The organism is Nitrospirota bacterium, from assembly GCA_004296885.1.
Lineage (GTDB): Bacteria > Nitrospirota > Nitrospiria > Nitrospirales > Nitrospiraceae > SYGV01.
In genome coordinates this window covers 112,726-170,022 of the sequence record SCVN01000008.1, presented here as the reverse complement: position 1 = coordinate 170,022, position 57,297 = coordinate 112,726, and the positions used below count along the sequence as shown (strand labels likewise).

Here is a 57,297-nt window from a genome sequence, read left to right as displayed (position 1 = left end):
TGCGGCCTGTGGCGGTGGCCGGTCACAGTCTCGGCGAATATTCGGCGCTGGTGGCGGCGGGTGGCGTGAGTTTTGCCGCCGCCGTGGGGCTGGTGCAGAAGCGGGGCCGTTACATGGCCGAAGCGGTTCCACCGGGCAGCGGGTTGGTGGCGGCCATTCTGGGATTGGACGGCGAGGCGGTGAAGGCCGCCTGCCGGGAAGCCGGAGCCGTCGGCGTGGTCGCCGCCGCGAATTTCAATAGTCCCGGCCAGGTGGTCATCGCCGGAGAGAAGGCGGCCGTCGAACGGGCGATTGAACTGGCCAAGGCCAAGGGATGCCGGAAGGCAATTCCCCTGCCGGTCAGCGTGCCGGTGCATACGCCGCTCATGCAATCGGCGGCGGATCGCCTGGCGAAGGATGTGGCGGCGACGGCATGGTCGGATCTGACCGTGCCCCTGGTCAATAATGCGGAGGCGCGGGCTTTGCGCACGGCCGCGGAGGTCCAGGCGTCGTTGATCCGGCAGCTGCCCTCGTCGGTTTTATGGGAGGACTCGGTCCGGACGATGCGCGGGATGGGGGTCACGACCTTCATCGAAGTGGGGCCGGGCACGGTGCTGACAGGGCTGATTAAACGGATCCTGCCGGACGCGGTGCTCTTGAACGTACAGGACTCCAAGTCATTCGAAACGACGCTGGAAGGTTTGAAAGTTCAAAAGTCGTAAAGTCTTAGGGCGAAATTCCCAGACTTTTTGACTTTATAGACTTGAGGACGGTGAGAAATCATGTCACTAGAAGGCAAAACAGCCATTGTCACCGGCGCGGCCCAAGGCATCGGTCGGGCCATCGCTGAGATGTTGGCACGGCATGGGGCGGATATCGCCGTCGCGGATCTCGACCCAGGCCGGTCCCAGGACACGGTCACGGCGGTCACTAAATTGGGCCGGCGGGCGCTCAACGTCAAGGTGAACGTGGCCGATTTTGCCGACGTGAAAGCCATGGTCGATCAGGTGATGAAGGATTGGGGGAAGATCGACATCCTGGTGAACAACGCCGGGATCACGCGCGACGGGCTGTTGCTCCGGATGAAGGAAGAGGATTGGAATCTGGTCATGCAGGTGAACCTGAACGGCACCTTTCACTGCACGAAAGCCGTCCTGTCGCCGATGACCAAGCAACGCTACGGCCGGATCGTCAACATCGCGTCGATCGTCGGGGCCATGGGGAATGCCGGCCAGGCCAACTACGCCGCGTCCAAGGCGGCGGTGATCGGCTTTACTAAGACGGTGGCGCGCGAATACGCCAGCCGGCAGGTGACCGTCAACGCGGTCGCGCCGGGGTTCATCGATACGGCCATGACCCAGGGGCTCCCGGCGGATGTGAAGGAGACCTTGCAGAAGCAAATTCCCCTGGGCCGTTTGGGGCAACCGTCGGACGTGGCGGAAGCGGTCAGCTTCCTGGCGTCCGATGCGGCGGGGTATATTACCGGGCACGTGCTGCACGTGAACGGCGGCATGTTGATGGCGTGACGCGAATTCGAGACGCACAGGCGCCAGTCGGAGGGCCGAGGCCCTCTCGCAACGGCGCGTTCCCAGCATAAAGGAGGAAGAGCATGGGCGAGGAGGTAAAAAAACCGATGGCGACCGAGGATCGAATCAAGAAAATCATCGCCGAGCAACTGGGCGTGGAGGAAGACGAAGTGGTGCCGGAGGCTTCGTTTGTGGACGATCTTGGGGCCGATTCCCTCGACACCGTCGAGCTCGTGATGGCGTTCGAGGAAGAATTCGACATTGAGATCCCCGACGAGGATGCCGAGAAGATCCTCACGGTCGGGCGGGCCATGGAGTACATCAAGGAAAAGATGTGACGAGGTTGTCTGCTGAACGATGAGTGAGCGCACGCGCAGACGGGTAGTGGTGACCGGCCTGGGGGTGATTACACCCCTCGGGACCGGCCTTGAGAAGACCTGGCCGGCGATCTGCGCGGGCACCTCCGGCATCCACCGCATCACGCGGTTCGATCCCGCCAACCTGCCGGTGCAGATCGCCGGCGAAGTCCGCGACTTCGACCCCGCCGACTTTATCGAGAAAAAAGAAATCAAAAAGATGGATACGTTCATCCACTATGCCGTCGGCGCAAGCCAGATGGCGGTGGCGGACGCGGGGCTGAAAATCGGCCCCGAGAATGCGGATCGGGTCGGAGTCTATATCGGCGCCGGGATCGGCGGCCTGCCGGGGATCGAGCATTACCACGATGTGCTCAAGGAGAAGGGGCCCGATCGGGTCTCGCCGTTTTTCATCCCGATGGTGATCATTAACTTGGCCTCCGGCCAGGTGGCCATCCGGATCGGTGCGCGCGGGCCCAATTCCTGCGCGGTGACCGCCTGCGCGACCGGCAACCATTGCATCGGCGACGCGTTTCGCCTGATCCAGTGGGGCGAAGCGGATGCGATGGTGGCGGGCGGGACCGAAGCGGCGCTCACGCCGCTGTGCGTCGCCGGCTTTGCGGCGGCCCGCGCCCTGTCGAGACGGAATGATGAACCCGAGCGGGCCAGCCGTCCCTTCGACAAGGATCGGGACGGGTTTGTGCTGGGAGAGGGATCGGGAGTGGTGGTGCTGGAGGAATTGGAATCGGCCAAGCGGCGCGGCGCCAGAATCTACGCCGAGATGGTCGGCTACGCGATGACCGCCGACGCCTACCACATTACGGCGCCCTCGGAAAACGGCGAGGGAGCGGTCCGTTGCATGGACCTGGCGATCAAGGATGCCGGCGTGTCCAAGGACGACGTTGGATACATCAACGCGCACGGCACCTCGACCATGGCCGACGCGATCGAAACCAGAGCCATCAAGCAGGTGTTCGGGGAGCGGGCCTATCGCATTCCCGTGAGTTCGACCAAGTCCATGACCGGCCACTTGCTCGGGGCGGCCGGCGGGATCGAGGCCGTCTTCAGCGTGTTGGCGCTGCATCGCGGCACCCTGCCCCCGACGATCAATCTCGAGCAGCCGGATCCGGAGTGCGACCTCGACTACATTCCCAACAAAGCGCGGGAGGCGAAGGTGCAGGTGGCCCTGTCCAACTCCTTCGGATTCGGCGGCGTCAACGCCTGCGTGCTGTTCAAGCGGTACGACGCCTGACCCCTCGGGTCGGATCGGGGGCCGGCAGGATGGCGCCATCGCTCATCGACGAAGCCCAGCAGGCGGTCGGGTATCGGTTCAGCCGTCCGGCCCTCCTCGACGAAGCGCTCACCCACAAATCGTATGTCAACGAACAGAAGGACAGGGACAGCCAGGACAACGAGCGGCTGGAGTTCCTCGGCGACGCCGTCCTGTCGTTGCTCATCAGCGAGCATGTCGTGGCGGCCTTGCCCGATGCGTCCGAGGGCGAGCTCTCGAAACTGAAAGCCAGGCTCGTCAGCGAAGTGTCCCTGGCCAAGGCGGCACGAAGCCTGGGATTGGGGCCTCTGTTGCGGCTCGGCCGGGGAGAGGAACTCAATCAAGGGCGCGACAAGAATTCGCTGCTGGCCAATGCGTTTGAAGCGGTGCTCGCGGCGATATATCTGGATGGGGGGCTGGCTGCCGCGCGCGCCTTCGCCATCCGCGCCTGTGCGGGCGAATTGGCGCAAGTCGGCAATGCCGCGGAGGCGCAGGGAGACTACAAGACGCAGTTACAGGAATGGTGCCAGAAACGCTATGAGGCCTTGCCCCAGTATGTCACGGTGCGGGAGTCGGGCCCTGACCACCAGAAGCTCTTTGAAGTGCAGGTGACGATCCAGGGCGACATCGCGGGCGCGGGCGCGGGGCGGACGAAAAAAGAAGCGGAGCAAGTGGCCGCCAAGCAGGCGGTGGAACAGATCGCCAAACGAACCTGACCAGTCATCTACGGTAGGAGGGGACCATGTCGTCTAGGAGCGCAAGCAAGCACGGAGCGCGGCCGGCAATCGTGATCGGCCTGTCGGTATTGTTGTACGGGTTGGCGAATGTGATGCCAGGCCCGGCTTGGGCCGCCAGGCAGCAGGCGCCCGCGCCGCCGCCCCCTCAGCCCCAGGCTCCGGCTCCAAAGGTGGAGGTGCCCAAAGGCCCCAGGGCAATCATCAAGACCAAACACGGGGAGATCGAATTCAAGTTCTACCCGGAGCTGGCGCCCAAGCACGTCGAGAATTTCATCAAGCTGGCCAAGGAGGGCTTCTACGACGGCACGATTTTCCACCGCGTGATTCCGAATTTTATGATTCAGGGCGGGGACCCGAACACGAAGGATCACAAGAAGAAGGAACTCTACGGGCAGGGCGGGCCCGGCTACATGATCAAGGCCGAGTTCAGCGACACGCCGCACAAGCGGGGCATCGTGTCCATGGCCCGAGCCGGTGAGCCGGACACGGCCGGCTCCCAGTTCTTTATCGTGGTGGAGGACTCACGGTTCCTGGACCGCAAGTACACGGTGTTCGGGGAAGTCATCCGCGGGATCGGCGTGGCCGATAAGATCGTGAACGAACCCCGCGACGCGCAGGACAACCCGCTGAACCGGATCGAGATGACGGTCAAAATCGTGGAGTAGGCGGTGAGCGGGGCGACCGACGGACGTGCTCCGATTCGTGGATCGGGGCGGGAGCCCCAAGCTGGCATCATAAGGGGGGCGCGTATGATGTGGAAAAGGGTGACGTTAGGCCTGTGTCTGCTGGGCTCCCTGAGCGGGTGCATGCATCAGGAGTCCTATGACAAAATCGTGGCACGCAACGGTCGCCCCACGGAGCTCTCCCAAGACGAGAAAACCGTCACGGCCACCTGGGGGGAAGGGGCGGATAAGAACTGGGTCGTCATCGATAAGCGGACCCAGCGCATCGTTGACAGCAGCGAGAACAGTAAGCCCGCCTGCTGGATTCTCAACCTCTGTCAGTTCTCCAGGTGAGGCTGCCGGCGCTCGGCGTCAGTGTCGGCAGCCGGGGCCGTGGGTATGCTGATGGCCCTGCAGATGCTGCGGCGGTTGCGCGAGCCCTTGTCCGGGGGTGAGCTGGCCGGGGAGCACGATCCGCCCCCCTTCCTGTTGTTTGGCCAGGTGCTCGGCGACTTCCGGATGGTGGGTCTTGATGTATCCGATCAGGCCCATCAGGAACCGCTGGGCCTGCAACCCTCCGCCTGAAAACTCCGTCACGAACTTGATTGCGCGATCCAGCACCTCCGGCGCCGCCTGCTGGTCGATCGCCTGCTGGCCCTGCTGCTTGACGAACGTGTCGTATTCCTTTTTGAGGTGTTCGGCGAAGACGGGAAGCGGCGCGGCCGGGATGTGCAACGGGCTGAGGGTCCGCCGGAGCGCCTGGATGGCGGCGATGACCTCGCCGTCCTGCCCGTCGCGCCGGCTCTGAAAGTAACTGAACGCGACGACTTCGATCAGGTTGAACAGGGCCGCGGCCTTGTCGCCTCCGACCTCGAACAGTTCCCTGTAGAAGTCCCGCCGCGCCACCGCAAACCGATCCCCGATCCGTTTTTGTTGGTACTCGCTGTTGGCGTCCAGGTACGAACAATCGGGCGGACAGGTCACCCGCACGATCCGATGTTCGCCGCAGCACTGGCTGCAGATGGACCCGTCCAACGCGGGGCAGGGACGCTTGCCCTTGCGTTCGTGACAATAAACGCACTTGGTCATTTCGGCGCTTGTCCTTTCTTCGCTTCCGATTCCTGCAGGCTGCTCGACCCGCTGAAGCCATAGTCGGCCAGCGTGCGTTTCTTCTGGTTGGCCTTCACCGGCGCCTCCAGCCCGTTCATCTCCGCGGCGTTGCCATAATGGTAGGGGACGAGGATCAAATGGTTCTCCCGGTCCACGCCGATGTCGCCCGGGGAGGGGAGGTATTCGGCGATCACGTCAAAATGTTGGTCGGGCCTCATGCGCCAGACCTTGCCGGCCGTGAAGTCGGAGACGTAGAGGTTGCCCCAGCTATCGAAGTCCACGCCGTCCAGATTGTGAAAGCGGGCCGTGAAGAAGCCGTTGGACACCAGCTCACTGATTTTCCCGTCCGGCGTGACCTCGAGAATCTTGCCTTTGTCCCAACTGGCCACGATCAGGTGGCCGGTCTTGGGATGGACCGCCAGTCCGCGCGGTCCGGCCAGGGCCTGGTCCCGGGCGAGCACGGAGATCGCGTGCTGCTTGGCCATGTCGATGCGATAGATCGTATTGGCAGCGGTGTCCGAGGCGTACAACAGGCTGTGTCCGTCATACGCCACGTCGGCCAAGGCCGTCGCCTGTCCGTTCTGCCGGTTGGGAAAGGGCAGGGTGAGCAGAGGCCGGCCGGTCACCGTATCGAACGCGCGCAGCGAGTCCAAATCGGCCACGTAGAGGGTTTGTTTGACAATGGCCATACCCTTCGGCGCGTGGAGCACCGTCGTCCCCTCGCCCCCCTTGATGAACTGCAACGTGGCGATAGCCCCTGCCTTGTCCAGCTTGGTGATGAATCCGTTGTTGTCCTTTACATCCGGGTCGCCGTTGGCGTTCGAGATGAAATACCCGTTGCCGGAAGGGTCGGCCAGGAAACTCTCGGGGGTCTGAAGCCCGGTGACCTGCAGGGCATGCGCCGGGAGGGGTGCCAGCGCGAGCGCGGCACTCCATCCGATGATCGCGCCGATGATCGCCCAACCGAATAGCCAGGGCTGTCGGAGTCGGGACCGCAAGGGCGTTGGAGATCGCATGAGGATCGAAGCTTTCTCGTGCGGAGGTACGGGGCCCAATGGGAATGTGCGCAATCAGTCCCTGTCGCGGGGCTATGAGCCGATGGTAAAGGACCGTTTGTCGGCCTGTCAAGGAACGGCGCCCTCGGTCCGGGCCGATTCGGAGCCGGATCGCCGCCGTTGGTCGAGGTGCGAATCGCTTGACGGACGTTCAAAAGCATTGCTATTCTGCGGCGGTTTTGAATGAAGCCATCAGCCGTCAGCAATCAGTTGTTAGCCAGACAATGCGACGCAACGGGCAGGTGCGGATTGGCTTGCATTTTAGCTGAAAGCTGATAGCTGAAGGCTTCTATTACGGAGGAAACCGTGGCGGCACGATTAATCGACGGGAAAGCATTGGCGCAGACCATTCGCGACCGGATCGCGGCAGAGACGAAGGACTTGCAGGCCAAGACCGGCGTTAAGCCGGGATTGGCGACGATTCTTGTCGGTGAGGACCCGGCGTCGGCCCTGTACGTGCGCAGCAAACAGAAGGCCTGCGAAGCCGCGGGGATCTATATCGAGGACTTCAAGCTCCCGGCCACGACCAGCCAGGCCGAGCTGCTGGCCCTGGTCGAGAAGATGAATCACGACCCGAAAATTCACGGCATCCTCGTGCAGCTTCCGCTGCCCAAACACATCGACACCCAGGTGGTGTTGAATGCCGTAACTCCGATGAAGGATGCCGACGGGTTTCATCCCTACAACCTCGGGCGTCTGGTAGAGGGCAGCCCGGTGTTCGAGGCTTGTACGCCGAAGGGCATCATTGCGATGATCGATTCCACGGGGGTGGCGATCGAAGGGAAACGGGCGGTCGTAGTGGGGCGGAGCACGATCGTCGGCAAGCCGGTGGCGTTGATGCTCCTGCACCGGCATGCCACCGTCACGGTCTGTCACAGCAAGACCAGAGATCTTCCCGCCGTCTGTCGCGAGGCCGACATTCTCGTCGTGGCGATCGGCAAGGCCAAATTTGTCACGGCCGACATGATCAAGGAGGGCGCCGTGGTCATCGATGTGGGCACCAACCGGCTGGCGGACGGGAAGTTCGTGGGTGATGTGGATTTCGAACCCGTGAGCCAAAAGGCTGGGTGGATTTCCCCGGTTCCCGGCGGGGTCGGGCCGATGACGATCACGATGCTTCTGGCCAACACGCTGGAGTCAGCCAAACGTACGGCGGGGGCGAAGACGACATGAGCGGACCGCGACGATTAAAAGAGGTATTGGACCGGGGCGAGTTTGCCGTCACCGTCGAGTACAATCCTCCGAAGGGCACCAACATTGCGGCGCTGCTGGCCAACGCCAAGGCGCTGGTGGGGCGCGTGCACGGGGTCAACGTCACGGACAACACGGCGGCGGTCATGCGGGCTAGTTCTCTCTCGATCTGCCGCATGCTCTATGAGATGGGCCACGATCCGGTCATGCAGATGACCTGCCGAGACCGGAACCGCCTGGGTATGCAGTCGGACTTACTGGGTGCGCACATCCTGGGCATCAGGAACATCCTCTGCCTGACCGGCGACTATCCCACGGTCGGCGATCACAAGGACGCCAAGCCGGTCTATGACCTGGACTCGGTCCAGGTCATGCAACTGGTCCAGAAGCTGAACCAGGGGCAGGACCTGGCCGGCAACAAGCTGGACGGGACGACGGACTATATGATCGGCGCTGCCGTCACGCCGGAAATGGACCCCCAGGGTCCGATGCTGGCCAAGTTCGCGGCCAAGGTGAATGCGGGCGCGCAGTTCTTCCAGACCCAGGCGATCTACCATCCGGAGTCGTTCGGCTCCTTCATGGGCGCCGTGCGGAAGTTCAAGGTGAAAGTGCTGGCGGGGATTCTCCTGTTGCGCTCCGCCAAGATGGCCGAATTCATGAACGCCAACATTCCCGGCGTGTCGGTGCCGGAGGACATGATTGCGGAATTGCGGGAAGCCGGAGACAAGAAGGCGCTGGATGTGGGCGTGGAGATCGCGGTGCGCACGATCAAGGCGGTGCGGCCCCATTGCGACGGCGTCCATATCATGGCGATCAAGGCCGTGGATCGGCTGCCGGAAATTCTCACGAAGGCGGGCTTGGGCTAAGGACGGAGCATCGGGTACAATAACGTATAATGACAGTCCCTGAATTCCAGCGCCACAAGCAGGACGGCAAGAAGCTGATCGTCGTCACGGCCTACGACGCTCTGTTCACGAGGATCGTGGAACGGGCGGGGATCGAGGCGATCCTGGTCGGGGATTCGCTCGGCGTGGTGGTGCAGGGGAAGAAGGACACCCTGGCCGTCACGATGGAACAGATGCTCTATCATACGAAGCTGGTGGCCGGGGCCGCGCAGCGGGCGCTCGTGATCGCCGACATGCCGTTTCTCTCCTATCAGGCCGGCATCGAGGAGGCGGTTCGGAATGCGGGCCGATTCCTCAAAGTCGGTGCGGCGGCAGTGAAACTGGAAGGGGGGGCGGCGGTCCTGGACCGGGTGGAGGCCATGACCAAGTTCGGGATTCCGGTGATGGGGCACCTGGGTATGACGCCGCAGTCAGTCCACCGCTACGGCGGGTACAAGGTGCAAGGCAAACAGAAGGACCAGGCGGAGACGCTGATCGAGGATGCGAAAGCCCTGGAAGCGGCCGGCGTCTTCTCCATCGTGCTGGAAGCAATCCCGGCGCAACTGGCCAAGACGGTGACCGAAGCCCTGACCATTCCGACCATCGGCATCGGCGCCGGCCCTCATTGCGACGGCCAGGTGCTGGTCCTCTATGATCTGCTCGGCCTCTTCGACGACTTTACGCCGAAGTTCGTGAAACCCTATGCCCACCTCAAGGCCGACGCCTTACAAGCCCTCCGCCGTTACAAAGAAGAAGTCGAGCAGGGGAAGTTTCCGTCGGATTCGGAAAGTTACCACTGAGTCTCCTCTTCCCGTCTTTCTCCTTTTTACTAAAGGAAAGCGTTGGTGAGGCCGCGGCTGACGAACGGTGGGCATCGTCGGCGTCGGCATCATGCGCTGAGTCCTCACCGTTATTCGTGTCACACTGTTGGCCGGTCGCCTTATCGGATCAGCAGAACGGCGCCCGGCACCCTTTCTCCCACTCGAACCCTCGTTCCCGCTGTGCCTCCGCCTCCCTGCCCATCCGTTCCCGCCACGGCTAAGAAAAAAGAGAGGGTGGCGGGGACAAGTCTTTAAGCGACTTGTCCCCGCTCGGAGCTTTCCGCCCCGCCCCGCGCCTCAACTCGCATCCGTTTCATCAGCAACTATCAAAATGAGGAGGTGGGCTAGGTCGCTTGCCTGTCCCCTTGAATTGCAAAATTAGTTTTAGTGCGATTCGCGACACAGGTCCATCCATTCCGCTGGTAAGCTCAGTTCAGGGCTCATTGTTGTGATGTGCCATATAGGGGTTGCACCCTCGACAGCTCGTAACTAGAATCTCTGGCGAGGAAGCTTTCCAAAGCACCCTTGAGGTCTGAAGCTATGCTTACGCCTTCGAAATCGCTCGTCTGCACAATTTTGATGTCAAATAATGAACCTTGCGGGAGGGAAGTCCATTCGTATGAGAGCAAACTAAATGATCGCCCCGTCTGTATCATGCACTCCAGTGATCCAGAGAAAGATTTCAGCCGATTTCATCAAGAAATTGTCGAGATATTGGCAGGTGAGTCCATACACAGTCGTCGGGCGGAGACATTTGATTTCTCCTGGTTTGTCTTCCTCGATTATCACTTTGGCCGTATGAGCTTTGAGCGCAAGACCATATTTCGCTCAGCACGATTCTTGTGCGGCGCGCACTTTTCTTCTATGTGGTTTGCGCACGGCGCAGATTTCACGGACACCTTGTTTGAAAACTCCGTTGATTTCCAGACGGCAGTATTCGCCGAGGATGTTCGATTTGATAGCGCACAATTTTCAGGGGAAGCGAACTTCAGGCAAGTGGTGTGTAGGGGGGAGGGTTGGTGGCCAGCGGTAAATTTCAAGGGGAATGCAAGTTTTGCTCAATCGAATTTCTCGAAGGAAGCAAATTTCTCCATGGCGACATTTGAGAGTAATGTGGATTTTAGTGGTGCCCGATTTGCCTTCTGCGGCAATTTCAAGGGGGCTACTTTTAGGGAAGGCGCCAATTTCGCTTCAGCTGTTTTTGCGTCAACTGGCGAGCCCGCGGCGGACGGTGCAAACGTTCCACATGTCATTGCTGACTTTTCTGGAGCGAGATATGAAAAGCCATCTCATGTGAGTTTTTATCAGGTTAATAGAGATATCCAGGGAGGGCTTCGGGCACGCTTCGTTAATTGCAACATGGAGGCAGTACGGTTTGTAGATGTTAATTGGCATCGGTGGCATGGGCGAAAAGTGTTGCAAGACGAACTCGATATCGTTTCGCCGCTTAAAAATGAGGAATCAGAGACGGAAAAATTCTTTAAGCAAGCTATGGGTAAACCTCCAACACGATATGAGCTGGTAGCAGTTGGGTATCGGAAGCTCGTTGATAACTTCGAGAAAGTGCGTGAGTATGACTCAGCTGAAGATTTTTCGATCGGCGTCATGGAAATGAAACGGCTCGATCCAGCTCAGCCGATCTTTGTTCGCGTAGCCGTTAACCTCTATCGATGGGCCAGTAATTATGGCAGTAACTATTGGCAAGCCTTGGTAGTATTGGCGCTCATGGTGGTGGTATTCGGACTTCTCTATTCGCTTGTGGGGCTGACACCGAGGCCTAAGCAAACTGTCTTGGAGCCTATTGGCCTCGTTCATGCGGTCGAGGTGGCGACGTTCAAGGGTGAAACCCATGCGATTGCAGGAAATGGGGTTGCGTGGTTTCTTGAAATTCTTGAACGGGTCCTGATTCCCGCTCAAGTGGCGCTGCTTTTGCTGGCACTCCGTCGCCGGTTCAGGCGTTAGTGAATTAGACGATCTTGCGGGAGAGCCGTCTATGAAATATGCATGGATGCTTTTGGTCGTAATCGTGCTCATGACTGCCGGCTGTTACCAGACCATGGAGCAGCGGTGGCAGGCGATTGATGCGCAGATGCAGCAGGAGATCGGTGTCAAGACGAAGGACTATTACTACCGCGAATGGGGACGGTCGGCCAGGCGCGAGGAGCTGGCGAACGGCGGGGAGACCATCATCTGGGAGCAGAAGGCCTACGGCGGCGCGCAGGGTTGGCGAAAAACACTGACGTTTTCCCCGGACGGAGTGCTCCGGGAGTTTTCACGCACCTACTGGCCGAAGGACCGATAGCGCCTCTAATTCTTGACCGTCGAACGAACTCATACACGGTTTGCGAAGGACTGGATTGCGACGTCATTCCCGCAGCTCGACTAGCCCGATCAACCGGATTAGGACCGGCCGTTTGGCTTGGCCGATAAGGGATTGGGCGGTTGCGGTTCGATCACGCCGGCCCCCCGTTGTGGACCTGAAAGACTTGCCGATCCTCGAGCCGGACTGCCGTCAACTGTTGTCCCCAAACGTAGCCGCTGTCCAGCACGAGCAGGTTGTCCTGGATGTGCAGTCCCAGGGCGGCCCAGTGGCCGCAGACGACGGTGGCCTCGGTGCTTTTCCGGTCCGGGACGTGAAACCAGGGGATGAGTCCCGTTGGCGCAGCTTGCGGGGCGCCTTTGTACGAGAGCCCCATGTCTCCTTCCGCGGAACAGACCCGCAGCTTGGTCAAGGCATTGGCGATGACCCCGAGGCGCTCGCGGCCGGCCAGGCTGTCGGTCCAGCGGCGCGGACCGCTGTTCTCCCTGTAGCCCACTTCATACAAGTAACCCAGGAATTCAGGATAGCGAGGCGAACGAAGCACGGCTTCAACCTCCCGTGCGAGCTGCTGGGTTTGGGCGATTGTCCATTGGGGCAAGAGCCCCGCATGCAACAGGATATGGCCGTCGGCGACGTGGACCAGCGGCTGATGACGGAGCCAGATCATCAACTCGTCACGATCCGGCGCCTGCAACACGTCTTGGACCGTGTCTTTGCGACCCAGTTTGGTGATGCCGGCCGCGATGGCCAGCAGGTGCAGATCGTGATTGCCCAGCACTGCGACCGCCGCCGGGCCGAGTCTCTTGATGTAGCGCAGGACCGAGAGCGAATCGGGCCCCCGGTTGACTAAATCGCCGACGAACCAGAGTCGGTCGCGGGCCGGATCGAACCGGATCTGCTCGACGAGACGCTCCAGCGCGGAGAAACAGCCCTGCACGTCTCCGATCGCGTAGATTGCCATGTCGTCATTTTACCGTGGAAGCGGCATAAAGGCGCTGGGCGTTGGGCGAAAACAAGGGGGTGGAATCAGGGATACTTTGCTTCGATCCGGCTGTGGAGCCCGCCGCGGGCGGTGAACTCGCCGGTGACGACGGCCCAGACCGGCCGGCAGGAGGCGACCACGTCCTGGAGAATGCGGTTGACGGCGTTCTCGTAGAAGATGCCGAGGTTCCGGTAGGCATGGATGTACATCTTCAGCGATTTCAGTTCCAGGCAGGCCTTGTCCGGCATGTAGCGCAGACGGATCGTTCCGAAGTCCGGCAGGCCGGTCTTCGGGCAGATGGCCGTATATTCCGGAATCTCGATCGTGATCTCATAGCCCTTATATTGGTTGGGCCAGGTCTCGATCTCGGGGAGTTTGGCCGATACGCCGCTCCTGGCGTGCCGCTCGTCATAGCCTAGCCGTGTCTTGTTCGCCTTACGTTTCACTCACAACTCCTCGCCGCGTCGTCGTTCAGATCTCGTGAAGCGTATCTCGTTTTGGAGTTTGGACGCTTCACGCTTTACGAGGAACGCTTCACGGCGTTCACACGCGTGTCATCCACTCAACCTGGCCGATTTTCTCCAGTTGAAAGTACAGAGTGACCCAGGGACACATCATCTCCGGGTAGACCTCGCAGAAGCCGCCTTTGCGCACCCCGCCGCAAGGTCCGTGGCTCATGAACTTGGGACACTCCGCCTTTGGGGCTCCGTCCGGGACGATCGGGATCGGGGGGCGATTGTGCACCCCGCCCACGTGGTTGGCTCCGTCCTCTTCGCCGGGAATGATGACGCGCGATGGCATGGGGTTAGTTCTGGTTGCTCATGGACATCGAATGAATAAGAAAGGCTGATTTTACACGGATTCCATGAATTGGGCAATCTCGGCGAGGTGGAGGCCGCGGACGGCGATCTCGGGGGCGTAGATGACTTCATCGGCCGACCAGCCGATGATCGGCTGGGCCTGCTTGGTGACGCCGGTCACTTGCCGCAGGAGGGACCGGATGTTGCCCGTGATGCGAATGGTATTGCCGCGCAAAGGAGCGGTCAGGCGTCCGTCTTGAATCAGGAAGGAATCGCCCACGACGGTGCAGGTAAAGTCCCCGGCCCGGAGCCCGTTCATCGCATAGGTGTACCAGATGCGGCCGATGTAGACTCCGGTGCCGACCGACGCCAGCAGGCTCTCTCTGCTGTGGGGTGCGGAGCCTTCGATGAACAGGTTGGTCGCGGCGATCGAAGGCAGCGCATCGAACTGCCGTCCGCCGCTGTTGGAGAGGCGGAAGCCGTTGCGCGGAATCAGTACCTCCTGGTGTTCCTGCGGGTTCAGGCCCAGCTTCTCCCGCGCGCGCGGGTCCTTCAGGAGCCGCTGGGTTTCATAGTGGTTCGAGAGCAGGCCTTGCAGGACGCCGGCCTGAATCAGGTTGGTCCGGCCGGTCGGCAGGCCTTCGCAGGTGAGGCGTTTGGTGCCGACAAAGCCCTTGGCGGCTCCATGGTCGTAGATGGTCAGGAGATCGGCAGCCACGGGGCGGCCCACTTCCCCGAGGAAGGCCGACTTGCAACTGTAAAAGGCGTCGGCGCTCAAGCTGGGGAGGAGGAGATTCGTCATGAGGTCTGCCACCGGCTGCGGGCCCAGGACCACGTTGTAGGTGCCGCTGGGCAGACGCTGCCCGCCCGCGCCGAGGATGGCATTGCGGGCCGCGTCGGCGCCCGCCTCTCCTTTGAACTTAGCCAGATGGGTAGCCGCCGCATAGCCGCTGCCCTTAGCGGCTTTCCGTTCCACCATGGAGGTGACGGACGAAGTGATATAGGTGGATTCGTCGGTCTGGACCTTGGGCATCCGGGTGGAGCCGATGGCGATGCGTTGCCGGAAGAGACTGACGTCGCCGCCCACGATGAGGCCCAGGTTGGCCAGCTTCTCCTTGGAGCCGGCCAGTTTGGCGAGCGGCTCCGAAGATGCGAAGGTCTTCAGCGCTTCCTGGAGAACTTTCCACCCGGCTTCTACCAGCGTGCCGTCTTTGAGGTCCATGATCGCGCGGTCATGGGAGGGGGCAAGCTTCGGAGACCGGGCCTGTGGCGGAGCCGGAAAGGACATGAATTCCGGGTCGGGCACGGCATTCTGCCTGGCCTTCTCCAGCGCCCGTTTGATGCCGGTCGGCGAGAGGTCTCTGGCCTCGCTGCCGAAGCCGATACGCGGGCCGTCCGTTCCGGAGAAGACCGCCCGGATGCCGAGGCCGAAGGCCTCGGACGATTTCGGTTCTTCGACGCCGTTGCAGGGGATGGCAGAGGTGTAATTCAGCCGGCAGAGCAGATGCCCCGTGCTGGAAGCATAGACCTCTGCTTCCTGGACATCCTTGGCCTGGGCGGCCTGTCGGAGCGCACGCTGGACGGCGCTTTTCAATGTGGCGAGAGAGATCATAGGCCGGTCAGGCGGGCACGGCTGCGCATGGTCGGGGCTCCGTTGCCGAGCCGCTTTGTCTGCATGGGCTGGCCCTTGCCGCAATTGGGGATGGGGAAGAGGCGGAAGTCCTTTCCAACCGCATCCACCTTCATCAAATAGTCTTTGGTATCGGCGGTCATGCCTCCGCCGCGATAGAGTTGGCCGATTTGTCCGTTCCGAATCTCGTACACCTTTTGGGCCGAGATGCTGAAGTTTTCGCGGGACTCGGCGATGGACGGGGTCCGGTGTCCCACCAGGTAGTAACCGCGATCCACCTCGCCGATGATCTTCTGGGGGTCCTGCGAGCCGGCGCCGAAGACCGTGTTGGACATTCGAATCAACGGGACTAGAGAGGCCTCGATGGCTTTGTATGAACCGTTGGGCTCCACGCCCAGGATGGCCGCGGTCTGGCGGCTGTTCATGAATCCTTTGAACACCCCCTTCTCGATGTGCATGACTTTGTGCGCCGGCGTGCCTTCATGGTCATAGGCGTAATGGCCGAGCCCCGGCAGGCTTGGATCGGAATAGGCGGTGACGAACGGAGAGGCCACCGGCTTGCCGAGCTGGGTCTCTTTCAGCGACCGCAGCAACCAACTGCGTCCGGCATAGGCCGTTTCCATCTTGAGAGCCCGGTCCAGCTCGGTCGGGTGCCCGATGATTTCATGGGCCTTCAGCGTGTTGTAGTGCGGGTCCGTGACCACCACCACGTCCTTGTCCGTTGCTTTGAGCGGCGGCGCATCGATCAGCTTGAGGCAGTCATGGGCCAAGCTGGTCGAGAACGTGAGCAGATCCAAGTGGCGGATCAACTCGGTCCTGGTCCCTTCCGTGACCACTTCCCAGCCGCGCTGGTGGCCGATGTAGTCGTAGAGGGACTGTTCCGCCTGGTCGTTTTCCGCGACCACGGAGCAGAAGCCCAACGTGGTGGCGAAGGACTGGTCGATCAGGGTTCCTTCCGAGCTGGCGAAGAGTTCTCGGCTGAAGCTCGTGCTGGTCGCAATGGCATTGAACCGGATGCGCTGGCCCAGGCCTTTCACGGCCCGAGACACCTCGGTTGTGTACCGGGCGACCTCGGCCAGGGGGACGGAGCGGGGGTCGATCCCATACTCGGCCTTGACGGTATCCTGGTGGGTTTCGATCGGCGCCAGGGGCAAGCCGGCGAGGCTGTCGCCCAACTCCTTGAAACACTTGCGCATCTCGGCCTTGTAGCGTGCATTGGCCATGGCCCGTTCATAGGCCTGGCGCAGTCCGGTTTTGATGAGGGGGGCCAATTTGGGCAGGTCTGCGCTCCCCAGGCGGTGGCCGAAATAGCCAGGGGCCGGCAGGGGATCGCCGGCCAGGACCCGGATGCCGAAGCCGAAGGTATAGTCGTCGGACGCGGATTTTCCGGATCCGTTCTCTGATCGGGCGGATTTGATTTCGACGAGTTCGATGCGCAGGTCTGCGTAATGACAGTGTCGCAGGCTCTTGCTGGCTTGGCGGACAAGATCAGACGCGGTGCGTTTGATCCTGTCGAGGCTTTCGACTGTGAGCGGCTTGACGCCCAACGTACGAGCCATGCCGACCGGCCTTATCGAGTCAGGGTGCAGTGCTCAGGAACCGACCACTCTTCTTCCCGCATGACATGATGAGTAGATGGCCAAACGCAGGCCCAGCCTGCAAAGTCTCGTCATTATAGGGAATGGCTGCCTGGAGCGTCAAGCCAAAGTGGGGGATTTTACCTGGTTTTTTGAATTTTTTACGGTCTTTTTGCCCCTGGTTTAGCCCAAATGGCCTAGCGCGAAAAGGGCCTCTAGGCCTTCTTTCGTCTCAGGTGGGTCTTCTGCCAAGTTGCATTAATATCCGACATGTTATACGGTCCAGCTACGCTTGCGTGAAGCCCTCGAAGGGGGGACTTTAGCGATTGACAATCTTCGGGACGCTTTGCTAGACTCGATCGCGTCCAAGTCTGTGGGAAGACGAGGTTTTAGGCCGTTTCTATCAGCCGGCTCACGGTATCTTACGCATCGTGGGCGTCGTTCAATAAACGATCAGTTCACAATAGAGTCGATCAAACAAGACTGTTGGCCGGCCGGATGAAGTCCGGTGGTCGCTATAGATTGGGAGGTGTCCACATGAGTCTCGATTATGTGAAGTTCTCGCCGGGCTTCGACAAGTTCATGCCCAAGGAATACAAGGACATGGTTGAGCACGGTCCCTTCGGCAAGAAGACGACCGTATCGCAGATGGGGAGCTTCAAGGAAATTCTGGAGGAGCATCCCATGTGCGCCGGCTGCGCCATGACGCTCTTCATCCGTCTGGCTATGATCTCCTTCCCGAATCCGGAAGATACGATCACGGTCGGCACGGCCGGATGCGGCCGCCTGGCGATCTCGCAGGCCGCCATTCCCTTCGTCTACGGCAACTACGGAGACCAGAACGGCGTGGCGAGCGGACTGTCTCGCGGGCTGCGGTTGCGCTTCGGCGACAAGCCCAAGGATGTGGTCGTGATGGCCGGCGACGGCGGCACGGCCGATATCGGCTTCCAGCAGGTGGTGCATTCCTGGTTTCGTCACGAGCGGTTCACGACGATCATGCTGGACAACGAAGTGTATGGGAACACCGGTGGCCAGGAGAGCGGCATGACCAACAAGGGCGCCGTGCTCAAGATGGCCCCGCTCGGCAAAAAGTTCGAGAAGATGGACATGGTGAGCCTGGCCAAGCTGGCGGGCTGTGCCTATGTCGCCACCGTCGTGCCGAACAATCCGCGGCGGGTCGAAGCGGTGATCAAGAAGGCGGTGCTGATCGCGCGCGAAGTCGGCTCCAGCTACATTCAAGCCTACACCTCCTGCAACATCGAATACGCCATTCCCACGGACAAAGTCATGGAAGACGCCAAGAACGTCGAAGGCGACCGCTACCAGTTCACCGAGTACGTGACCGACGAAGCCAAGCAATTCCTCGCAGATCGCTACGGCTACAAGGAGTTTCTGCCGAAGCCGGCTCCGGCGGTGACCAAGGCCTAAGCCGGCGGTTCTCGCAAGCTGGAAGAATTTGAGCCTACTGGAGGCAAAGTCACTATCCGCCGCGATGTGATCGAACGCGGCGGCTCAACCGAAGGTTGGTACGGAGGGCGCGATGGCGAAACGCTTCAACATTCGGATGGCCGGCGTCGGGGGCCAGGGGGTCGTCACCGGCTCGCACATCCTGAGCACGGCGGTCATCAACGCGGGCGGGGAAAGCACGATCGTCCCGTTCTACGGCTCTGAAAAGCGGATGGCGCCGGTGGAGAGCTACGTGCGGGTGTCCGATGAGCCGATCTACGAGATCGGGGAGATCACGTTCCCGCACATCATCATCATTTTCCACCCGCAGGTCATCACGCACGGCAAGTCCTACACGATGCCCTTCTACTTCGGGCTGAAAGAGGACGGGGTCGCGTTGATCAACAACGACGGGCCGATGAAGCTGCACAAGGATCAGGCCCGCGAGTTGGAGGAGCGCCGCGCGAAACTCTACTATCTGCCCGCGACGAAGATCTCGCTGGAGGTGGCCGGGATGGACTTGGCGACCAATATGGCGCTGATGGGTGCGATCGGCTGCATCACCGGCCTGACCACCATCGCCGCGTTGGAGCAGGCGGTGAAGGACCGGTTCCTCGGCAAGGGGTTTGTCGTGTCGGGCGGCACCGCGGCCCTGGACAGCGTGGTCGAGCGGAAGTTCAAGAAGAAGCAGGAACTGATCGATAAGAACGTGGCGGTGATCAAGGCCGGCTGGGATTTTGCGGCTGCGCACGGTTGGGACGAAATCAGCAAGGCCGCCAAGAAGGCGGAAGCGGCCGCCGCGGCGAGAGTCTGACCGCCATAAAAAAGAGGAATCTCCATGTATCTTGTGGCCGATATCAACGTTGACATTTGTGCCCAGACGAGCTGTAAGCTCTGCACCCAGTTCTGTCCCGAGGCAAACACGATCCTCTACAACGACCAGGCCGGGAAGGACAAAGGCTACAAGTACGGCGCGGCCTACGTGGCGGTGGATCGGTGCAAGGGCTGCGCTCAGTGCGTATGGGTGTGCGACAACATGGCCAAACATAACGCGATCAAGATGATCATGATCGACCAGCTGCCGAATGCGGCTATTACCGACAACGTGGTGTACGGCGAGAAGAGCACCACCGCCGTGCTGGCCAGTCCGGTCGTCGGCTAGTTAAGGGAGACAGAACGCGTGAAGACGACGGAACAGAAGCCAGAACGCATTATTGTCCCCGGCCCGGCCGGGTTCCATCCTCCCTCGGCCGCGCAGTTGGGCGTGATGTTGCCCGATCCCGGCCAGGGGCTCATGTACGGGCTGCTGGAGCCCAATGAGGACCTGGTGATCGAGGAGATGGCGCGGAAGATGCTGACGAGCCCGAACGCCACGCTTTTTCCCGGCCCGATGGTGCTCTGGGCCTGGAACGATCACGCGGTGGAGAAGGCCAAGGCGGTGCTGGAGATTGCGGCGCAGATCCCGGACGTGTTGATCATCCCCATGCCGGACTACCGGCCCAAGTATCCGAAGATCGACCATGAGGAAGTGATCAATCCGAACCATCCGAATCTGACGATCTGGGGCAACAAGATCGAAGCCTGCATCTTCATCGGCGTCCATTGTCACTATGCCAACCTGACCTTGAAAATGATCCGGGCCGGCACGAACTGCTGCACGGGCGCGGTCTGCGCGGAGCAGGGGCACGAGGACGCCATGCTCACGATCCGCGATTCGGACACGGCCAAGCTCAAGAAGGTCGCCCAGATTTTCAAGCGGGTGCGCGAGGAGATGGGCCTCAAGCTGCCGGCGAACGGCGAGAACGTCCGCTTCACCGGCACCCAGTCGAAGGTGCATGGGGGTAAGACCCACACGAATCCGCTGGCCTTCATGCCCACGCCGGGCGGCACGGCAGGCGCCACAGCCTTTGGTCACAACCCGGAACAGATGAAGCGCGAAGGGTAAGGTCGCAGACCTGACCGATATACAGAGAGGTGCAACGATGAGCGAATCCCTGGACACCGAAGTCAAAACCAATCCGCAGGGCGATCCGATCACCAGCGTCGCGGCGGCTCCGAAGACCGAGGTCAAGAAGGACCCGCACGCGGAGGCCAAGAAACAGCGCGTGGTCACGCCCGAATACATGTTCTTCGATGCGCCGCGGACCAAGGAGTTTATCACGGGGAGCGAAGCGGCCAAGGAAGCCATTCGCCGGTCGAACGTGGATATGGCGATCGCCTATCCGATCACGCCGCAGAGCGAAACCATGCAACTGGTCGGCGTGCTGTACGGCGAAGGCTACGTCAAGGAATATTACCGGGGCGAGGAAGAAGTCGGCGTCATGGCGGCGATCGCAGGCGGGTCCCGGGCCGGCGTGCGCTGCTTCACCGCCACGGCGGGGCCGGGGACGCTGCGCGGCCTCGAAGGGATCGCCTCCTGGCCCGGCCATCGGCTGCCGGCGGTGGCGATGTTCACCTGCCGGGTGGTCAATGCGCCGCTGGCCATCCAGCCGGACAACATCGAGATTGCATATCTACTGAACTGCGGGATGATCGTCTTCCACGCCGAAAACCAGCAGGACATGTTCGACTTCATCATGAAGGGGTTCATCATCAGCGAGATGAACGATGTGACCCTGCCGGTCGGCGTCTGCTGCGACGGCTTTTTCGTCACCCACGCCCGCGGGTACGTGCGCATGCAGGACAAGAGCATGAAGCTGCCGCCCCGTGAAGCGTGGCGCGGCGCGGTGCCGGTGCTAGACGCGGAAAATCCTCCCGCCCGGTTGTCGCGTGACGCCCCGGTGCAGAAGTCGAACTTCATGGCCTACAACATCCACGCGGTCTGGCAGCAGGAAGTGTGGGCGGCGGTCGAGCGGTCCAGGAAATACATCACCAAGTATATGGGCGGACTGTGCACGGCGGAGAACGTGGACAAGGCGGATGCGGTGATCATCGCCTCCGGCAGCGCGGCCGCGCAATCCCGAGAAGCGGTCCGTCTCTGCGCCGAGAAGGGCATCAAGGTCGGATTGATCAAGATCCGGTCGCTGCGCCCGTTCCCCACGCAGGAACTGCGCGATCTCTGCAAGGATGTGAAGCTGATCGTGGTGCCCGAATTCAATTACGTCGGCTGGTTGGCCAAGGACGTGGCGACGGCGATCTACGGCCATTCCAAGGCGAAAATTATCGCCGGGCCGCACGTCTACGGCGGGCAGTCCATGCCAGTGGAATTGATCGTGGATGAAGTGGAGTCCGGCCTGACCGGCAAGAAGTCAACCAACGTGCCGCTGTCGGCCATTATGGGCACGGACGTGGATCAGGCGAGCGTATCCCACTTCATGCAGAATATCTGATCGGCCGGCGAGGTTTGCAAAACAAGAGCCCAATCCTCTGTAGGATTGGGCTCTTTGTTTTTTCGCCGGCCGGCTCTTCAGGATTGAAGATCGTCCTGGATCGTCTCTTCGCTCTCGGGCATGCCGTAGGCGATAAACTTGGCGTAGGTGAGATAGATCGAGCTGCTGTCGCGCATGGCCCTGGCTCCGTGGGTCATCCGTTCGAGCTTGGCGGCGTCGGTGGATTCGGCCGACCGGAGGATTTTGACATGGTCTTCGAGCGCCTGGTTGTATTGCTCCATGGCCCGTTCGACCGCGAGATAGGCTTGCATGATCGGGTCTGTCATGGTCGTGGCTCCCTAGTAGTTCGAGGGTAGTTCAAGATACACTACGACCTTTCTAACGGTCAACCGGCGCATGGCCCAATCCCTCTCAACTCCCTTACTGAAAGTCCTCGCCGAGGCATCCGGATTGACGGACCAGGACGTCCTGGAAGCCCGACTGCCACAGCTCTGCCACGGGGTGGAATCGCTCTCGCAACTCTTCACCAAGGACCGGCAAGACCTCCGGACGTCCTACCTGGATCAGGATCAGCTTCGAGCCGCCTACCTGGCCTATTACCTTCCGGTGAATCTCGCCAAAGTCCAAGCCCTGCTGGAAGAGATGCCGCCACCCCTTGCGGCAGGACAGGGAGCCAAGGGGCAGTTTAGGGTCCTGGATCTCGGTGGCGGGATCGGCACTACGGGGCTCGCGGTCTTGGATTGGCTGAACTCCACCGAGGCCCTGCGCGACGTCGAAGGCGAAGTCGTGACCGTGGAACGGTCGGCTCTGGCCCTGGGCCTGTGCGAACGGCTGTGGAATGCGTACAAGGCAATCGAGCTAGGGCCAAGCCTGCGTCTGGTCACGGTCAAAGGAGACATGGGCGGGTGGGGCGCAGGCAGGTTTCCGACGAGCGTGGCCAATGGACCCTACGATTTGATCGTCCTGGGGAACGTCGTGAACGAACTGTTCCCGGACGCCCGTGATCCGATCACCAGACGGGTCCAATTGCTCCGCGACCTCCTCGGCCTCCTGCATCCGCAGGGCACCATGATGATCGTGGAACCGGCCTTGCGCGACACCTCCAGGCCTCTGCTCCAGCTTCGTGACCAGTTGGTGACGGACGGGGCCTGCAACGTCTACAGCCCCTGCCTGCACGAGCGACCCTGCCCAGCCCTCGTCAAGGCAGAGGACTGGTGCCATGAGGAGCGGCTCTGGGAGCCGCCGCCGGTCGTTGCGGCCATCGACCGGAGGGTGGGCTTTATCAAAGACGCGCTGAAGTTTTCCTACCTTCTCCTCAGAAAAGACGGACAGACCATCGTGCTGCGCAGTCCGGAGGTCTATCGGGTGGTGAGCGAGCTGCGCATCATGAAGGGGGAGAAGAGGGCCTGGCTGTGTAATGAGATGGGGCGGCCTGAAGTGGGTCGGCAGGATCGGCTGCGGTCGGACTCGAATGCGCCCGTGGACGACTGGCACCGCGGCGCGATCGTCAGGATCGATCAGATTGTCCGGAAAGAACGGAAAGGCCGGGAGTCCACCATCGGCCGCATTCCATCCGAAGCCACAGTCGAAATCATCAGATCGGTTTGAAGAGCGCGATTGACGAGGAGAGGGCGGAGGCATGCGGCCTCTCGCTTCCGCGCCTCCCACGGCACCCCTTCCACGGCGGTCAGGAGCGGAAACCTTCTGGAATTCCCTCGGCCACGATTTTCAATTGCGACGCCTCGGTCAGTTCCAGCTTTCCTTCTCCTGACGCCGGGCGGGGACCCCGCCGCTCCGGCGGACATCGCTCGCCGCCACATGCCTCCTTGTGGAAAAGATTCCAGCCGAGGCAAAAGAGAGAGGGGGTGGCAGGGACAGGCCGCTGAGGGACCTGTCCCTGCTCGGAATGGATCACGCACAACGTTCTTGCTCTACTCTGAAAAAGCGCATAGGATTCGCGGCGGTGAGTATGGATCGTCACGTGAGGTAGGGGTAAGTATATGCCTAAGTCAGTCGCTGTCAAAACGGCCTGGATTGGGGCGGTCGCTGTTGTTTTTGCTGCGGTTATAAGTGGTGTATTCTCGCTTTTCAGCAAGGGGGGTGGCGACAGTGGCAACGTCGTTCAGGAAATGAAAGATTCGCCACAGTCAATCCAGGCTGGCCGGGATGTGAACATTAATATCGGGACGGACCGCTCTGTTCATGCTCCATCTGCGGAGAAACTTCTGCCCAAGAAACAGATCGCTGGCATCGAGTTTAAGAACGAAAAGCCATTTGTGGAGCAAGTTGTTCTTGGGAATGAATCGTTCCGAGGTTATAGATTTCGAGTGCAAATCGAAAACAAATCTTCTGAAACCACTCTTATAGTCAAACATGTGAAACTTGTAGATCTCCAGCAACTAGAGGGCAATGCCTTCAAGGCCTGGATGAATGCTGAGCCAGTTTATCTAGAATGGGACGGCACCAAGTCGACGGAAATCCCACCCCAGGACAAAGTCCTCATTCCATTTGCTCGTATCTATCCACCAGAACTTCAAAGAATAACCGACGGATTACTTTCGGGGGGTGTGGATACTCCACAGCTTCGCTTTATCGTTCAGCCAGGTACATGGCCAAGGAAGATGACCTCTCATATTCCGCCTGGCACGCACCGCTTCAAAGTTCAAGTCTTCTTTGAGAAGGGACCTCCGGCTGAGATAAAACTTGAACTGGAGTGGCCTGGAACTCGTCGCGAAACCCCCGATGCGATGGTTCAAGAAATCAAAATCACGAAGTTGTAGCAGTTGAGAATATGTGGCGAAGGCTGCTTGAAAGGTGGTGGGAGTCTTTTCTCGGCACTGGGTTGGGATAGCTGGGCGGAACCCTATAGGTTGCTCAAAAGGGTTAGCCAACAAGGCACTCTCCGTGAGGAGCGATGCTTCACCGCGACAGAAAGGCGACGGGTCTGCAAGCGACTCGTCGCCTTTCCCCTTTGTTAGCATTTAGCAGGCTGACCGGTCCTGCGTCGCGAATCGCGGAGGCGAGGGCACCGGGAGTTAGCGAGCAGATGCGTTCCGAAGGAGGCCGAGCACTGTTTGAAGCTGGCTTTGCGGAGCAGGAAGCCAGCAAGTTGCGCAGGCCAGCAGATGCGACGCTTACTGCGGTCAAGCCGAAGCGTCTGAGCAGGCAGGAACGGTCAGCCTGCTAAACGGATCAGCACAGAAGATATGGTGTGTGAAGGCTGAGAACTGAGGCTGGGAATTAGTCTGCTTCGGGTTCTGCTGAACCGTGCTTGTGTGTCACCTTGTCTTCGTCGAAGAGTTCTTCCATTTCAGACGCGATCATGTCCCGGTCGTTGGGAACGGAGATGAGCGGAATCTCTTTGCGGGATTTCTGCTCTACTTCCGGCGGCTGTTGGGTCTTGGGCTTATCCATGGGTACAGTATACACCAATCGGGCGGGGCGGGTTTGGTTATTCGAAGGCTTCCAGGGAAGACTGTTCCGGGAACTTGTGCCCGCAGGCGGCGCAGGTCACGAAATAGATGGCTTCGCGGACCGACATGACGATGCGGAAGTCCAGGTCCACGCCCCGGTGCTCGCAGGCGGGGCAGGTGATCTCCTTGAGCCGGTAGGGCACGTCCGGCTGGGTCCGCAGGTAGAACTCCATGTTGGTGTAGACGGGAAAGCTGTAGCGGCACTTCTGGCAGGCGCCCTTCCAGTCGCCATCCGCCTGCATGGTCCGGCGGTCGATCGAGAACCCGCTGGTCTTGCAGATGGCGCAGCGGACCGAACTCAATCGGGATTCGACCTGTTCGACGGTGAGGGCTGCCATGGTGCCGCGTTGCTTCCTCCGTGAAATCGTTCCCCCGCAGTATAGCGGCTGGAGCCGTGCTTCCGCAACGAAGGAGGCGGGGAATCGGTTGGCAGTTTGGACGCAGTCTGTTCCGGTCACCGGGAGTTGGGCAGCGTGCGGCCTGGCGCGAGTCGCAGCAACCTCTTCCGCTTTTGGAGCTGGTGTCCCGAAGGGCCAGGCCAGACGGTGCTGAGATAGGGAAAGGCTCCGCAGTTCACGCACCTCCGGGGAATGCCGATCGCATAAAAATCCGAAAAGGGTTCGGTGACCATCAAGCCTTTGCATCTTGGGCAAGACATCGTGCCCCCTCCTTTCGCTGGTTGACGCCCCATCGCTACCTTCCCGGCTGAAGACCGGGCACGTCCTGCAGGGATTGCCCGATGTTCGTCGCGCCGGCTTGTTCCAAGGTCGTGCCGGTGATCCGGTCGATTTTCACGGGGGAGTCCTTTTGTTTGTGCTGCGTCCTGGTGCCGGTGAAGACGGTATCCTTCCCCAGCACCGGCGCAGACGGCCCGGCTTCGGCCTGTGCACGGCCGTTCTCTTGCCGTGCCTCCGTGGGGCCGTCCGGAGCGGCGGCGCAGCCCTTGCCCGCAAGGATCGACACGATCAAGGTGCCGGCGATGATGCAATAGGGAGCCCACACCGCCGGTTCAAGCTTCGCCATCGCGCACCTCCTCTCCAGTTGAATGGCCACCCTACAGGGTCATCCGCATACCCACGAACCAGAGCATGACGCCCGTCTGCGGAATCAGTCCCGAACTGAAATTCATCCGGGAGGACGTCATGTTTTCTCCACCGCCGTAGACTTCGATGCCGTTCTTGAGCGTCTTGGCCAGCCGCATGTCGAGCTGCAAGTTGGACGGCGCTTTCTCGTTCGGGTCGATCTTCTGGTTGGTATTGAGGTCGCCGAACCCGAATGAAGAGTACCAGCGAAGGCGGGTCGTCAGGCTCCAGCCGTCATGTTCCACCACGACCCTGGACTTGAACGAGTGCGGCGATCGTTGGAACAGTTGCGAACCCGTGTTCTGGTCGTACGCGTCCAGGTACATGTAGCCGGTTTCGACGTACAGCCAATTGGCCGGTTTGCCGCCGGCCTCGAGCTCGAATCCCTGGCTCTGGACCGCGCTCACGTTCGTGCCCTTGAAGCACAGCGGCAGTGTGACGCCGAGCGCGGCGGCTTCGGCGGCCGAGCAGCCCCCGGCCAGGAACTGGATCTGATTGCTGACCTGGTGCCGGAAGAAGCTCGCGCCGATCTTGGCCTTTTCCCAATAGTATTCGAAGTTCGTCGTGTAGCTAACGGACTTTTCCGCCTGCAGGTTCTCCCGGCCGACGATGCCGACTCCTCCGCCTTCCACGAAGGCGCCCCCGGTTTCGACCAGGTCGGGGCTTCGGAACCCCCTGGTATAGGTAAAGCGCCCGCGGAAGTCGCCCGGCTTGACCAGGATCGTCGTCTGCGGGCTGAAGAACCCGCCGTACTTGCTATTGGACGTGTAGCGTCCGCCGATCATGATTTCCACGTCCTTCATCAGGGTGATTTCGTCCTGAGCCCAGAGGGCGGACTCGTTCAACTGCGTGGCGCCTCCCTTCAGATTCACCCCCCGGCCCCGCCGGATATCGTATTCGCCGCCGCCCGTGAGGAGGTGCTCCTTGCCGACCTGCCGGCTGTACTGGAATTGCGGTTCGAACAGTTCCTGCGTAAAGCTGGAGTAGCGGGTCCTGGTGTTGTCGCCGAGCCGGAAGGTGGACGAGTCGCTCAGGAAATTTTGGTAGTGGCCCCAGACGATCAGGTTCGAGACCGCGTCCGGTTGATAATCCCATCGGAGGATGTTCTGTGAGCGCTGGACGTCGGCTTTCACTTCGCGGATGCTGGTGCCGGCCGGAGAGGGATTCTGTCGGGTCTTGCGTTCGTCGTCCGAGTAGCGCGAGTAAAAGGAGAGCTTCGAGCGGGGCGAAAACTCGTAGGCGAGGTTCCCGCTCAGGCTTTTCGTGTTGGCCTGGGCTGGGCCGTCCGTCTGAGGGGTGGCTTGGTTCAGGTCGAAACCGGTGGTCGATTGCGTGCCGGCCGAGAAGAATCCGCTGAATTTCCCGACCTTGAATTGCGGCGCGCCGAACACGGTGGCCGTGTTGAATCGGCCGTATTGGCCGAACATGGTGGCCCCCGCCTCTTTAGTCGCGTATTTCGTGCGGATGTTGATGACGCCGGCGATCGCATCGCTCCCGTACTGCACCGCCGCCGCGCCTTTCACGATTTCGATGGAGTCGATTTCCGGCGAGGCCAGAATGTCGCGCGTGAACGTGGCGCCCTCGATCGTGCCGATCACTTCCTGGCTGTTGAGCAGGAAGAGCGTATTGATGGACGGGAGCCCCTGAATCTGGAACTGGGGGAAGCCGCCTCCGCCGCGGCCGGGCTGGACCGCTGGCACGTCCTGCAGGGATTGCCCGATGTTCGTCGCGCCGGCCTGCTCCAGCATCTTGCCGGTGATGCGCTCGATTTCCACCGGCGAGTCCCGCTGGGCGTGGGGCGTCCAGGTGCCGGTGATGACGGTTTCGTTGCCTTCGATCGGGAGCAGATAGTCCGGGCTCTCCACCGGCGCGCCAGCCCCCTGCGGGCCGGTGGTTTCCTGGGAGGCGCCAGGGTCCTGTTGACCGGAGGAATCAGGCTGCGAAATGGTGGGCGTCGACGGCGGCATCGACGGCGGCATCCTGGTCTGGGCCCACAGGGCGCCGGGTTGCGTGCCGGCCGTCAGACACCAGGCCAGCGCCAACGCGCGGAAAACACGGGACGGCGTTCGTTTTCTCGGTTCCATTGTCACTGCTCCTTCTGTGTGGATGCCCATATTCGACCGGGCTCGTTGCGACAACACGTCTCCTGTGCCGGGCTGCGGGCGTACGAATCCCGCAGGCCCGGCGGCCTGTTCTCACGGCGACCTGTGCTCGCGGTTACTGCTGGGCGAGCCGCTGAAACGAGTCGCTCGGTCTTGCCAGCGCGGTGCCGACCTGGCCGATGCCTTCCTCGAGCCAGCGGGTAATCACGGGATGGACCAATCCCTTCTCGTTGAGGTCATACTGCAGTCCTTTGAGCATTTTCCTGTACGGCCCCGAGCCGTACAGGCGATTGGCGATCACGATTACCCGGCTGTTCTTTCCGTCCTCTTCGATCATGTGTCTGACTTCCTCCACCGCCGCTTTGCGCTTGTCCGGCCAGTCCTCGCGGACCGCCGCCGCCCGGATGGTCTTGAACCTGGCGCACCGCGGGTCCTTTTTGATCCGTTCGATGTTGCCGTTCATGATCGCCAGCCACTTGCTGTTGCCCTCGTCGGTGCCTTCCCCGTGGGCGAGCAGGATCACGGTCTCTTTGCCCGGGTCTTTGCTCACTTCCATCATGCGGTCGCACATGACCTGGCTGATACCGGCATACTCTTCGTAGCCGCCGAAGGTCGAGAAGAGGGCGGCGCTGCGGATCTGATGGGGCGGGACCGCCTCGTGGTCGAATCCGTGCCCCTGCCCGTCGCTCGGCGGGCGGTCCGAGAGGCCGAGAATGTAGTCGGTTAGGGGTTTCATGTGGGATTCCAGCGCGTACATCCGGACGAACACGATGCGCTTCACGCCCTGCTGCTCGAGGCGCGTCACCGCGTCCTGGATGATCCAGGGATCGCCCATCCCGTAGGCCATCTCAATGCGATGTTTGGCTTTCAACGGCGCGATCGTCCGCTCGACCGCGTCGTTCCACGGTTGCGTGGAGCCGTGGGGCATGATGACGACGCCGATCTCGCCGGGCGCGGCGGCGACCGAACGGTTCGCGGTCTTCTTGAGCCAGAGCAGGACGTTGGCGTGGGGCAGCAACTCCGACTGCTGATAGGCCACTTGAAGGGGTTTGAACTGCTGCTCGAGCCAGGAACTGAGCGCCATGGCGTTGTCGAACTTGGGGCCGATGAAGGCGGGGACGATCACCGTCCGCCCCTGCTTGGCGATCTGGGCGAGGACGCGGGCCTTGATCTCCTGGTTTTTCTTCTCCGCTCCCTCGGCCTCGCGGTCGAAGTAGACGACGGCCTCGGCCTCCCGGAAGCGTTTGTAGCGCTGTACGTAGGCCAGCAGCTTCTCGATGTCCGTCTTCAGCGCTTTCTGGTTCTCGTCGTCCATGGCGCCCGTGCCGATCAGAATCAGACGCTCGGCGGCCGGTTGCTGGCTGATTGCGGCGACCCGGTCCAGCAGGACTTGCCCGATCAGGTAATCGTCCGCCATGGCCGGAGCCCAGCGGACGGCCAGGCCGCCGGCGTAGGCCGGCAGCGCCGGCGCCACCCGCTTCAACAGCGGATCGGAGGCCGAGAGGAAGAGGGGCACGGCTACGATCTCCGTGGCCCCGGCCTGCTTCAACTCCTGAATGGCCTTGGTCGCATAGGCGGCATATTCGTTTTCCGGGCCAGCATAATCCCGGCCGATCAGGGCCAGTGCTCCGAGGTAGTCTTTCTTGAAGTCCTGGACGAGGGCCTGGATTTCCTGATTGCCCAGGAATCCGCGATCCGGGGCCACGATCAGGAAGCCCGGCTTGCCCCCCTCCGCCAGAGCGGCGGTCGGGAGAGCCCAGGCCATGGCGATCAGCACGATGCGAAGCAGGGTAGGGGTGTTCATGTTGGTCTCCTTTGCTTATTGATCGAGTCGGTACTGGATGGGAATGTGGATGGCCACGTGAGTTTGGCCCAGGGCCTGTTTGAGCGTCAGCGGGCACACCTGCCGGATGAGGTCGACGGCGTCGAGGTCGAGGATCTCGAAGCCGGAGCTTTCGACGACGTTTGCGTCCATGAGACTGCCGTCTTCTTTGATCAACACCCGGACGACGACCCGCCCTTCCCATCCCTGGTTTCGAGCCAGCTTGGGATACTGTTTGAGCCGTTGGATCCGGTGCCAGAGGGTCTCGGCCAGCCACCGATGATCCGCCTTGCCCGTTCGGGCGGAGGCGGCAGCCGCGTTGGCCTTCACGAGAGCGGGAGCGGCGGACGTACTTGTCCCCGGCACGCTTGCCTGAGCCGGATCAGTCGGACGGTTCGACGGGAAGGCTGCGGTCACGGACGGAACAGGCGGCTCCGGCTCGGCGGACGCCGGCCCGGGGGACGTCGAGATCGTTGGTTGGGCTTCGGCAGGCGCTGCTTGATGAGTCTGCTCAACCGGGGTGGTCGAGAGGCCGGCTACCTGGGCCGGTTGGATCGGTTGCTGGCTCTCCCGAGTCTCAGGCTGTTGTTCCTGAACCGGTTCCTGCCGGGCGACGTACTGGACCGCCTGGTTCAGTGGCGCCACGTCCGCCTCTGCGGGCCGCTGTGGCTCGCTCGATTGCACTGTGGCGCTGGGCGGCTCGGGCGCATGTGCCGGCACCACTTGCGGTGGCATCGTCGCGATGGCTTGCTCGGACGATCGCGTCGCCGGTTGCGTCGGGGGTTGCTGGTTCCGGACAGGAGTGGCGGTTTGGCTCGACTTTGCCTCGTCCGGCGCAGGCTGTTCGGGTTCCAGCGGCGGCTGAATCGACGCGTTTGTGAGGGCAACCTTCCAGGTGAACGGTTCCGGTTGGGGACGCGGCTGGACCTCGGACAAGAAGGCGACCGCGGCTCCGACCATCAGACCGTGGAGCGCGAATGAGAAAACCCAACTGTGAACAAGGAGGGGCGCTTCCTCCGTGCGCGGCAGAACTTGAATAATCATCGTGTCGGCAGTCCGTTTAAAATGATATTGAGAAACGTTCTCGTCAAAGTGACAAGTTAATGACTTATCGTTTATTTGAGAATGTTCGAATTCTTGGAGCCGTATGTTTTTTGGCCGGAAAATCAGGAGAGGAGGCATGTCCGGTGGTCGAAGAGCTGCCCGACGTCAGCCGTTGCGGGTCCCCAGCGCGGCGACAATCGGGAGGCGGGCGGCGCGGGTCGCCGGCGCCAGCCCTCCCAGGAATCCCATGATGAGCGCGAACAGCAGCCCGCGGGCTACGATGCCGGGCGACAGAGCGAATCCGAAGGCCAATTCCGAGAAGGTGCTCCAATTCATCGTGGACACGGTCACGGTCTGCAACAGCGAGGCGCCGGCTATGCCGCAGAGCCCCGCCGCGCCTCCGATCAGGAGCGACTCTGCGATCAGCGCGGCCAGGATGTGGCGGCGGGCGAATCCCAGCGCGCGCAGCGTCCCGATTTCCGCCGTGCGGTTCGACACGGATCCGTGCATGGTCATGGCGGCGCCTAAAATCGCCCCGATGCCGAAGATGATCGTCAGGACCGAGGCCAGCAAGGTGATGAACGCGGAGAGCATCGCGGATTTTTCGGCGTAGTAGTCCCGTTCCCGTTTGATCTGGAAGGAGAGACGCGGATCGTTTTCCAGGCGGGTCTTCAACGCGTCGAACAGGGCCGGATGGGACAGCCGCAGCGTGAAGGAGGAAAACGAGTCGCGGCCGTAAGCCGCCATGAATTGGTCGGCGTCCCCCCAGATCTCCGATTCGAACCCGCTTCCGGCCGCGTCGAACAGGCCGACGATGGTCCAGTCCCGTTTGGCGAAGCGGAGGCGCTGTCCCAACCCGGCGCGTTCGAATCGTCCGGCGACCTGCGTGCCTGCGATCACTTCGGTCGTGCCCGGCCGCCAGGCGCGTCCCCGGGTCAGGCGGACTTGCGGGCGCAGACGCAAGGCCTCCGGAGCGGTACCCCGCAGGATCACGTTCGCCGTGCTGGCCTCGCCGCGCTTGGTGAGTGTGATCAGCACGACCAGTTCGCCGAACGCCAGCGGCCGGCCGGCCGTTCCCAGGGCGGCCTCCGGCTGGATTTGCAGAATGTTGGCTTGGTCCCGGTAGATGCCGCTGGCGATCTCCGTCGTCGCGCCTTTCCGGAGGATCAGGACGTTGTCCGGGAGGCCCGTGCCGACGAGGGTCGTCTCGAGGCCGCGGGCCAGCATCAGCGCGGCCACGAAGACGAAGACCACGAGGCTCAGCCCGGCGACGGTGAGGCCGGTCGTCAGGCGCCTGGCCAGCAGGTTCCGAACGCTGTAGGCGAAGAGCAGCCGCATGGTCAGCCGATGTGCCTCAACCCTTCCGTGATGCGGATGCGCGTCACCCGCAGGATCGGCGCGACCGAGGCCATGAGCCCGACCAGCAGGGTGGCGCCGATGATGAGCCACAGGGTCCGCAGTTGCAGCGCGAACACCGGGAAGAAATTCCCCAGGCGATTCGTCAACAGCGCGCCATAGGCCTTGCACGCCGGAATCGTGAGCGTCGCGCCGACGGCCGCGCCCAGGGCCGCGATCAGGAGCGATTCTCCGGCGATCAACCCGGCGAGGTGGATGGGACGGAACCCGAGCGTCTTCATCACGGCGTACTCCCGGGTCCGTTCCCGGACGGACATCGCCAGTGCATTGGCCAGGACGAGCAGCGTAATGCCGTTCAGGAGCACGGCCATGAGGTCCAACGTCAGGATCAGCGTGCCGGCCATCGCGACGAATCCCATTTGAAAAGCCTGCTCGGTTTCCGTCCTGGTCTCGGCCGCCGAATTTGCGAAACCGGCGTCGACGGCGTTCGCGAGCGTGGCGGCTCGCGAGGCCTCCGTGACTTGCACGACGAACCATCCGGCGGTGTTGGCGCGGTCGGGATCAGTCGCCCGACGCCGTTCGTTCAAATAGTCCCAGTGGAACAGCAAGAGCGTCTCGTCGGTGGCGCGTTCGGCGCCCTGGTAGATCCCGCGCACGACGAATTCCCAGTCTCCGGGATACAGGCTGCCCTTGAGCGGGATCTGGTCGCCGATCTTCCACCCGTGCTGAGCGGCGAGTTTCCGGCCGACGATGCAGCTTTGGCGATCGCCGAGAAACGCGTCCCGTTCCGCCGCGGTCAGCCGAAATTCAGGATACAGGTCCAGATACGACCGCGCCTCGACGGCGAATTGCGGAAAGAATCCCTTGGCGTCGCGATAGACTCCGCCGAACCAGTTGGCATAGGACACGCCGGTCACGCCGGGGAGGGCGGCGATACGGTCCCGGTAAGCCAGCGGGAGGTGGATGGACAGGGACGCGGCATGCCGCGTGATCAGCCGGTTCTGCACCGAGGCCTCTACGCCTGCATACCAGGCCGTCACGGTCGTTCGGAGCAGCCCCAGCCCCAGCACGACGACGGCGAGGCCCGCCACGGTGAGGATAGTGCGGGCTTTCTGCCGCCATGCATTCCTGTATGCCAGATGAAAGAGGGTCATGCCGATGGCCTCCTGCCTGCGCGCCGGCTAGGCCAGCACGCCTTTTTCGAGCCGCTGGACCGAATGCGCCCGTTCCGCGGCTTGCGGGTCGTGCGTGACCATGACGATGGTCTTGGCCATTTCTCGGTTCAGTCGCGCGAGCAAGGTCAGGATGTCGTTCGCCGAGTCCTTGTCGAGGTTGCCCGTCGGCTCGTCGGCCAGGAGGAGCGTGGGATCGCTCACGATCGCCCGCGCGATGCCGACCCGCTGCTCCTGCCCGCCCGACAACTGACGCGGGTAGTGCTGCATGCGATCCGCGAGTCCGACGAGGGCGAGCGCCGCATGGACGTGCTGCGTCCGCTCCCGCCGGGACAGCGGGGTGAGCAGCAGCGGCAATTCCACGTTCTCCGCCGCCGTGAGCACCGGAATCAGATTGTAGAATTGGAAGATGAAGCCGATGTGCCGCGTGCGCCACCGGGCCAGCGCCGATTCCGAGAGGGTTGACACGCCGGTGCCCGCCACGCGGATCGCACCGGAGGTCGGCCTGTCGATGCCGGCCAGCAGGTTCAGAAGGGTCGTTTTCCCGGATCCGGAGGGACCCATGACGGCCAGAAACGTTCCCGCAGGGATGGTCAGCGAGAGGTTCCGGAGGATGGGAATTTCGCGGCGGTCTCGGTAGTAGGATTTGCACACGTGATGCAGTTCCACGATCGAGGACGGCATGGGTTCAGGATTCCTTTCGTATGGCCCGCACGGCGTCGCCGGCCTTCAAGTGCTGCGGCGGGTTGATGACCACGTTATCCCCCGGCTCGAGGGTTCCCCGGACTTCGACCAGGCTGCCGAGGTCCTGTCCGACCTGCACTGTCCGCTCGACCACGATCCCGTCCTTCACCGCCAGCACCAGGTGCCGGCCTTCCCGGACGATCAGGGCCGCCTTGGGGAGGCCGACGCCGAGAGGGGCATTCGGGCGCAGTTCCTGGGGGCCGCCGGTTTGCACGACGACTTTGGCGCTCATCTCGGGCAGTACGCGCTCGTCCAAATCCAGGAATTGGATCTTGATCAGGATGGAGGCTTTGGACCGATCCGCCGTGGGAACGATCTGGCTCACGGCCCCGCCGTACCGTTTGCCGGGAATCGCGTCGAGCGTGAGCTCGGCGGTTTGCCCCTGGCGGATCGTGCCGATCATGGACTCGGACACTTCCGCTTCCACCATCAAGGAGGTCAGGTCTGCGACGAGCACGACCGCCCCCCGCGAGACGGAGGACGCGGCCAGCGGGGCGACAACCTCGCCGACCTCCGCATACTTCTTGACGATCGTGCCGTCGAACGGCGCCCGGATATTCGTGCTCTCCATCTGCACCTCCGCGGCCTGGAGTTCGGCGGTTGCTGCCATGATGGCGGCCTCCGCAGAGCGAACGGACGCCCTGGCTCGGCGCAGGCGCGCCACGGCCACATCGAATTCCGCCTGCGTGACGAAGGTCTTAGCCAGCAGTCCCTGCAGGCGGCCGTGATTCAACGCGGCGTCCTGGAGTTCCGGTCTGGCGTTCGCGAGCGCGGCTTTGGCGACGTCCAGTCTCGCCTGGGTCTCGCGAACGTTGGCCGCCACGTCGGCCTGTTCGATCCGGGCGATCACGTGGCCGGTTTGCACATGGTCCCCGACCTGGACGCCGAGATACTCCAGCCGCCCGGTTCCTTTGGACGCCACCTGGGCCTGGCGTTGCGCCACGACGTACCCGCTTGCGCTCACGGTGCCGGGCGCCTCTGCGGACCGGAGCCCTGTTACGGTTACGACGTCCACGGGCGTGGCGTTCGGAACCGCGACCAGAGCGGCATATCCGCCCAGCGCGAGAACGCCGCCGCCGCAAGCCCATAGCCACCATCGTTGCCGGCCCGCCGGGCGGGGAGGAGGGACCGGTTCTTCCGGACGGGGAATAGAGAGGACCGAGAGGTCGCTGTCATGGGGACGGTTCTTCGGCGCGGTGCTCATTCGGGTTCCGAGCCGCCGTGGCGAGCGGAGGGCCGGTTTCCGGACCGGATACGGAACGTTCGGGGCGAGCAGCCCACTTCCCGTTTGAAGAAGTGGCTGAAGGCAAATTGGTCGCTGAAGCCGAGCGCCTCGGCGATCGCGGCTTGCGGGGTCTTCGTGTCCAACAGCAATTGCGCGGCGCGCTCGATCCGCAACCGTTTGACGCATTGAGAAAACGGTTCGTCCATCAAGGATTGAAAGAGGTCGGAGCAATATTTTTCCGAGTACCCGAGGAATTTGGCGAGTTCCTTCAGCGTCAACCCACGATGTAAATTCGTTTCCATGAACCCTCGGATGGTGCGGGTGAGGTCCTGAGCGGGTGCCGGCTGCGCCTCGAGTTGCGTGAGGAGTCGTTTCAACTCCTCGAAGAGGTTGCCGTGTTCCGCCGCGCGCCCTTCGTCTGCGATCGGGCGTTGCTTGGTGGCCGCTTGATCCAGCCGTGTGGCCCAAAGGGGAGAGTGCCGGCGGATGGCCGCAATGACCTGGATTCGCGTATCGGATGGTGCCTGGACATGTGCACGAGTCGTCATGGTGTCTCCAAAAAAGAAGCCCGACACTGCCTAGGCGGTGTCGGGCTCCGGACGGTCGGTCCTCTGGCCTTGTATGCGCCGCCCTCGTCGGCTGGCGCGGCATATTGTCTCTACCTGAGCTGCGCCGGCTGTTCTCCCTGAATGGACGTAAAGTTGATATTGACGAGTCGGCGGCAGCGCTTGCACTTGATCTGGATGCCGGATTTGTACCAACGGGCCACGAGTTGCCCGCATCGGCAACGAATGTCGCTGGGGGACAATATGAACTGCTCCTCATTCACCATGCACGCTCTCCTTCTCTCTCCTGTTTATGCCCCGGACGGGCACGTCTGCACTGTGAGGGCCGTGAGACGCGGGGCAACTCCTTCACATCCGGCCTCCTGGTTCCGTGAGTCTTCGCGCCAGTTTGCTCCGGCCCGTTTTGATCACGGAGCCGGGAGTGCCGATTTGCCCAAACAAAAAGCCCAGGCCGGCATTGCCGACATGGGCTCTGGACTGGGGTCCTCTGGCCTGTGCTCGACCGAGTCCGATCGGGGGGACCGGCTGGTGAGCGAGTGAAAGTGAATCTTATTCTCAATACCATAGCCAGGGCTTGGTGTCAACAACCAGCCGCGCATGCGCGCATTGGCAGTCAGATGCGGCGGTCGTTTGCGCGGGTTGGGACAGGGTTTGGGCAGACGGGATCAGGCATGGTCCGATCCCGCTGCGGAAGGGGTGGTGTCATGCAACGGGTGGCCTCCTGCGCCACATTGACGGTCGCTCGACAGTCGGTATATAACGGAGGCCATGCATTTCGTGAACGAACAACTGCTGGTCGGCAATATCGAGGATGCGCAGAAGCCGCCGCCCTTCGTCGGCAGCGTGTTGTTTGTCTCGGGGGAGCATACGATCCCTCCCCCCAAGGGCGTGGCCTACCACTACATCCCGCTGAAGGAATTCGGCCAGGCCGACCCCAAGGATGTGAAAGCCGTCGTGGATTGGCTAGTGCAGCAGCCGCCGACCAACAAATTGCTGGTCTGCTGTCGGGCCGGCATGGGGCGCTCGGTGTCGATGGCCATCGCCTACCTGGTCTGCGCGAAGGGCATGAGCTATGCGGATGCAGAAAAACTCTTGAAGGCCCGCCGTCCCGGCGCCACCCCGATTCCCCATCTGCAGGAAACGATCGAACAGGTCAAGCTTCTGCGTCAATCCGGTTAGGGGGCATCCCCCATGCCCCATCTTTCTCCAGGCCTCCCGCTTCTCCAGCAGCAGATCGACCACTGCACTGCCTGTGACTCCATGAAGCCCTGGCGGCGGTTCGGTCCCGACGCCTCCGGCACGGCCGGTACCGGCTATTTGCTCGTGGGGGAAGCGCCGGGATACGTCAGTTGGAAGCACGGCCGGCGGTTCACCGGTCCGGCCGGGCAGTTGATCAGACGGGCCTTGCGGCAAGTCGGCCACCCTCGCTACCGGGACCTGGAAGATCTCTTTTACATGACCGATACGGTCAAGTGCCATCCTGCCGCGCTTGCCAATCCCTCCGCCAACCGGGCGCCGAAACGAGCCGAGGTGCGCGCTTGCGCTTGCTATCTGAGCCGAGAACTGGCCATCCTGCGGCCGGCGGTCGTCGTGACGTTCGGGAAAGCGGCCGAGCGGGCCGTGGTGGAGGCGGTCGGGCAGGAGGTCGGATTGAAAAGCCCGGTGCGGCTCATGGCCTTTCCCCATCCGTCGCCGCGCAATCAACGGACGATCCTGAGCCGCTATGAATCGCTGCAGACGTTCGAAGCCGCGTTAACGAAGACTTTTCGCGGCCTAATCGCCGGGCTGGAGACCCGAAAGCCGCGCCGCATCAAACGTGGAGCGTGAAATGGTAATTGTGAAAAGGACGTGGAGCAGCCATGCCGGAATTGCCTGAAGCAGAAGTCGTGGCCGGCCAGCTCCGGGAGCGGATCGTGGGAGCCAGGTTGGTTGATTGCTGGGTCGGCCGCCGGGACATTATCCGCGAAGGGTTTTCGACGCTGGACTGGTATCGGGGCGCGACGGTGACGGCAGTCGAGCGGAGAGGGAAGAGCGTCGTGCTCACGTGCACCAAGACGGGCGAGGGCCGGTACGTCGTGGCGGAACTTGGGATGACGGGGCTCCTGTTGTTTCGTCTCCACGCCCCGTCGTTTGCGAAGCACATTCACGTCAGGCTGACGCTGGAGGGGGGCAAAGAACCGGAGCTGCTCTATTGGAATCCGCGCCGGTTCGGACGGATGTCGCTCCTGGACCGGGCGGGGCTGGAGCGGTATACGGCCAGGCGGTTCGGCTGCGACCCTATGACGGTTACGTGGGAAGAGTTTCGCGACGTGATGCAGGCCCGCCGTGGCCGGCTCAAGGCATTGCTCATGCACCAGCAGGTGATCGCCGGCATCGGCAACATCTATGCGAACGAGATTCTCTATCGGGCCAGGCTGCACCCGGCCCGGATGGCCAACCGCTTGAGCGTGTCGGCGATCCGACGTTTTTATGACGTGATGCGGCAGGTGCTGGCCGAGGCGATCCGGGCCGGCGGCTCCAGCGTCCGGGATTTTTTCGCGCCGGACGGGAGCGAGGGCCGGTACAAGCGACAACATCTTGTGTATGGGAAGGAAGGCCAACCCTGTCCTGCCGGCTGCGGCAAAACCATCAAACGGATTATGGAAAGCAGCCAGCGCAGCTCGTTTTACTGTCCCGGCTGCCAGCGGAAATAGCACGAGGTCCCTTGTGAAACGGTTCATGATTGGCGCCGCTGCCGGTGCGGCAGGCGTCCTGTTGTTGGCCCTGCTGGTCGGGCAGATTCCGACCACCGGGCTGGAGGGCGTGGACGATCGGATGATCGTCCATCGGATGCCCCTCTGGGAGAAGGCGGCCAAGTTTTACATTCGGCATCGGGAGTTTCAGCAATGGGCGGAGGAAGCGGCAGGCGGAGAGACCGATCCGCAACGGCGGGTCCTGCGGCTGATGGAATGGACGAGGATCCAGGTCAAGCCGATCCCCCAGGGGCAGCCCTTTGTGGATGACCATATCTCGCACATCGTGCTGCGCCACTATGGAAACGACGGCCAATTGTCCGAAGTCTTCACGGCCCTGACCACCTATACGGGGCACGAGGGACGTTGGGAAGCCTACTCGCCTCCCGGAGCTTCGGCCAGGGTGGCCCTCTGTTTCGTCGAATCGGAGGGCAAGTGGTGGGTCTTGGATGTCTGGCACGGCGGTTGGTTCGAAGCTCCGTCCGGACAGATCGCCACGATCGAGGATTTCAAGCATCCGGAACGGTTGAGACAGAGCGGGCAGGCCCCGGAACTGCTCGGCGGGGTACCGTACATCAGCTACTTTCAGGATGTCCAGGGAGTATTCATGCGCAGCTTTTCTCGGGCGCGCGGGCAAATGCCTTGGCACCGGTTGTTGATGCTGTTGGGCCTGGAGCCGGATGACGGGGATTGGCGCCCGGCAGGCTCAGCCAACCCTTGACACCATTGCCTGTCTTTCCCTATAGTTAACCTTTCCCATCCAGGCTGCGGAACTTGGCCAATCCCCTCGTGACCAGCTGCGATAGGGCCATTGTCCCGAAAAAATGGGCCTTTTGGTTGATTGCCAGGAGACTGGAATCTCTCTAGAATCCAGGGCTTCTAGCTTGAATCAGCCGTCGCCGCGGCCGGCTTCGATCATTTATTAAGGAGAGGACACCCCATGGCAAAGGTGCTTGAAGGGCCCGGGATGGGCCTGATGAAGAAGTGGGGCATCACGGTTCCCAACTATATGGTTGTGACTTCGGTCGAGCAGTTCAACGAACTCGCCAAGGTCAATGACTGGATTCAAAAGGGCAAGCTGGTGGCCAAGGCCCATGAGGCGCTTGGCTCCCGCTTCAAGCTCGGCCTGGTCAAGGTGGACCTGGATCGGAAGGGCGCGGAGGCGGCGGTCAAGGAGATGCTCGGGAAGCAGGTGGGCAGCATCACCGTGACCCAGGTCATCGTGTCGGAAATGATTCCGCACAAAGAAGAATACTATGCCTCCGTCAAGTCCACGAGAACTGGGAGCGAAATTCTCCTGGCCAATTGCGGCGGCATCGAAGTGGAATCCAACTGGGACCGGGTCAAGAAGCTGACGGTGGAGGTGGGCGAGAAGCCGGCCGCTGCCGATCTGGATAAACTGGCCAAGGAGGCGGGGTTTGCCGGTCCGGTAGCCAAGAAGATGGCCGAATTCGCCAACAAGCTCTTTACCTGTTTCGACAACGAGGACGCCCAATATCTGGAAGTGAATCCGGTGGTCGTCCGCGAGAGCGACGGGGAGTTGATCGCGCTGGACGCGGTGACGCTTCTCGACGGAGACGCCAAGTTCCGCCATCCGGACTGGAACTTCCAGTTTGCCGCGGAGTTCGGCCGGGCCTATACCAAGGACGAGGTTGACGTCATGGCGGTGGACTCCAAGATCAAGGGGTCCGTCAAGTTTATCCAGATTCCCGGCGGCAACATCGCGATGCTGCCGGCCGGCGGCGGCGCCAGCGTCTACTATTCGGACGCAGTCGTGGCCCGCGGCGGCAAGCTCGCCAACTATGCCGAATATTCCGGCGATCCGCCGGACTGGGCGGTGGAAGTCCTCACCGAAAAAGTCGCGTCCTTGCCTGACATCAAACACATCATCGTGGGCGGCGCGATCGCCAACTTCACCGACGTCAAGAAGACCTTCGGCGGCATCATCGCCGGGTTCCGCAAGGCCAAGAGCGAGGGCAAGCTCAAGGGCGTGAAAATCTGGGTGCGCCGGGGCGGGCCCAACGAGAAGGAAGGCCTGGAACTCATGCGGAAGCTGAAGGATGAAGGCTTCGACATCAATGTCTTCGATCGCAGCACGCCGCTCACCGACATCGTCGATATGGCGCTGCAAAATAAGTGACGAACGATGAATGATGAACGAACACGCTCTTCTTCGGAACATTCATCACTCATCATTCATCATTGAGGGACGGACAATGAGCATTCTGGCGAACAAGGACACGCGTGTAGTGATCCAGGGCGGAGTTGCGGGGGTGAACGCCGCGCGCCGCATGGCGGAGTTTTGTTACCTCAACAAGAAATCGCTCTATGTCGAGGCCTTCGTGTATCCGCCGGACGCGGGCAAGACCAACGAAGTCCCCTACGGCAGCGGCCTGTTGGCCATTCCCGTGTACAAAACCGTGGCCGAGGCGACCAAGAACCATCCCAGCATCAACACGAGCCTCGTCTACATCGGCGCGGACCGGGCCTGCGCCGGCACCCTGGAAGCTCTCAACGATCCCCACATCAAGCTCGTGTCCATGATCACCGAGGGGGTGCCGGAGAAGGACGCCAAGCTGCTGGCCCGTCAGGCCACCAAGCTGGGGAAAGTGTTCAATGGCCCCTCCTCCATCGGTATCATCTCCGCCGGCGCGTGCCGTCTGGGCGTGATCGGCGGGGCCTACGACAACTTGGTTTCCTGCAAGCTCTACCGGGAAGGTTCGTTCGGAGTCATCACCAAGTCCGGCGGACTTTCCAACGAGATCATCTGGATCTGCTCCCAGTTTGCGGACGGGATCACCACGGCCATCGGCATCGGCGGCGACGCCTATCCGGGTACGGATTACGTCAGCTACCTGGAAATGTTCGAGAACGACCCGAAGACCAAAGCGGTCGTCATCGTCGGCGAGATGGGTGGCGATTTGGAAGAGCGGGCGGCCGAGTGGTACGGGGCCAAGAAGCGGCGGATCAAGCTGTTGGCCGTGGTCTCCGGCTTCTGCCAGGAGAGCCTCCCCAAGGGCATGAAGTTCGGCCATGCCGGCGCCAAGGAAGGGATGAAGGGCGAAGGGTCGGCCCGGTCCAAGTCGGACGCGCTCAAAAAAGCCGGGGCCATCGTGCCGCCCACCTTCGGCGCGCTCGGGCCGGCCATCAAGGAGACCTACCAGGAGTTCGTGAAGAGCGGGCAGATCGTGCCGGTGGCCGACGTGCCGGCTTCGGAAGTGCCCAAACTCCCCAAGACGGTCGAACAGGCGATGCGGGACAACGAAGTCACCGTCATGCCGCTGATTCGCACCACGATCAGCGACGACCGGGGCGACGAGCCCTGCTATGACGGCTATCCGGCCTCCGAATTGATCAACAAGGGCTATGAAATTCCGCACATCATCGGGTTGCTCTGGGACAAGCGGCTGATCTCCAAGCAGGAAGCCGAGATCGTCAAGCGCATCCTCATGCTCTCAGCCGACCACGGTCCCTGCGTGAGCGGCGCCTATGCGACGATCCTGGCGGCCTGCGCCGGCATCGGCCTGTCCCAGGCGGTGGCGGCCGGCATGATCATGATCGGCCCCCGGTTTGGCGGCGCGGTCACCGACGCAGGTCGCTGGTTCAAGTATGCGGTGGACAACAAAATGACCGTGGACGAGTTCCTGGCCTACATGAAGAAGAACGTCGGGCCGGTCCCCGGCATCGGCCATCGGGTCAAGAGCCTCCGCAACCCGGACAAGCGGGTCAAGGAGCTGGTCGGCTACGTGAAGAGCCTGAACATCAAGACTCCTTGCCTGGACTTTGCGCTGCAGGTGGAACAGGTCACGGCGGCGAAGAAAGACAACCTGATTCTGAACGTGGACGGGACCATGGCCGCCGTGCTGGTGGACATCGGCTTCCCGGTGGACAGTTTGAATGGCTTCTTCATCCTGGCCAGGACGATCGGTTTGATCGGCCACTGGGTGGACCAGAAGCGCCAAGACAGCCGGTTGATCCGCCTCTTCGATTATCTGGTGAATTACGCGGCGCCCAAAAGGCGGGAAGTGCCGCCGTTAAAATAGTCGCGGGAGGTCCCGTCGCTGAAATAGGCGCGGGAAGTTCCGCCGCTGAAATAGCTGTCAGTGACAGTCGTCAGTTCTCGGTTCAACTGATCACTGAAAACTGATAATGCTTTGAGGGAGAGCGCTATGTCGGTCGAGATGGTTAAAAATCTGTACGCCAAGATGCCCGGGATCGTGGACAAGGCCAGAAAGAAATTCGGCCGTCCCCTGACCTTGGCCGAGAAGATATTGGTCTCGCATGCGGACAACTTCGGCACCCAGGTCTGGGAGCGGGGCAAAGCTATGTTGGCGCTCCGGCCGGACCGGGTGGCCATGCAGGACGCCACGGCGCAGATGGCCATGCTCCAGTTCATGCAGGCCAACAAGAAGAAGGCCGCCGTGCCGAGCACGATCCACTGCGACCATTTGATCCGCGCCGAGATGGGCTCCGAGAAGGACCTGCTCCGCGCCATGGACGAGAACAAGGAAGTCTATAACTTCCTGGCCTCCGCGGCGAAGAAGTACGGCATCGGGTTTTGGAAGCCGGGCGCCGGCATCATCCACCAGGTGGTGCTGGAGAATTACGCCTTCCCGGGCGGCCTCATCATCGGGACCGACTCCCACACGCCGAACGGCGGCGGACTCGGCATGCTGGCCATCGGCGTCGGCGGCGCGGACGCGGGAGAAGTGATGGCGGGCTTGCCCTGGGAAGTGTTGCATCCGAAGCTGATCGGCGTGAAGTTGACCGGCAAGTTGAGCGGCTGGGCCTCGCCGAAAGACGTGATTCTCTACCTCTGCGGTCTGCTCACCGTGAAGGGCGGGACCAACAAGATCGTCGAATACTTCGGGCCCGGCGCGGAGACCATCAGCGCGACCGGCAAAGGCACGATCACGAACATGGGCGCCGAGTTGGGCGCGACGACCTCCGTGTTCCAGTTCGACCAGAAGATGGTGGCCTATCTCACGATCACCGACCGGGACGACCTCGCCAAGCTGGCCGAAGCGAACAAGGCCCTGCTGACGGCCGATCCCGAGGTGCTCCAGGCGCCGGAGAGGTACTACGACCAGGTCGTCGAGGTGGACCTCTCCAAGCTGGAGCCGCACGTCGTCGGGCCGCATACGCCGGACCTGGCCAGGCCCATCTCCAAGATGGCGGCCGAAGCCAAAGAAAATGGCTACCCGGTCGAACTCAAGGCGGCCTTGATCGGGAGCTGCACCAATTCGTCCTACGAAGACATCAGCCGATCGGCGCACATTGCGCGCCAGGGGTTGAAAGCCGGGCTCAAGGCCAAGGCCGCGTTTCTCGTCAGCCCCGGCTCGGAGCGCATCTACCACACGATGAAGCGGGACGGGTTCATGGCGGATTTCGAGAAGATGGGCGCCACGGTCCTGTCCAACTCCTGCGGCCCCTGCATCGGCCAGTGGAAACGGGCCGACGGGGTCAAGGGCAAGGCCGACTCGATCGTCAGTTCCTTCAACCGGAACTTCCCGGGCCGCAACGACGGGATCAGCGAGACCCTCTCGTTCCTGGCCAGCCCTGAGATCGTGACCGCCTACGCCTTCACCGGCGATTTGACTTTCGATCCGGTGAACCAAAAGCTCACAGGCGCAGACGGCAAGGAATTCAAGTTCGAACCGCCGCAGGGCGAGGAGTTGCCGGCCAAGGGGTTTGCCAAGGGCGAAGAAGGCCTGGTACCTCCCGCCGAGAACGGCGAGGGCCTCACCGTGGACGTTCCGCCGACCAGCGAGCGGCTGCAACTGCTTCAACCCTTCCCGCGCTGGGACGGGAAGGACTTCGAGAAGCTGCCGCTCCTGCTCAAGACCAAGGGCAAGACCACGACCGACCACATTTCCCCGGCCGGTCCCTGGCTCAAGTTCCGCGGCCATCTGGACAAGATCAGCGACAACATGTTCCTGGGCGCGACGAACGCCTTCTCCACCGAGCCGGGCAAGGGCACCGACGTGCTGGCCGGCGAATCAGGCCTGACCATCGCGCAGATCGCCCGCCGGTATAAGGCCAAGGGCATCGGCTCCGTCGTGGTGGGCGACGAGAACTACGGGGAGGGGAGTAGCCGCGAACATGCGGCCATGTCGCCCCGGTTCCTGAACGTGAAAGTCGTCCTGGTCAAGAGCTTCGCGCGCATCCACGAGACCAATCTGAAGAAACAGGGGATTTTGGCCTTGACCTTCTCCGACCCGAAGGACTATGAAAAGATCGAGCAGCAGGACCGCATCAGCGTGGCGGGGCTGGCGAATCTGGCTCCGGGCAAGCCGGTGTCGGTGACCATTCACAAGACGGACGGGAAGGTGCTCACCATCCAGGCGAACCACAGCATGACGGAGCAGCAGCTTGCGTGGTTCAAGGCCGGGTCGGCGCTGAACGCGTTGAACTAAAGACACATGGCTGATCAGACCATCAATACCAAAGACGTCATCGACCAGGAAGAAGTCCTCCATCCTCGCATGGTGACGGTGGAGATCGCCGGCAAGAAGCATGAAGTGCCGGAGGGGATCACCATGCTCAAGGCCCTGTGGTACACGGGGCAGGAAGTCATCCGGGGGGTCGGTTGTCTGGGCGGCTTCTGCGGCGCTTGCGCGACCTACTATCGGACCAAGGACGATCCCAAGGTGAAGACCTGTCTGGCCTGCCAGACAGCGGTCCACGACGGGATGTCTTTCTCGATGATGCCTCCGTTCCCGGCGCGGAAGGCCACCTACGACCTGGCCGTCCTCACTGATCCCAAGCAGGACTTGTTCAATCTCTATCCGGAAGCCCCGCTCTGCCGCAACTGCAACGCCTGCACCGAAGCCTGCCCGCAGAAGATCGACGTGCGGGAAGGGGTGTGGCGGGCGGTGTTCGGGGACTTCAAGGCCGTCTCGGAGATGTTCATGGACTGCGTGATGTGCGGCATGTGCGCGCCGGTCTGCATCGCCGACATCGCGCCCAGTCTGGTGGCGGTCTATGCCAGCCGCGCCCAGGGCGTCCATTTCACCGAAAAGCCTGCGCGGTTGGCCCAGCGGATCAAGGAAATCGAAGACGGCCGGTTCAAAGACGAGTGGACACGCGTGCTCGCGATGAACGAACAGGAACTGACCAAAGCCTGTGCGGAACTGAAATAGGAGAGTCAAAAAGTCGTCACGTCTGTAAAGTCATCAAGTCAAAGGCAATTCTCTTGATCCTCCCCGACTTGAAGACTTTCTGACTTTCTGACTTTGAGACTGATTGAATGGACATTCACGTTCTCCAACAAATCGTCCACAAGACCCGCGACGCCCGGCGGAAGCAGACCATGCCCAAGCTCTCCACGGCTGAGCGGGATGAGCTGATCAAGAAATACCACCCGGATTTTCGCGAGAACGCCTACCGTCCCATCAAGTTCGGCCCAAACGAGGGCGACAAGACCGTCCGTGAATTGGCCGCGCTGCTGGAAGGGGACAGCCCTATTCCGGCCGACCTGGACCTGACGCCCACCCACACCTGCGACGTGCTCGTGGTGGGCGGCGGCGGGGCCGGCTGCGCCGCCGCGCTGCACGCCCATGCGCAGGGCGCCTCGGTGCTCTTCGCCACCAAGCTCCGCCTGGGCGATTCCAATACGGTCATGGCCCAGGGGGGCATCCAGATTTCGGTCGCCGCCGAGGATTCGCCGGTCACGCACTTCCTGGACACCCTCAAGGGCGGGCATATGAAAAACGACCATGCCCTGCTCAAGGTCATGGTGGAGGAGGGGCCGTCCGTCGCCCAATGGCTGCTCGATCTCGGTGTGCTGTTCGACCGGGACGCAGACGGCAACCTGCATGTGAAGAAGGGCGGCGGCTCCTCCAAGCCGCGGCTCCTGACCTGTTCGGATTACACTGGCCTGGAGATCATGCGGGTGTTGAAGGACGAGGTCCTCAACCGGAAGATCCGGATGCTGGAGTTTTCCGCCGCCGTCGAGCTCCTGAGCGACAGGCAGGGCCGCTGCACCGGCGCCGTGCTCCAGGACCTCGACAACAAACGCTTTATCGTCGTGGCGGCGAAGACCGTGGTTCTGGCCACCGGCGGGATTGGCCGGTTGCACATCCAAGGATTTCCCACCAGCAACCACTACGGGGCGACCGGCGACGGCCTCACGATGGCGTACCGGATGGGCGCCAAGCTCATGCACATCGATACGTTCCAGTACCACCCGTCCGGCGCCGTGTATCCGGAACAGCTGGTCGGCGCGCTGGTTACGGAAGGCATCCGTTCCGAAGGCGGGCATCTCGTCAACGCGAAGGGTGAGCGGTTCGTCAACGAGCTGGACACCCGCGACGTGGTATCCTCGTCCATCATCCGGGAATGCGAAGAGGGCCGGGGCATCCGGACCATGGCCGGGCGCGTGGGCGTGTGGCTGGATACGCCGCTGCTCGACGCCGAGCAGGGCCCGGGAACGATCGAGAAGCATTTCCCGGCGATGGTGATGCAATACGACCGGTTCGGGGTGGATATCTCGAAGGATCCGGTGCTGATTTATCCCACCCTGCACTATCAGAACGGCGGCGTGCAGATCGACACCAACGGCGAGTCCGGGGTCAAGGGTCTGTTCGTCGCCGGCGAAGCCTCCGGCGGTCTGCACGGACGCAACCGGTTGATGGGCAATTCCCTGCTGGACCTGATGGTCTATGGAAAGCGGTCCGGCCTCACCGCCGCCGCCAGGGCCAAGGCCGAGCCCCAGGGCAAGCTGACCTTGGAGCATCTGAAGCGGTTCCGCGAGGTGGCGCGCAAGCATGGCGCCTCCGCCCCCGTTGTCTCGCCGATGCTGTTTCCGGCCTACGCGAAAAAAGAATAAGAGCGTATGGCTGATGGCAGGAAGCGGAATGAATCCGGCCATACGCCATATGCCATAAGCTCTTGTAAGGAGTGCCATGAACATTCATGAATTCCAGGCCAAGTCGTTGTTCGCCCAGTTCGGCGTGCCCGTGCCGAGGGGGAAGGAGATCAAGAACCCCAAGGCGGCGGCCAAGTGGGCGGCGCAGCTGAACAGTCCGGTCTACGTCGTCAAGGCCCAGATCCACGCGGGCGGACGCGGCAAGGCCGGCGGGGTCAAGATCACCAAGAATCAGGCGGACGTGCCGGGGCTGGCGCAGGAGTTGATCGGCAAGAAGCTGGTGACCCACCAGACCGGCCCGAAGGGCCGGAAGGTGCGCCGTCTCCTGATCGAGGAAGGGGCGGGCATCGCCAAGGAACTCTATCTGAGCCTGCTCGTGGACCGCGACACGGGCTGGCCGGTCTTCATCGCCAGCACCGAAGGCGGGATGGAAATTGAGGAAGTGGCCGCGCATACGCCGGAGAAGATCATCAAGGAGCTGATCGATCCGGCGGTCGGGTTCCAGGGATACAACGGGCGGAACGTCGCGTTTGGCATCGGCCTCAACAGCATGGAACCGGCGGTCCTGAACCCCTTCGTGCAGATGCTCGGCAACCTCTACCGGCTGTTCATGGACAAGAACGCGGCGATGGTCGAGATCAACCCGCTCGTGATCACGACGGACAAGAAGCTCATCGCGCTGGACGGCAAGGTCTCCTTCGACGACAACGGCCTGTTCAAGCACGCGGACGTGCAGGCGATGCGCGACCTGCACGAAGAGGAGCCGCTGGAAATCGAGGCGACGGCCAACAATCTGAACTACGTCAAGCTGGACGGGAACATCGGCTGCATGGTGAACGGGGCCGGGCTGGCCATGGCCACGATGGACGTGATCAAGCTGGCGGGCAGCGAGCCGGCTAACTTCCTGGACGTGGGCGGGGGCGCGACCAAGGAAACCGTCGCGGCGGGCTTCCGGATTCTGCTCAAGGACAAGAACGTCAAGGGCATCTTCATCAACATCTTCGGCGGCATCGTCCGGTGCGAGCGGATCGCCCACGGCGTCATCGAAGCGGCGAAGGAAGTGCAGATCGACGTGCCGCTGGTCGTCCGGCTGCAGGGGACCAACGCGGAGGAAGGCCGCACGCTGCTCAAGGAGTCGGGGCTGAAGCTGGACGTGGCCGACGATCTCTGGGAAGCGGCGCAAAAGATCGTGGCGATGACGGGCAAGGCGCGCAAGAAACGGACGGCCGGGGAGGCGGGACACTGACATGAGCATTCTCGTCAATAAGAACACGCGCGTCGTCGTGCAGGGCATCACCGGGAAGGAGGGCTCCTTCCACGCGACCCAGTGCAAGGCCTACGGGACCAAGGTGGTGGCGGGCGTCACGCCGGGCAAGGCCGGGCAGGAAGTCGAAGGCATCCCCGTGTTCAACACGGTCCGGGATGCGGTGAAGAAGACGGAGTGCGACACGTCCTTGATCTTCGTGCCCCCGCCCTTTGCCGGCGATGCCATCCTCGAAGCGGCGGATGCCGGCATCAAGCTGGTGATCTGCATCACCGAAGGGATTCCCGTCAACGACATGGTGCGCGTGAAGCGCGCCCTGCGCGGTCGGGATGTCCGGCTCATCGGCCCCAACTGCCCAGGTGTCATTACGGTGGACGAAGCCAAGATCGGCATCATGCCGGGGTTCATTCACAAACGGGGCGCGGTGGGGGTCGTCTCCCGCAGCGGGACCTTGACCTACGAAGCGGTGCATCAGCTTTCGACGCTGGGTCTCGGCGAAACCACCTGCGTGGGGATCGGCGGCGATCCGGTGAACGGGACGAACTTTGTGGACGTGCTGGCCCTCTTCGAGAAAGACCCGGAGACCCAGGCCATCGTGATGATCGGCGAAATCGGCGGCGACGCGGAGGAAAAGGCCGCCGACTTCATCAAGAAGCACGTGCGCAAGCCGGTGGTCAGCTTCATCGCCGGCATCACGGCGCCTCCGGGCCGCCGCATGGGCCATGCGGGGGCGATCATCAGCGGGGGCCAGGGCACCGCCTCGGAGAAAATGAAGACGCTCGAAGCGGCCGGGGTACGCGTCTGTCGCAATCCGGCGGAAATCGGCGCGACGGTCCAGGCGGCCCTGGGCCGATAATTCGCCGGCCTCATCGTCTGCGCAACCTGCGCACCGGTCCAGACCGGCGCGCCGTTCGGTGCGGCGTTGCCGTATCTCTCCGGGGCGCTGTTGCTCCACGCGGAGTCTCTCGATCGCATACAAATCCTTATCGTTGCCGGCAGTTGCTACGGGGGCCGTTATGGCCTCTGTGCCTGTAGGATGGCGGGCAGGTATTTTTCTTCCATCCCCCTCCCTGACCGTGATACACTTCTGACACCCACGAGAAAGCTCCCTCCACTATCTGCCTTTCCGGGCCGACGCAGATAGGACCTTGTGGCTTTTTCTGCCTGGGCTCGTCGATATCTTTCAAACCGATTGTCGGTAAAACATTCTGGCCCCATCGCCCACATGCCTATTGCTGCCCAGGAGAGGGCAGCCTGATTTCCACCGCCGGGCCACCAGCCCGGAAAGGATATCCCTATGTTGGTATTCCTGATCCACGTCCGCGATCCCCAGTTCTACGCCTTGCCGGCCAAAACCCGCGCCAAGAACGGACGTATCCGGGTCATGGGGTTCCCCCCCATCGGCATCATGTCGCTGTCCTCGGTGCTGAAGCGAGCCGGCCACGAATGCGTAATGTTCGACCAGGCCAATCCGGACACGCCGAACGACGTGATCCTCGAGGCCATCAAGCAACGACAGCCGGCCCTCATCGGCCTGAGTTTTCTCAGCACGACCAGCTATCCCTATGCCAAGATCCTCGCACGACAGATTCGAGCGGCCAACCGAACCGTCAAGCTGGCCTTCGGCGGGGTGTTTGCCAGCCTCAACGCCTCGCTGGTCAAGCTGCAATGTCCCGAAGTGGACTTCGTGTGCCGCGGCGACGGCGAACAGCTCATCCTCGACCTCCTCGATCGTATGGACGATCCGCAGGACGTCGGCGGGCTCACCTGGGCCAAGGACGGCCGGGTCGTCAGCAACGCCAATCGCACCATGGAGCGGAACCTCGATCAATGGCCCTTCCCGGACCGGGAGAGTCTGGAGCTGGACTTCGTCGAATCCATGCCGTTGGATGTCCCGGCGGTGCTGTCGATGGAGCGGTTCACGACCATGCAGACGTCGCGGGGCTGTCCCTGGCCCTGCGTGTTCTGCGACATTCCGATCTTCAACGAAGGCAAGTGGCGTTCCCGAAGCCCGCAGCACGTCACGGAAGAATTCAAGCATCTCCAGGAACTGGGCTACGGGTCGGTCTATTTCGTGGACGACCATTTTCTGCTGCAGCCCAAGCGCATCGAGGCGATTTGCAAAGGCGTCGTGGACAATGGCATCACCATCCAATGGGGCTGCGAGGGGCGGGTGGACTCGGTGGCCCAGCACCTGTTTCCGGCCATGGCCGAGGCCCATTGCCGCACCCTGATGTTCGGCATCGAAAGCGGGAGCCAGAGGATTCTGGATCGGCTGAAAAAGGAACAGACGCTCAAAGAGGTGGAGACGGCGGTGGTGAGCGCCAAGCAGGCCGGCATCGAAATCGTCCACGGGTTTTTCACGGTCGGCAACCCGGACGAGACGGTGGAGGACATGCAGGCCACTTTCGACCTGGCGTCGAAACTCCCCTTGGACACCTTCGGGTTCAACCGGCTCTGCGTCTACCGCGGCACGCCGCTCTGGCAGGAGTATGTGAAGCGGAGCTTGGTCAGCGAACAGACGGACTGGTACAAGTATTTCAAGTGTTCGGAGATTGATCCCACCTGCCTGCCCGGCCCGGTGATCAACGAAGTGCGCCAGGCCGGGTTGCGAAAGTTGTTCATCTACAAAGTGCTGCACTATCCGGTGCAAACCTTCCGGCTCCTCAGGCGGTTCCTCCGCTTTATGCCGGTGCGCGATGTGGTCTATCTCATCGTCAAGCCGTTCCTCGGGCAGAAAAAGGGCGCGACCAAGGCCGAGGTCTTGTCGCGCGCCGTCGAGCATGGCGCCATGAAGGACCAGGCGGCCAGCTTCACCCAGCTGACCGACGAGGTGCTCGACAAGGTGCTGCAGGAGTCGATGGCCGAACGGCTCCGCATTCAGCAGGAGGCGGAAAGCTCGCGGGAGCTGCCGATGGCGTCGCTTCGCTAGGGGCGCATCAGGTTAGACTGAAATCCCAAAAAGCTGCTTGGCGGCGAGGCCGATGAGGTAGGTGATGCTGACGGCCAGGGCGATGATCGCCAGATTCAGCAGGATGCGTCGCTTGATGTCCATGCCGGACAGGAAGGCAAGCAGGGTGGACACCAGAATGGCCACGCTGCCGGCCGCGACCATCGAGAACACCGCGCTCTTCGCGCCGAACAGGACCGGCAGAACCGGGACCATGGCCCCGATGAAGTAGCTGGCGCCCACCACCAGAGCCGAGCCGAAGGGCCGATCCGGTGCGCCCCCGTCCTCGTTCTTGTCTCCCAGAAACTCCTTCTTGGCGGCTTCCGTTGCCTGCACTTCACGTTCCGAACTGATGGCCGCGTAAGCCCCGGCGGCCATGGAGAGTGCCCCGGCGACGGCCGTCGTGCTGGCCGCCATCAAGACCATCACCGGATTCCCGAAGGCTCCGAAAAACCCGCTGACGGCCCCAAGAATCTCCACCAGCCCGTCGTTCAGCCCCAGAAAAATGTTCCTGATCCGCTCCGGGTTGATCTTTCGCTCGGTCAGTCGTGTGACCAGGATATCCTCGTGCTGGAACTCGTCCCGCAAAATTCCCTCGAGCGCCTTCCCGAGCGGCTGGCCTTTGTAGCTGCGCCACAGGGACAGGTACTTTCGGACCCCGTAGACCTCGATCGCTTCCAGCGCCAAATGGACGCCGGTCTCGCCGAACATACGGCAGGAGAGAATGATCAACCGGAGTTTGAGTCGCCGGCCGACGTCGAGGCGGTCCAGCCGGCTGTCGAAGAATTGCTGCCAAAAGGCCAGGTGCCCGGTTTCGACGATGATCAGCTCGTCGAGCACCTGTTGCGTGTCCGGCTTGGTGACCCCGCGGAGGGCCTTGTACAGCGACAAGTCGAACAATTCATCCAGGATGAGCGTGCGGGCGAGTCTCTGGTTGTGCGCGTAGGCCATCAAAGGCAAGAGCGTCTACCGGTGCGTCAATTGAACTGGAATATTAGAGACCATCGCGTCCGTTTTTACAAGCAGAACGTCCAAGTATGGCGGTGTTCATCATGGAGTATTGTGAGTACAAAGCGTTGGTTTGCTCCCTCAGCATGTAGGCAATTGCCTACGTTCAAGAATCACTATTTGATTCAATAAGATTGATCTGTATGGAAAGCCAACCATGTAGGCGAATCCCTGCAATCGATCCTGCCACTACAAAAAAATCTCCTGTCGAAAATATCCGTTAATTCATCGAGATACGTAGGATATCGAGTGTGCGGGCAGGTCGGCACTGTCCTTGCCTAATAGGGAGGTCTGTACAGGATGGTGATCAATACAGAGTTTCGGCCCTTGCGGGTCATACCCGCCTGCAGGGAAAGAAATTCTGGGGAGGGACGGACAATGGGGAAAATGCTGCAGATACCAGTCTTCACACAGACGATGATCTGGACGTTGGTCGCGATGACCCTCTTGATAGGGTGGTATCCGCCGGAGGTCAGGGCCATGGTGGCCCCCCCGGTGTCGACGATGCCGGAGCCGGCGCTCGGTTCAAATCGGGCCGCGGATCTCCAGAATATCCAGCGTGTGCTGGAATCCAAGGTTGTCCAGCAGCGGCTCGAAGACTTCGGGCTTACTCCGGATGAAGTCACTGCCCGGCTGACCCGTCTGTCGGATGAGCAATTGCATCAAATGGCGACGCAGGTGGATGCGTTGATCCCCGGCGGTGACGCCGGCCTGGGCATCGTGATCGCGCTGCTGGTGATTGCCATCCTGGCTGTGATCCTGGTGTACCTGTTGGGACACCGCATCGTGATCACCAAGGAGGGGGAAAGCAAGTAGGGGCTCCAAACAAAGAGGGAGGTCCTGCCTATGTGCAGCGGAGGATTGGCGCGCGTGGCCGTCGTGCTTTGTGCGGGTCTGTGGGGGGCGCTGCTGATGAGCTGTGCAGTCCGGCCCGATCAAGTCTCGGCTGACGCCCGATCGGCTGGAAACCGTGAACTCGCGCAGGAGTCAGTCCGGCCACACCAGGCGCTGCACCACATCCCGGTTCCGTTCTTTCCGGATGACAAGGATCAATGCGGCCCTGTGACCCTCGCAAGCGTCTTGACCTTTTGGGGGGTCCCGACGGACCCTCAAGATCTGAGAAAGGAGGTCTACACGCCCCGCCTTGGAGGGGCCCTGCCGATGGATCTCCTGCTGGCTGCCCAGGCGCGTGGGCTGGATGCCGCGATCTACGCCGGCGGTCTTGACGACCTGAAATCCGAACTGGCGGCCGGGCATCCTCTGGTGGCGCTGCTGAACCTCGGCTCCGCGCTCTTTCCGCAAGGCCACTACGTTGTCGTCACGGGGTACGATGAGCGGCGTCAAGGGGTGTACGTCCACTCGGGCCCGCTCCGCGATGACTTCGTCCCCTACGAGCGGTTCCTCCGGAGTTGGGAGAAGGCCGGCCGTTTGACGCTGCTGGTCTTGCCGGACGAGAACCGCAGGAAGGCCGCCTCATGATCGCCAGGGTATGGTCCGTTAGAGGGTCCGTCGCGTGGCTTATGGTGATGACCCTCCTGCTGGGAGGCCTCCAGGCTTGTTCGAGCATCCCTCGGGTCGTGGTGCTCCATGATCCCTTGACCCCCGAGGAGCACGTCACGCTGGGAACTTCGTATGAGGGGCAGGGTCTCAAAGAGATGGCGGCTCGCGAATATCAGGCCGCCCTGCATCAACGGAGCGATTTCGTGCCCGCCCTCATCGGCTTGGGCAATCTCTCGTTCGAGAGCGGGGCGTTCCAGGAAGCGGAGGACTACTATCGCCGGGCCTTGGACGCCGCCCCCAATCATTCCGGCGCCGGCAACAACTTGGCGATGGTCTACCTGTCGCGAGGAGAACGGCTGGACGAGGCCGAGCGGCTGGCCGGGAACGCCCTGGGGCAAGCGGGTCCGTTGCGCCCGTATGTCCTGGATACCCTGGCCAGGATCTACATGCGAACCGGACGGTACCAGGAAGCCAAGGCCATGCTTGCAGAAGCCGAGGCCATGGCCCCGTCCGAGAACAAGATCCTCCATGAACGGCTGGCCCAGTCGAAACAAGAGCTGGGTGCCGTCGATTTTCGAATGCCGTAAGGGTTGCATGGGCATGGGCGCGCGCCGTGCGCCGCCCGCTCCTGTGTCTCCGGACCCTTCCGAAGCCTGGGCGTGCACGCGTTCCGTCGCGGCAAACCAGCCCGGTGTATGGTGCTACCGCTCGTGGTTGTCCTATTGGGGGCGGACGGGTATCATGGCTTCCCATGCGCGCACAGTACGATGCCATCGGCGAGACGTACGTCGGGTGGAAAGAGACGCCGATTCCCACCTACACGGAAGTGCCGACCGTGAAGCGGCTGCTATCCGGAGCGATCGAGGGGCGGAGCGTCCTGGACCTGGCCTGCGGAACCGGCTACTACTCCCGCCTCTTCAAACAATTGGGGGCGGCCAAGGTCGTCGGGGCGGATGTGTCGGACACGATGGTCGCCGCGGCCCGCGAGGCGGAAGCCAAAGCTCCCCTGGGCATCGAATACCGAGTCGCGGACGCAGCCGAGCTGTCGTGGCTGGGAGCCTTCGACCTGGCGACCGCGACCTACCTGTTGCATTACGCGGAAACGGCGGAAGCGATGCGCAACATGTGCCGGAACATTGCGGCCAACCTCAAGCCGGGAGGCCTGCTGCTGGCCCTGCTGCCTGAGCCGGACTATGTGATGGGCAGGGGCGATACGGAACGGTATGGCTTTACCTACCGGCTCGTGGCGTCGGATAAAGACTGGCGGCTTGTCCATGCGGACGTGCACACGAACCCGCCCTTCTCCATCGAGTATCGGCATTGGGCCAGGGCGGTGTTCGATGAGGCGGTCCGGTCGGCCGGGTTTGCCGACCTCCGGTGGCACCCCTTTGAAGTCTCCCCTGAAGGTCTGGCCAAATTCGGCGCGGGCTACTGGCGAGACCTGATCGAAAATCCGATGAGTACCATCCTCACCGCGCGATTGACGGCCCCGTCAAGCCGCTAGATCCTCGGATCGAATCAGTCCGCCGCCTGAGTCCGCACATGCTCGGGGCGGATACCGACGCCGATCAGCCGGGCCGGCAGGCGGCGGAGGAAGGGAAACCGGGCGAACAGTTTGAGCGGCAGCGGGGGCTTCATGGGACCGGTCCCGCTCAAGACCTTCGAGACGACCTGCTTCTGGACCAGTACCTGCATTCCCTGAACGATGCGCGTGGGCAGCAGCCGCCGTTGCTGCACCAGGCGCAAATGATCCGTGGTGAGCGCTCCCTCGCGCAGAGGTTTGGCCAGCAGGTTGGCGGCGGCGACTCCGTCCTGGACGGCCAGGTTGACGCCCACCCCGCCGATCGGCGACATAGCATGGGCCGCGTCGCCGATGCAGAGCAGGCCCGGCTTGTACCAGTGGAGCAGGCGGTCCACCTGGACGGTGAGCAGTTTGACGTCGTCCCAGTTGCGGATTTCGCCCCGCCGGTCGGCGGAGAAGGGCGCGAGTGTCGCCACATCCTCGCGGAACGCGTCGAGCCCGCGCTTGCGGTTCTCCTCGGCCGAGCCCTTCATGATGATGTAGCCGAACTGCCAGTGGGAGCCCCGGTTGATCATGATCAGGATGCGTCCCGCGTCGAAGTGCCCCATCGTTTCTTCCGGATCGCCGGCCTTCCGGGAGATGCGGAACCAGAGCACATCCATGGGCGCGCCCAGCTCCTGCACGTGAAAGCCGGCCTTCTCCCGCACCACCGAATGGCGCCCATCCGCCCCGACCACGAGGTCCGCCTTGATTGCCAGCTCTCCCTCCGGTCCCGTCGCACGGACCCCGACGACCCGGTCTCCCTCCTCGATCAGACCGGTCGCGTTGGTGCTTTGTCGCAGCTGGAAGGTCGTGTACCGGGCTCCCTGCTTGGCGAGAAAGTTCAGGAAGTCCCACTGCGGCATCAGAGCGATGAATTGGCACCGGGTCGGCAGGTGGCTGAAGTCCGCGAGGGGGAACGACGTGTCGCCGACCTGGACTTTCAGCAGGCGGGCCTTCTCGTGCGGCAGCTTCAGAAACTCGTCCAGGACTCCGAGCTCGTGCATCAGCTCGAGCGTGGAAGGATGGATCGTGTCGCCCCGGAAGTCCCTGAGGAAGTCCGCGTGCTTCTCCAATACGATGACGTCCACCCCGGCGCGGGCCAGCAGCAGCCCCAGCATCATCCCCGCCGGCCCTCCGCCGACGACACAG

The 57,297-nt window shown here is 62.1% G+C and carries 54 protein-coding genes and 1 pseudogene (2 of these 55 cut by a window edge); 35 read left to right on the top strand and 20 right to left on the bottom strand.

Features of this window, described 5'->3' with window-relative positions:
- From fabD to EPO61_05885, 7 genes are all read left to right on the top strand, one after another.
- A protein-coding gene (gene fabD, locus EPO61_05915; GenBank protein TAJ09590.1) for a [acyl-carrier-protein] S-malonyltransferase crosses the window boundary here: on the top strand, positions 1–701 show its 3' portion. Its footprint begins 247 nt before the window's first position; 701 of the gene's 948 nt are visible here — the last part of the coding sequence; its start codon lies off the left edge, out of view; its stop codon occupies positions 699–701.
- 60 nt (positions 702–761) lie between these two features.
- Positions 762–1,505: a 3-oxoacyl-[acyl-carrier-protein] reductase gene (gene fabG, locus EPO61_05910; GenBank protein ID TAJ09589.1), complete on the top strand. Its 744-nt coding sequence runs from the start codon at positions 762–764 to the stop codon at positions 1,503–1,505.
- Between the two features lie 107 nt (positions 1,506–1,612).
- The gene (locus EPO61_05905; GenBank protein ID TAJ09690.1) at positions 1,613–1,843 is read left to right on the top strand and encodes an acyl carrier protein; all 231 of its coding nucleotides are present in this window, start codon (positions 1,613–1,615) and stop codon (positions 1,841–1,843) included.
- A gap of 19 nt (positions 1,844–1,862) precedes the next feature.
- Entirely contained in the window at positions 1,863–3,113 is a 1,251-nt protein-coding gene (gene fabF / locus EPO61_05900; protein TAJ09588.1) for a beta-ketoacyl-[acyl-carrier-protein] synthase II, read from the top strand.
- 29 nt (positions 3,114–3,142) lie between these two features.
- Positions 3,143–3,847: a ribonuclease III gene (gene rnc / locus EPO61_05895; protein ID TAJ09587.1), complete on the top strand. Its 705-nt coding sequence runs from the start codon at positions 3,143–3,145 to the stop codon at positions 3,845–3,847.
- A gap of 113 nt (positions 3,848–3,960) precedes the next feature.
- Complete coding sequence (locus tag EPO61_05890; GenBank protein TAJ09689.1) at positions 3,961–4,533, top strand: peptidylprolyl isomerase; 573 nt, start codon at positions 3,961–3,963, stop codon at positions 4,531–4,533.
- Positions 4,534–4,617: 84 nt separating this feature from the next.
- Positions 4,618–4,884, top strand: a complete 267-nt coding sequence (locus EPO61_05885; GenBank protein ID TAJ09586.1) for a hypothetical protein — start codon at positions 4,618–4,620, stop codon at positions 4,882–4,884.
- A gap of 18 nt (positions 4,885–4,902) precedes the next feature.
- Here EPO61_05885 and EPO61_05880 read toward each other — a convergent pair whose 3' ends face one another.
- Both EPO61_05880 and EPO61_05875 read right to left on the bottom strand, forming a co-directional pair.
- The gene (locus tag EPO61_05880) at positions 4,903–5,619 is read right to left on the bottom strand and encodes a hypothetical protein (protein ID TAJ09585.1); all 717 of its coding nucleotides are present in this window, start codon (positions 5,617–5,619) and stop codon (positions 4,903–4,905) included.
- On the bottom strand, positions 5,616–6,656 hold the full coding sequence (locus EPO61_05875) for a hypothetical protein (GenBank protein TAJ09584.1): 1,041 nt from the start codon (positions 6,654–6,656) through the stop codon (positions 5,616–5,618). The genes EPO61_05880 and EPO61_05875 overlap by 4 nt, the downstream gene beginning before the upstream one ends.
- Before the next feature lie 345 nt (positions 6,657–7,001).
- On the opposite strand from EPO61_05875, the gene folD reads away from it, so the two are divergent.
- The 5 genes from folD to EPO61_05850 all read left to right on the top strand — a co-directional run bounded on the left by folD (position 7,002) and on the right by EPO61_05850 (position 11,893).
- Entirely contained in the window at positions 7,002–7,868 is an 867-nt protein-coding gene (folD, locus tag EPO61_05870) for a bifunctional methylenetetrahydrofolate dehydrogenase/methenyltetrahydrofolate cyclohydrolase FolD (GenBank protein TAJ09583.1), read from the top strand.
- Positions 7,865–8,752: a 5,10-methylenetetrahydrofolate reductase gene (locus EPO61_05865; GenBank protein TAJ09582.1), complete on the top strand. Its 888-nt coding sequence runs from the start codon at positions 7,865–7,867 to the stop codon at positions 8,750–8,752. The genes folD and EPO61_05865 overlap by 4 nt, the downstream gene beginning before the upstream one ends.
- Before the next feature lie 29 nt (positions 8,753–8,781).
- Positions 8,782–9,570: a 3-methyl-2-oxobutanoate hydroxymethyltransferase gene (panB, locus tag EPO61_05860; GenBank protein ID TAJ09581.1), complete on the top strand. Its 789-nt coding sequence runs from the start codon at positions 8,782–8,784 to the stop codon at positions 9,568–9,570.
- 561 nt (positions 9,571–10,131) lie between these two features.
- Positions 10,132–11,553 (top strand): pentapeptide repeat-containing protein, encoded by a 1,422-nt coding sequence (locus tag EPO61_05855; GenBank protein ID TAJ09580.1) that lies wholly within the window; start codon positions 10,132–10,134, stop codon positions 11,551–11,553.
- A gap of 31 nt (positions 11,554–11,584) precedes the next feature.
- Entirely contained in the window at positions 11,585–11,893 is a 309-nt protein-coding gene (locus EPO61_05850) for a hypothetical protein (protein ID TAJ09579.1), read from the top strand.
- Between the two features lie 151 nt (positions 11,894–12,044).
- Here the strand turns inward: EPO61_05850 and EPO61_05845 are convergent, their stop codons facing one another.
- From EPO61_05845 to EPO61_05825, 5 genes are all read right to left on the bottom strand, one after another.
- Positions 12,045–12,872, bottom strand: coding sequence for a symmetrical bis(5'-nucleosyl)-tetraphosphatase (locus EPO61_05845; GenBank protein TAJ09578.1), 828 nt, complete (start codon positions 12,870–12,872; stop codon positions 12,045–12,047).
- Between the two features lie 65 nt (positions 12,873–12,937).
- On the bottom strand, positions 12,938–13,339 hold the full coding sequence (queF, locus tag EPO61_05840; protein TAJ09577.1) for an NADPH-dependent 7-cyano-7-deazaguanine reductase QueF: 402 nt from the start codon (positions 13,337–13,339) through the stop codon (positions 12,938–12,940).
- Positions 13,340–13,436: 97 nt separating this feature from the next.
- The gene (locus tag EPO61_05835; GenBank protein ID TAJ09576.1) at positions 13,437–13,694 is read right to left on the bottom strand and encodes a hypothetical protein; all 258 of its coding nucleotides are present in this window, start codon (positions 13,692–13,694) and stop codon (positions 13,437–13,439) included.
- A gap of 51 nt (positions 13,695–13,745) precedes the next feature.
- Positions 13,746–15,305 (bottom strand): TldD/PmbA family protein, encoded by a 1,560-nt coding sequence (locus EPO61_05830; GenBank protein TAJ09575.1) that lies wholly within the window; start codon positions 15,303–15,305, stop codon positions 13,746–13,748.
- Positions 15,302–16,870, bottom strand: a complete 1,569-nt coding sequence (locus EPO61_05825; GenBank protein ID TAJ09688.1) for a TldD/PmbA family protein — start codon at positions 16,868–16,870, stop codon at positions 15,302–15,304. Before EPO61_05825 ends, EPO61_05830 begins: the two co-directional genes overlap by 4 nt.
- A 567-nt stretch (positions 16,871–17,437) precedes the next feature.
- On the opposite strand from EPO61_05825, the gene EPO61_05820 reads away from it, so the two are divergent.
- From EPO61_05820 to EPO61_05800, 5 genes and pseudogenes are all read left to right on the top strand, one after another.
- Positions 17,438–18,328, top strand: coding sequence for a ferredoxin oxidoreductase (locus EPO61_05820; protein ID TAJ09574.1), 891 nt, complete (start codon positions 17,438–17,440; stop codon positions 18,326–18,328).
- Positions 18,329–18,440: 112 nt separating this feature from the next.
- Positions 18,441–19,160: a ferredoxin oxidoreductase gene (locus EPO61_05815; protein TAJ09573.1), complete on the top strand. Its 720-nt coding sequence runs from the start codon at positions 18,441–18,443 to the stop codon at positions 19,158–19,160.
- Between the two features lie 24 nt (positions 19,161–19,184).
- Positions 19,185–19,415, top strand: a pseudogene (locus EPO61_05810) (hypothetical protein).
- Positions 19,416–19,526: 111 nt separating this feature from the next.
- A complete protein-coding gene (locus EPO61_05805) occupies positions 19,527–20,291 on the top strand; it encodes a 2-oxoglutarate:ferredoxin oxidoreductase (GenBank protein ID TAJ09572.1) in 765 nt (254 codons plus the stop codon).
- Between the two features lie 37 nt (positions 20,292–20,328).
- The gene (locus tag EPO61_05800; protein ID TAJ09571.1) at positions 20,329–21,675 is read left to right on the top strand and encodes a ferredoxin oxidoreductase; all 1,347 of its coding nucleotides are present in this window, start codon (positions 20,329–20,331) and stop codon (positions 21,673–21,675) included.
- A 77-nt stretch (positions 21,676–21,752) separates the two neighbouring features.
- On the opposite strand, the gene EPO61_05795 is transcribed toward EPO61_05800, so the two are convergent.
- Positions 21,753–22,001 carry a hypothetical protein gene (locus EPO61_05795; GenBank protein TAJ09570.1) on the bottom strand — a complete coding sequence of 83 codons (249 nt, stop codon included), beginning with the start codon at positions 21,999–22,001 and terminating at the stop codon, positions 21,753–21,755.
- A gap of 70 nt (positions 22,002–22,071) precedes the next feature.
- Between EPO61_05795 and EPO61_05790 the strand changes: the two genes are divergently transcribed.
- Positions 22,072–23,283 (top strand): hypothetical protein, encoded by a 1,212-nt coding sequence (locus EPO61_05790; protein ID TAJ09569.1) that lies wholly within the window; start codon positions 22,072–22,074, stop codon positions 23,281–23,283.
- 392 nt (positions 23,284–23,675) lie between these two features.
- Positions 23,676–24,455 carry a hypothetical protein gene (locus tag EPO61_05785; GenBank protein ID TAJ09568.1) on the top strand — a complete coding sequence of 260 codons (780 nt, stop codon included), beginning with the start codon at positions 23,676–23,678 and terminating at the stop codon, positions 24,453–24,455.
- A 671-nt stretch (positions 24,456–25,126) separates the two neighbouring features.
- Here the strand turns inward: EPO61_05785 and EPO61_05780 are convergent.
- From EPO61_05780 to EPO61_05735, 10 genes are all read right to left on the bottom strand, one after another.
- The gene (locus EPO61_05780; GenBank protein ID TAJ09567.1) at positions 25,127–25,486 is read right to left on the bottom strand and encodes a hypothetical protein; all 360 of its coding nucleotides are present in this window, start codon (positions 25,484–25,486) and stop codon (positions 25,127–25,129) included.
- A 355-nt stretch (positions 25,487–25,841) separates the two neighbouring features.
- Entirely contained in the window at positions 25,842–26,171 is a 330-nt protein-coding gene (locus EPO61_05775) for a hypothetical protein (GenBank protein TAJ09566.1), read from the bottom strand.
- 31 nt (positions 26,172–26,202) lie between these two features.
- Positions 26,203–28,344: a TonB-dependent receptor gene (locus EPO61_05770; GenBank protein TAJ09565.1), complete on the bottom strand. Its 2,142-nt coding sequence runs from the start codon at positions 28,342–28,344 to the stop codon at positions 26,203–26,205.
- A 103-nt stretch (positions 28,345–28,447) separates the two neighbouring features.
- On the bottom strand, positions 28,448–30,136 hold the full coding sequence (locus EPO61_05765) for a hypothetical protein (protein TAJ09564.1): 1,689 nt from the start codon (positions 30,134–30,136) through the stop codon (positions 28,448–28,450).
- Between the two features lie 15 nt (positions 30,137–30,151).
- Entirely contained in the window at positions 30,152–31,336 is a 1,185-nt protein-coding gene (locus tag EPO61_05760; protein TAJ09563.1) for a TonB family protein, read from the bottom strand.
- A gap of 27 nt (positions 31,337–31,363) precedes the next feature.
- Positions 31,364–32,536, bottom strand: coding sequence for an FtsX-like permease family protein (locus tag EPO61_05755; GenBank protein TAJ09562.1), 1,173 nt, complete (start codon positions 32,534–32,536; stop codon positions 31,364–31,366).
- A 2-nt stretch (positions 32,537–32,538) separates the two neighbouring features.
- Positions 32,539–33,708 (bottom strand): ABC transporter permease, encoded by a 1,170-nt coding sequence (locus EPO61_05750; GenBank protein ID TAJ09561.1) that lies wholly within the window; start codon positions 33,706–33,708, stop codon positions 32,539–32,541.
- Between the two features lie 27 nt (positions 33,709–33,735).
- Entirely contained in the window at positions 33,736–34,410 is a 675-nt protein-coding gene (locus EPO61_05745) for an ABC transporter ATP-binding protein (GenBank protein ID TAJ09560.1), read from the bottom strand.
- Positions 34,411–34,414: 4 nt separating this feature from the next.
- Positions 34,415–35,674, bottom strand: coding sequence for an efflux RND transporter periplasmic adaptor subunit (locus tag EPO61_05740; protein TAJ09559.1), 1,260 nt, complete (start codon positions 35,672–35,674; stop codon positions 34,415–34,417).
- On the bottom strand, positions 35,671–36,243 hold the full coding sequence (locus EPO61_05735) for an AraC family transcriptional regulator (protein TAJ09558.1): 573 nt from the start codon (positions 36,241–36,243) through the stop codon (positions 35,671–35,673). Before EPO61_05735 ends, EPO61_05740 begins: the two co-directional genes overlap by 4 nt.
- A gap of 786 nt (positions 36,244–37,029) precedes the next feature.
- Here EPO61_05735 and EPO61_05730 point away from each other — a divergent pair.
- The 12 genes from EPO61_05730 (at position 37,030) to EPO61_05675 (ending at position 52,058) form a co-directional block, all read left to right on the top strand.
- Positions 37,030–37,440, top strand: coding sequence for a hypothetical protein (locus EPO61_05730; GenBank protein ID TAJ09557.1), 411 nt, complete (start codon positions 37,030–37,032; stop codon positions 37,438–37,440).
- A gap of 12 nt (positions 37,441–37,452) precedes the next feature.
- Entirely contained in the window at positions 37,453–38,088 is a 636-nt protein-coding gene (locus EPO61_05725) for a hypothetical protein (protein TAJ09556.1), read from the top strand.
- A gap of 32 nt (positions 38,089–38,120) precedes the next feature.
- Positions 38,121–38,954: a bifunctional DNA-formamidopyrimidine glycosylase/DNA-(apurinic or apyrimidinic site) lyase gene (gene mutM, locus EPO61_05720; GenBank protein ID TAJ09555.1), complete on the top strand. Its 834-nt coding sequence runs from the start codon at positions 38,121–38,123 to the stop codon at positions 38,952–38,954.
- 13 nt (positions 38,955–38,967) lie between these two features.
- On the top strand, positions 38,968–39,714 hold the full coding sequence (locus EPO61_05715; protein TAJ09554.1) for a hypothetical protein: 747 nt from the start codon (positions 38,968–38,970) through the stop codon (positions 39,712–39,714).
- Between the two features lie 219 nt (positions 39,715–39,933).
- Positions 39,934–41,133 (top strand): ATP citrate lyase, encoded by a 1,200-nt coding sequence (locus tag EPO61_05710; GenBank protein TAJ09553.1) that lies wholly within the window; start codon positions 39,934–39,936, stop codon positions 41,131–41,133.
- Positions 41,134–41,209: 76 nt separating this feature from the next.
- Complete coding sequence (locus EPO61_05705) at positions 41,210–43,036, top strand: ATP citrate lyase (protein TAJ09552.1); 1,827 nt, start codon at positions 41,210–41,212, stop codon at positions 43,034–43,036.
- Between the two features lie 126 nt (positions 43,037–43,162).
- The gene (locus EPO61_05700) at positions 43,163–45,409 is read left to right on the top strand and encodes an aconitate hydratase (protein TAJ09551.1); all 2,247 of its coding nucleotides are present in this window, start codon (positions 43,163–43,165) and stop codon (positions 45,407–45,409) included.
- Positions 45,410–45,415: 6 nt separating this feature from the next.
- The gene (locus EPO61_05695) at positions 45,416–46,135 is read left to right on the top strand and encodes a 4Fe-4S ferredoxin (GenBank protein ID TAJ09550.1); all 720 of its coding nucleotides are present in this window, start codon (positions 45,416–45,418) and stop codon (positions 46,133–46,135) included.
- Between the two features lie 107 nt (positions 46,136–46,242).
- Entirely contained in the window at positions 46,243–47,823 is a 1,581-nt protein-coding gene (locus EPO61_05690) for an FAD-binding protein (GenBank protein TAJ09549.1), read from the top strand.
- A 76-nt stretch (positions 47,824–47,899) separates the two neighbouring features.
- Positions 47,900–49,108, top strand: coding sequence for an ADP-forming succinate--CoA ligase subunit beta (locus EPO61_05685; GenBank protein ID TAJ09548.1), 1,209 nt, complete (start codon positions 47,900–47,902; stop codon positions 49,106–49,108).
- Between the two features lies 1 nt (position 49,109).
- Complete coding sequence (gene sucD, locus EPO61_05680) at positions 49,110–49,982, top strand: succinate--CoA ligase subunit alpha (GenBank protein ID TAJ09547.1); 873 nt, start codon at positions 49,110–49,112, stop codon at positions 49,980–49,982.
- 441 nt (positions 49,983–50,423) lie between these two features.
- On the top strand, positions 50,424–52,058 hold the full coding sequence (locus tag EPO61_05675; protein ID TAJ09546.1) for a B12-binding domain-containing radical SAM protein: 1,635 nt from the start codon (positions 50,424–50,426) through the stop codon (positions 52,056–52,058).
- A gap of 12 nt (positions 52,059–52,070) precedes the next feature.
- Here the strand turns inward: EPO61_05675 and EPO61_05670 are convergent, their stop codons facing one another.
- Entirely contained in the window at positions 52,071–53,027 is a 957-nt protein-coding gene (locus EPO61_05670; GenBank protein ID TAJ09545.1) for a hypothetical protein, read from the bottom strand.
- A 444-nt stretch (positions 53,028–53,471) separates the two neighbouring features.
- Here EPO61_05670 and EPO61_05665 point away from each other — a divergent pair, with 444 nt between their 5' ends.
- From EPO61_05665 to EPO61_05650, 4 genes are all read left to right on the top strand, one after another.
- Positions 53,472–53,900: a hypothetical protein gene (locus EPO61_05665; protein TAJ09544.1), complete on the top strand. Its 429-nt coding sequence runs from the start codon at positions 53,472–53,474 to the stop codon at positions 53,898–53,900.
- 30 nt (positions 53,901–53,930) lie between these two features.
- Positions 53,931–54,563: a hypothetical protein gene (locus EPO61_05660; GenBank protein TAJ09543.1), complete on the top strand. Its 633-nt coding sequence runs from the start codon at positions 53,931–53,933 to the stop codon at positions 54,561–54,563.
- A complete protein-coding gene (locus EPO61_05655; protein TAJ09542.1) occupies positions 54,560–55,171 on the top strand; it encodes a tetratricopeptide repeat protein in 612 nt (203 codons plus the stop codon). Before EPO61_05660 ends, EPO61_05655 begins: the two co-directional genes overlap by 4 nt.
- A gap of 164 nt (positions 55,172–55,335) precedes the next feature.
- Complete coding sequence (locus tag EPO61_05650; GenBank protein TAJ09541.1) at positions 55,336–56,088, top strand: class I SAM-dependent methyltransferase; 753 nt, start codon at positions 55,336–55,338, stop codon at positions 56,086–56,088.
- A gap of 14 nt (positions 56,089–56,102) precedes the next feature.
- On the opposite strand, the gene EPO61_05645 is transcribed toward EPO61_05650, so the two are convergent.
- Positions 56,103–57,297: the 3' portion of an FAD-dependent oxidoreductase gene (locus tag EPO61_05645; protein ID TAJ09540.1), read on the bottom strand. 23 nt of this gene lie beyond the right edge of the window; only the last 1,195 of its 1,218 coding nucleotides appear in the window; the start codon falls outside the window, past its right edge; its stop codon occupies positions 56,103–56,105.

Coding starts and splice junctions, on each gene's coding strand:
- sucD (TAJ09547.1), top strand. CDS start 49,110: ATGAGCATTCTCGTCAATAAGAACACGCGCGTCGTCGTGCAGGGCATC.
- EPO61_05690 (TAJ09549.1), top strand. CDS start 46,243: ATGGACATTCACGTTCTCCAACAAATCGTCCACAAGACCCGCGACGCC.
- EPO61_05890 (TAJ09689.1), top strand. CDS start 3,961: ATGCCAGGCCCGGCTTGGGCCGCCAGGCAGCAGGCGCCCGCGCCGCCG.
- fabG (TAJ09589.1), top strand. CDS start 762: ATGTCACTAGAAGGCAAAACAGCCATTGTCACCGGCGCGGCCCAAGGC.
- EPO61_05725 (TAJ09556.1), top strand. CDS start 37,453: ATGCCCCATCTTTCTCCAGGCCTCCCGCTTCTCCAGCAGCAGATCGAC.
- EPO61_05705 (TAJ09552.1), top strand. CDS start 41,210: ATGAGCATTCTGGCGAACAAGGACACGCGTGTAGTGATCCAGGGCGGA.
- rnc (TAJ09587.1), top strand. CDS start 3,143: ATGGCGCCATCGCTCATCGACGAAGCCCAGCAGGCGGTCGGGTATCGG.
- EPO61_05760 (TAJ09563.1), bottom strand. CDS start 31,336: ATGCCTCCTCTCCTGATTTTCCGGCCAAAAAACATACGGCTCCAAGAA.
- EPO61_05845 (TAJ09578.1), bottom strand. CDS start 12,872: ATGGCAATCTACGCGATCGGAGACGTGCAGGGCTGTTTCTCCGCGCTG.
- panB (TAJ09581.1), top strand. CDS start 8,782: ATGACAGTCCCTGAATTCCAGCGCCACAAGCAGGACGGCAAGAAGCTG.
- EPO61_05795 (TAJ09570.1), bottom strand. CDS start 22,001: ATGACAGACCCGATCATGCAAGCCTATCTCGCGGTCGAACGGGCCATG.
- EPO61_05880 (TAJ09585.1), bottom strand. CDS start 5,619: ATGACCAAGTGCGTTTATTGTCACGAACGCAAGGGCAAGCGTCCCTGC.
- EPO61_05665 (TAJ09544.1), top strand. CDS start 53,472: ATGCTGCAGATACCAGTCTTCACACAGACGATGATCTGGACGTTGGTC.
- EPO61_05820 (TAJ09574.1), top strand. CDS start 17,438: ATGAGTCTCGATTATGTGAAGTTCTCGCCGGGCTTCGACAAGTTCATG.
- EPO61_05735 (TAJ09558.1), bottom strand. CDS start 36,243: ATGACGACTCGTGCACATGTCCAGGCACCATCCGATACGCGAATCCAG.
- EPO61_05905 (TAJ09690.1), top strand. CDS start 1,613: ATGGCGACCGAGGATCGAATCAAGAAAATCATCGCCGAGCAACTGGGC.
- EPO61_05675 (TAJ09546.1), top strand. CDS start 50,424: ATGTTGGTATTCCTGATCCACGTCCGCGATCCCCAGTTCTACGCCTTG.
- EPO61_05885 (TAJ09586.1), top strand. CDS start 4,618: ATGATGTGGAAAAGGGTGACGTTAGGCCTGTGTCTGCTGGGCTCCCTG.
- EPO61_05850 (TAJ09579.1), top strand. CDS start 11,585: ATGAAATATGCATGGATGCTTTTGGTCGTAATCGTGCTCATGACTGCC.
- EPO61_05750 (TAJ09561.1), bottom strand. CDS start 33,708: ATGACCCTCTTTCATCTGGCATACAGGAATGCATGGCGGCAGAAAGCC.
- EPO61_05710 (TAJ09553.1), top strand. CDS start 39,934: ATGGCAAAGGTGCTTGAAGGGCCCGGGATGGGCCTGATGAAGAAGTGG.
- EPO61_05670 (TAJ09545.1), bottom strand. CDS start 53,027: ATGGCCTACGCGCACAACCAGAGACTCGCCCGCACGCTCATCCTGGAT.
- EPO61_05780 (TAJ09567.1), bottom strand. CDS start 25,486: ATGGCAGCCCTCACCGTCGAACAGGTCGAATCCCGATTGAGTTCGGTC.
- EPO61_05650 (TAJ09541.1), top strand. CDS start 55,336: ATGCGCGCACAGTACGATGCCATCGGCGAGACGTACGTCGGGTGGAAA.
- fabF (TAJ09588.1), top strand. CDS start 1,863: ATGAGTGAGCGCACGCGCAGACGGGTAGTGGTGACCGGCCTGGGGGTG.
- EPO61_05830 (TAJ09575.1), bottom strand. CDS start 15,305: ATGATCTCTCTCGCCACATTGAAAAGCGCCGTCCAGCGTGCGCTCCGA.
- EPO61_05740 (TAJ09559.1), bottom strand. CDS start 35,674: ATGAGCACCGCGCCGAAGAACCGTCCCCATGACAGCGACCTCTCGGTC.
- EPO61_05835 (TAJ09576.1), bottom strand. CDS start 13,694: ATGCCATCGCGCGTCATCATTCCCGGCGAAGAGGACGGAGCCAACCAC.
- EPO61_05875 (TAJ09584.1), bottom strand. CDS start 6,656: ATGCGATCTCCAACGCCCTTGCGGTCCCGACTCCGACAGCCCTGGCTA.
- EPO61_05775 (TAJ09566.1), bottom strand. CDS start 26,171: ATGGCGAAGCTTGAACCGGCGGTGTGGGCTCCCTATTGCATCATCGCC.
- EPO61_05800 (TAJ09571.1), top strand. CDS start 20,329: ATGAGCGAATCCCTGGACACCGAAGTCAAAACCAATCCGCAGGGCGAT.
- EPO61_05785 (TAJ09568.1), top strand. CDS start 23,676: ATGCCTAAGTCAGTCGCTGTCAAAACGGCCTGGATTGGGGCGGTCGCT.
- EPO61_05865 (TAJ09582.1), top strand. CDS start 7,865: ATGAGCGGACCGCGACGATTAAAAGAGGTATTGGACCGGGGCGAGTTT.
- EPO61_05655 (TAJ09542.1), top strand. CDS start 54,560: ATGATCGCCAGGGTATGGTCCGTTAGAGGGTCCGTCGCGTGGCTTATG.
- mutM (TAJ09555.1), top strand. CDS start 38,121: ATGCCGGAATTGCCTGAAGCAGAAGTCGTGGCCGGCCAGCTCCGGGAG.
- EPO61_05815 (TAJ09573.1), top strand. CDS start 18,441: ATGGCGAAACGCTTCAACATTCGGATGGCCGGCGTCGGGGGCCAGGGG.
- EPO61_05745 (TAJ09560.1), bottom strand. CDS start 34,410: ATGCCGTCCTCGATCGTGGAACTGCATCACGTGTGCAAATCCTACTAC.
- EPO61_05730 (TAJ09557.1), top strand. CDS start 37,030: ATGCATTTCGTGAACGAACAACTGCTGGTCGGCAATATCGAGGATGCG.
- EPO61_05790 (TAJ09569.1), top strand. CDS start 22,072: ATGGCCCAATCCCTCTCAACTCCCTTACTGAAAGTCCTCGCCGAGGCA.
- EPO61_05695 (TAJ09550.1), top strand. CDS start 45,416: ATGGCTGATCAGACCATCAATACCAAAGACGTCATCGACCAGGAAGAA.
- EPO61_05755 (TAJ09562.1), bottom strand. CDS start 32,536: ATGCGGCTGCTCTTCGCCTACAGCGTTCGGAACCTGCTGGCCAGGCGC.
- EPO61_05685 (TAJ09548.1), top strand. CDS start 47,900: ATGAACATTCATGAATTCCAGGCCAAGTCGTTGTTCGCCCAGTTCGGC.
- EPO61_05660 (TAJ09543.1), top strand. CDS start 53,931: ATGTGCAGCGGAGGATTGGCGCGCGTGGCCGTCGTGCTTTGTGCGGGT.
- EPO61_05855 (TAJ09580.1), top strand. CDS start 10,132: ATGCTTACGCCTTCGAAATCGCTCGTCTGCACAATTTTGATGTCAAAT.
- EPO61_05770 (TAJ09565.1), bottom strand. CDS start 28,344: ATGGGCATCCACACAGAAGGAGCAGTGACAATGGAACCGAGAAAACGA.
- EPO61_05700 (TAJ09551.1), top strand. CDS start 43,163: ATGTCGGTCGAGATGGTTAAAAATCTGTACGCCAAGATGCCCGGGATC.
- EPO61_05765 (TAJ09564.1), bottom strand. CDS start 30,136: ATGAACACCCCTACCCTGCTTCGCATCGTGCTGATCGCCATGGCCTGG.